Genomic DNA, 55941 nt, shown 5'->3' on the forward strand with positions numbered 1-55941 from the left:
CTGATCCCGCTGTTGCTGGTCACGACGTTGGGTGCGGGTCCGGTGGCGATGGGCCTCGTCGATGGCGTGGCGGATGCGGTCGCCAGCGGGTTTCGTTTGTGGGCCGGTCGTCGCTCAGATGTGCGTGGGCGCCGGCGCAAGATCTTCGTCATCATGGGCTATGGTCTGTCGAGCATCGCGCGACCGCTCGTGGGACTGGCGCTCAACTGGCCGATGGTGCTGTTGCTGCGCAGTCTCGACCGCGTCGGCAAGGGGGTGCGTGGTGCCCCCCGCGATGCGTTGGTGGCCGATGCCACGCCGGCGGCATTGCGGGGGTATGCGTACGGCATCAATCGCGCCTTTGATTACGCCGGCGCGGTCGGCGGCAGCCTGATCGCTGCGGCGGCATTGCTGTGGATCAGCCATCGCATCAGCGTGGTCATCATGCTATCGGCCATTCCCGCGGCCCTCGCGCTGGTGGTTTTGATGACTCTCGTCAAGGATGTGCCGGCGAAAACGATCAAGCCAGGAACGGCGCCAGCGCCTTTGCGCTGGCGTGCGTTGACCGTTCCATCGCGGCGTTTCCTGACCGTCTTCATGCTTTTTGCCTTCGCCAGTGCGTCGGAGAGTTTCATTCTGTTACGTGCTCACGAAATCGGTATGGGCAATGTCCAGGTGCTTCTGCTTTGGGCCGTGTTGTGCGCTGTGCAAGCAGGGGTCGCCTGGCGTGCCGGAAAGGTTTCCGACCGTTTCAACAAAGTCGGGGTCGTGACCTTCACCTGGTTGGCCTACGGCGTGGGCTTGCTGCTGTTCGCGTTCGTGGAAAATATCCTGGGCCTGTGGATCGTCGTGATCGTCTATGCGTTGCTCAGCGGCGTCGGCGAAGGCGCGGAAAAAACGCTGGTCAGCACCTTGGCGACGGAAGCTGACCGCGGTACCGCCTTCGGGTGGTTCACGATGATTTCGGGGTTGGGAGCCATCCCTGCCGGGTTGATGTTCGGCGTCATTTGGCAGCAGTCCACCGCAGGTACCGCGTTCGGGGCGTTCGGCGTCCTGGCCATCGTGAGCGCGGTACTGTTGTGGGTGATCTTGCCGACACGGCGTGCGGCAACTATCTGAAGGATGGACAGCGTGCTTATTCAATCGGCTATCTCCAGCAAACATGCGACTGCTCTCTCGTCGCGTCAACACTCAATGAGTTATTCAAGCATGTCTATCAGATCGATCGCCTTGAATGAGGGCGTCCGCCGAACCTTTTTCTTCTTCCTCGCGGGCGGTACTGGATTCCTGCTCTATCTGTGCATTTCGATGGTCTTGCATTATGTGTTTCACGTCGGCGAGGTCGTTTCAGCGATCTGCGGAACGTTACTGCCCATTCCGCCGACATTCTGGATGCAGCGCCGGCTTACATTTCAAAGTGATGCGCCGAAGCGACAGGCACTCCCACGCTATGCGGCGCTCCAGCTGGGCAATGCGGCACTCGTTTCGGGGCTCACCGCATGGGGGACAACCATGGGATTGTCGGGAGGTCTGATCTTTCTCATTGCAGGAATCACGGGCGCTTTGATTTCCTATGTCGTCCAGTCAAAGCTGGTGTTTCACAGCCACTGATACGGTAATTGCATCGACCGAATGCGTTCGGTCGATGTAGTGCACTTTGGTGCGCATTTTCCGCCGCACCATGTCTCCCATTAGGGATGCTCTGATCAATGAAGTTCGAAACAGCCGTCCAGACGGCCGTGCCAAAACTTCCGGTCTTGTTACATAGAAAGATGACTTTTGAGCAGTTCCAGCACTGTCACGGTGCCGTTTTGCGCCGAATCACCATGATTGGGTGCCTCACGGGCGCACCTCCCCTACGGAAGTCAGCAACGTTCGCCGTGCCATCCAAAGATTTGAGAGTGCGAACAACGTCAGTACCTGCGCGGTGTTCTTGAATAGTCCCTTGAAACGCACTTTTTGATAGCCGAACTGGCGCTTCACCACCCGGAACGGGTGCTCTACCTTGGAACGAACCGCTGCCTTCATGTGTTCGGTGTGCTTCACCGCTTCCTTCAACTCACCTTCGGGCATCGCCTTGACGCTGCCGCGTTTGGCAGCGATGTACCAAGTGCGACCGCGCTTGGCTGCTCGCTTCTCGGCACCCTGGTAACCGGCATCGGCGTACACCGTCTTCTCTTTGCCGTGCAGCAGCTTGTCTACTTCCGTCACGTCACCCACGTTTGCTGGTGTGGTGGTCACCGTGTGCACCAAGCCCGATTCAACGTCCACTCCGATGTGCGCTTTCATGCCGAAGTACCACTGCTGGCCTTTCTTCGTCTGATGCATTTCGGGGTCGCGCTGCTTGTCGCGGTTCTTCGTCGACGACGGAGCCTGGATGATCGTGGCATCCACGATAGTGCCCTGACGCAAGAGCAAGCCCTGTTTACCGAGGTAGGAGTTCACCGTTTCGAGAATCCGAACCGCCAAGCCGTGCTGTTCCAGAAACCGGCGGAATTTGAGAATCGTTGTCTCATCCGGGATCGCCTCCTCGTTCAACTCCAACCCAGCGAAGCGCCGCATTGACTCGATCTCATACAGCGCGTCTTCCATCGCAGGATCGCTCAGCGCATACCATTGCTGCATGAAGTGGATGCGCAGCATGGTCGCTGCTGGCATGGGCGGTCGGCCACGTCGGCCAGACGTCGGATAGGCGGGTGCGATCAACGCCAACAGCGCTTCCCACGGCACCACCTTGTCCATCTCTCCAAGAAATTTCTCCCGCCGCGTCGGCTTCTTCTTGGACTCGAAACTGAGCGAGGCAAAGGAACGTTGCTTCATCGACGGGTGCTTCCTGAGGTCTGTCGCTATGATGCCGCAGATCGGGAATAAATCAGAGCATCCTTAGCTGGTTGTCTTATGTCATTCCGTTCAAACCGTTTCGACGCGCTGCGCATGCTGTGGCCCTGGCTCCCCCTGTGGATGGCTGTCGCGTTGGTCGCGATCTTCATGCACGGCCCGATGCCGATGTATTCCACCCGTACGCTCGCGGTGGCGTGGGACATGTGGCATCGGCACAGCTTCATCGTGCCATCCCTCAACGGCGCGCCTTACAGCGACAAACCGCCCATGCTGTTCTGGCTGATTCATGTGGGATGGGCTGTCGGAGGCGTGGGCGACGTCTGGCCCCGTGTGCTCGAAGTTTTGATGGGGGCTGTCGAGTTGGTGCTTGCCACCGTGCTCGCACATCGTTTGTTCCCCGAACGCGCGGCGGTCGCGCGAACGACTCCATGGGTGTTATTCGCCTTCAGCTATGCGTTCTTGTTCGGCCTGCAAACCATGTACGAAGTGCTGCTTGCCGCCAGTGTTCTTGGTGCCTTGGTCAGTCTTGCCCCGAGCTCGCGTCGTGAAGCGCCTTGTTTCATCGGATTCGCACTGGCGATCGGCGTGGGGTTGCTTACCAAAGGCCCGGTGATGCTGTTGCACGTCGCCTTTCCCTGGTTACTGGGTCCACTGTGGAATGACTGGGCGCGGCGTGAATCACGGCGGTGGTACGCCGGCGGTCTGCTCGCTGTACTGACCGGATGCGGCATGCTGCTAGCGTGGGCGCTCACGGCCGCCTCGATCGGTGGCCCCACCTATCGCGAGCAATTGCTGTTCCACCAGACGGCAGGGCGCGTGGTGGAAGCGTTCGCGCATGCGAAACCGCTCTGGTGGTACCTGCCGCTACTGCCGCTGTTGGTGTTTCCGTTCGCGCTATGGCCGAGGCTGTGGTTCGCACTAGGGGCCCTGCGGCGTCCGTTCGAACCAGGACTGCGTTTCGTGTTCGCTTGGCTGGGTCCGGTGTTACTGGTGTTCTCGCTGATCAGCGGCAAGCAGCCGTATTACCTGTTGCCGGAATGTGCGGGTTTCGCCTTGCTGTTCGCCGCCGCCGTGGCTCGGAAACATGCTCCTCCGGGAAGGAGCCGTTGGCTCGGTCCGTGGCCGTTGGCATTCTTGTCCGTGGGAGCTGGTCTGTCCCTGTTTGCACTTCCGCAGCTCATTGCGCGCGGGGTAGTCCGTGATCCGCAGCTCGCCACGCTGGGGGCTTTCAGCAGCGCGTTCGGCGTGTTCTATATTTTGCTCGGTGGCCTGCTTCTGCCAAGAAGGGGCGAGTTGCACCGCATTGCTTTGGTGGGCCTTGTGGGTGCCGTCGCCGCCAACGGTCTATTCACGCTCACCTGGTGGCCGGCTTTCGATCTCAAGCCGGCGGCGGTGTTACTGGCACGTGCCGAAGCTCAGGGCAGACCCATCGCCAATGTGGAAACGTACGACGGTCAGTTCGACTTTCTGGGCCGATTGACACGGCCCATGACGCAGCTGTCCGAAGGCGAGTCGGTGCAAGTGTGGGCAAAGGCACATCCCCGAGGATGGATCGTGAGCTACCCAGCCACGGTGACATCTCTCGATCGACGTATAGCTCTTTATGTACAGCCGTTTCGTGGCGTGTGGTTGACCATATGGCCAGCCAGCGAATTGGCCGCCGGCCGCGAAGGCCTGCCGAAGGCGAACTAAACAACCGCACCCTTTGGACGAATTTTCCAACTGAACCCGGTTGAAAAAAGCACGCTATCAAATTTTCAAATAATCATCACACGCGGTGATGAGTTCTCGCAGTGTCGGCTCATCCGCATCAGGACGGGCCGCCAGCAGGGCGCGAAGTTCCCCAATCTGTTTATTGTCTGGAATCAGTTCGGACGGACTTTCCCACATCCAGTCGATCACGATCGGCAAAAGTTGGGTGGCAGACAACGTGGCCACTTCATGCCGGGTGGGTACATACATGCCCGCCCGAAAAACGGGGCTATCCAGCCCATGACTTTCCCTGGCCGCCTTGAAAGCACTGGCGGGCATGCCGAAACGATCGTCGGGGTCAGTCATGGCAGGTCTCCTTCTCTTTGCTGCGAGGCGTCGGCTCGCGTTCTCGTTGTGCTTGCATGCCGTGAATCTTCTTCTGCGTGGAGGTAAATCGATGTCGTGCCGATCGAGCTGTGGCGAAGATTCTGCTGGATGTGGTGGATCGGTGTTCCGTCTTCGGCCTGATGCGTGGCGGCCGTATGCCGTAGCCAATGAGTCGACGCCCGCCGCACTCGGGAGGCTTTGGCGGCATCTTCCTTTTGGAGCGTATCCGCAACATGCCGGAAGGTGGCCTTGACGATCTGATAGATCGCCGTGGGAGTGAGCGCAGAAGCGCGGCCGGCGATCCCCAGAATGGCCGGTATCTTGCCATTGTCGGCCGGCGCGGGCGGCAACCCATGGAAGCCGCGATAGCGCGCGAAATCCTCCATGAGATGGTCGCTGAGGGGGATCTGACCCTCGACGCCGCCTTTGCCCACGACATGGAGCCACCACCGACCACGAACGCGCTGGAAATCGCTCTCGCAGGCCGCGGCGGCCTCGGAAGCCCGTAAAGCCGTTTCGTACAGGAAACGCAGTACCCAACGAGCGCGTTCGTAGCGTTGGCAATCCCGGTTCGTCGACCGTGGCCAACCGTCGATGCTGTGAAGCACGTCGTCCCAAAGGGATCGGTCCAGATAGCGCTCGATAGCACGGGGCATCCCGCGACGCGCCCGTCGCCGCTGCAGCACAAACGGACTGCCGGCGAGATAGCCGGCGCGTACGAGATAGTTGAACAGCCCTGCGAGGATGCCCAAGGCCTGACGTCGGCTGCGCTCGGCCAATGGTCCCGTGAACAGGCGCCGATGCTCACCACGACGGGCCAGACTGTCGTCGCACCAAGTGGCGGGCGGATGGCAGAGAAATGCTTCGTAGGCGATCACATCCTCGCGGGTGAGGCTCGACACCGGCTTGCCACGTATTTGCGTGGCCCAGAGCAGCAGCCGTTCTGCCTCCTTGCGGTAGCTGCGAAAGGTATGGGGCGAGTCGTGATATTCCGCCAGCCACAGGCCGATCGCCGCCACGTCGTCATTGGCCGCAATCTGTCGGGCCACGTTCGCCGGAGCACGGTTGGTTCCGGCGCATCCCGACAGGACAGGAGGCAGGGCCTGGGGTACGGCGAGGCTCAAAGGATGTTCAGTCATGCTTTCCGATGTCCAATGCCGCGGGACCACCAGCGTACTGCTGAATTACTTTCGATTATAGGGATTATCATAACTTTCTTGATTTAATCATTACACATATAACGTAATACTATGATATACATGATTCATATCCTGCGAAATTGACCCGCCAGCAACTGAGAATGCCCATGAGCCGTGTCAGTGATACCCGCCAACGTACCCGCGAAGCCGCTGCCCAGCTCGTTGTCGGCGGCAAACGACCCCACGAAATCACGGTCGACCAGATCTATACGGCCATCCAGCAGGGCAGCCGCACGACGATCAATGACGAGTTGAAGCTGTGGAAGGACGAACGTACAAAAGCGGACGCCCTCGGCGCCGATCTCCCGGCCGCTGTGGCCGATGCGATGCGCACCCTGTGGGTGTCCGCTGTCGAGCAGGGCGAAGCGGTATTTGCCGAACAGCGGGGCGCCTTGGAGACCGCTTTGGCGGAGGCCGAGCAGCAGCGGAATGCAGCCCTGCAAACGCGCGCCGATGCCATGGAGATGGCGACAGCACTGACCGAACAGTGCGAAACACTTCGACATGAAGTTGCCGCGCAGCAAGCGCGTGTGGAGACCGAGATGGGTGCGAAGAACCAAGCTCTGCAGGATGGGCAGGCGCTGCAACAAAGGTTCATCACCTTGCAGACCGAGACGGCTGAACAGATCGAACGTATCCGTCAAGCTCAAACCGAACAGGCCGAGGAATTCCAAGCCGCGATCTCGAGCCGAGATGCGGCTTTCCAGATCGAACGCGATAAAGCGAATGAGCGACTGGAGATCGCGCAAGCACGCATGCTGCAGGAGATCGACGCCGCACGCGAAGGCCAGCGGCGCGCGGAAAACCAGCTGACCAAAGCGCGAGAGCGACTGGAACAGCAGCAGGCCAGCTTGGCGGAGTTACGCTTGGATGCAGGGCGCCATCGTCGCGAGTTGGCTGAGCGTGATATCCGCCTTGAAGCACTGGCCACTACTGTCGCAGAGCGGGATCGGATGGTCATCGAGTTGGCCGCAGTTCGCGGTCAATTGGAAGGGATGGGCACGGCGGTGCAGTCGCTCGAAGCCCGGGCGAAAGCCGCAGAGGCTCGGTTAACTCAGACACCTGCACCGCCTCGAAAACGCCGGCAACATTGAACATCGAAAGACGCGCTTTACATTTTTGGGGGTTGGGCAAAATTAGCCATGCGGTCGCTTGAAACTCGGGCTACCGCCGCCGAGTCGCGCCTTACTGCTTAGCTGGCCGAGCAGGCATCGCCGGCGACGGCTCGAAGTAAGTATCCCCCGGCAAAGCCGGGGGCTTTACGATTGCTGGCCCCTCAAAGGGGCCTATTCGCAATCGGCGAAGATCAAGAGCACAAAGCAACACAGCGCGGAGCGAAATCCCGGAGCCGTCAAACTTTGAGAGTCCCCCGGCAGAGCCGGGGGTTTTCCATCGACTAATAAGCGGGGCAAGCAGCGGGATGCGTAAGCCATGTTTGAGGCCTATGACCCAATTTTTCCCATATCCGGGCACGACCCTAAATCCATGACAGACAAAGAATATTTATCCTTATCCCGGTTTTCCGTTCCATTGCTCCCCAAACCCCAAGATCAACCTGGTGGCGGGGTCAACGAACCCGCCTGGAACGGCCACAGGCCGTCGCCGCGATGGCGCGGCAGGGAAGGGCGCAGCCCTGGGACTGGAACGCTGTAGGGAGCCGCCTCTAGCGGCTCTGGCGGCGGCGCTGACGGTGGTACACGGTCGGCGCCGCCGCGCCTGTGACCTTGCGGCGGTGGTACACGGCCGCGCTCTGGATGCTGGTGACATTCTTGGCCAGCTCGATGCACCTGGTTGTCACCAAAGAAAACGGCCGCTCGATGCGGCCGCTTTCTTTTCCAACCGTATTTGGCATCAGCTCCGGTTGATCCATGCCGGCCGCTTCTCGCCGGGTTCGGCATCGAGCGGCGCACCATTTCGCCACGCCAGTTCGTGAACATCGCGCAGATGCCGAACGATGCTCTCGGCATCCTGCGGCCGAATCTGTAGATCAGCCCGAAACGGTGCAGCGCCGCCATGCAGCGGCTTCAGGTCAAACACCAGGTTCGCGTCCCTATAGCCGGGCGCACTGCCGTAGGTCACCAGCGTCGCCAGCATGTCGACCCTGCCCCGCTCGTCTGTCTGTTGCTTGGCCTTCTCCAAGGCCTTCGCGGCCTCCGGCGACGGATTGACCAGCTCGGGCCGCCACTCGCGTACCAGCGCCTCGAATTGTTCGCCGTAGCCCAGCGTATCCGGATAGCTGTTCACGCGGGCGATCAGGCCGACTACGGTCACCATGTCCGTTGCAATCGCGGTATCGACAGCCCATAGATCCGTGAGGTCAAAGCCGCCGCAGCTGCCGGCGTTCCACCACGCCAGCAAGAAGTCTGCAACGCGCCGCGATTGGCCCGTGTCGCTCCTGCCGATTTTCAGCAGCCGTTCCAGCGCTGCCCGCTCTTTGTCGCTCATGGGTTCGGGTTCGGAGAACATGGCTTGAAGATCCTCGCGACTGATAACGCTGGTGTTCATGACGCTGGGCATGGTGTGTTCCTCTGTGGCTATTGGTGACAAGGCCTGCACCTGGCCAGCTCGCAGCTGTCGCCAGATTACGGCAGAAGTCTTACCCGCGCTCGATCTCATGGGCGGAGACAGAAACCGGCTCCCGCTCGGGAGTTAGGTGCTTGCGCATCTTTTCGGCAATCTCTGCGGCCGTGGCCTTCCAGGCGGCGGGGGAAATCAAGCCGCCCTCCATGCTCTTCAGCTCGTCCAGCGAGGCGGCTGCCACGCGTTCGGCGTGCCGGGCTACCGAGTCCATGATGAACAACTGTGCCAGCGCGCCGCAGCGCGAAAACTCCATGATCTCGGTGATGATCTCGACGTTGGTTTTCGGTGTGTTTCTCATGTCTTCATCCTTGCGTTTTGAGTAGGTGCCGCGTTACCAAAATATACCATCTTGGCAACGCGGAAGGGTTAATTAGGCGTAGCTGCTCCAAGACTTCGGCCGCCCGTCCCACGGCCACGCCGTGCTGCAGGAGTCGATGCGAACGGTGTTTGCACCCGTGGGGCGCTTGCCGACGATCAGGCCGGCCCGGTATTGACCGGGGAGGGCGCGGCACTCGCCCTGCATGCCGATGCCGCTTTCCGTGCGATCCTGCTGCAGCTCGCGCAGGTCGACCACGCTGCCGCGCACCGAAACAACCTCGTAAAACTCCACGTTGGTCTGCTCGTATCCCCACGACGTGTAAAGCACGTCGCCGACCTTCAGGCTGTGCGGCTTCCGGGCCTCGGCCTTGCGAGCCTTCGTCGCTTCCAAAGCCTGTACCCGGTCTGCTTGCCACTTCTCGGCGTAGGCGTTGCGCGCTTCCTCGGTTTTGAAGCTGTAGAAAGCTGCCGCCTTGGACCGACGCCCGGCGAATGCCAGGAACAAAGGCCGCTCGGCCGTGCCGCCCGTGAAGAAAATCGAACCGTCCTCGAACTGTCCCGCGACCGCCAGCCCGTGGGCCTCTGCCTTCCGGCTGCGCAAGGTCTGAACTTCATCAAAGGTCATTGCTGTTTTCTCCTAAGAACATCGTTTTGCTAGATGCTGAGCCGGCTTTTGCAGTGGCTTGATCGGTGGATCTGACTGGTGCCGCCGATCTGTTTGAACATCGTCTCGCTGAGTGCTTCGCCGTGAATCGCGTAGGTCGGCCGGGTGATGAAGCAGACGGGCAAGGGCAGTGACAAAGCCGCAGCGCCGAAGGCGACCGGGTGCAGGCACTGGCGCAGCGAACCCTTGCCGGGCTGCGCACCCGGCCTACCGTTTAGCGATGGCGAAGCACTTAGCGGGACGGCTCTTGTTCAAACAGAGCCGCAAGGCGGCACCGGGAAGATCAACCTGGTGGCGGGGTCAACGAACCCGCCTGGAACGGCCACAGGCCGTCGCCGCGATGGCGCGGCAGGGAAGGGCGCAGCCCTGGGACTGGAACGCTGTAGGGAGCCGCCTCTAGCGGCTCTGGCGGCGGCGCTGACGGTGGTACACGGTCGGCGCCGCCGCGCCTGTGACCTTGCGGCGGTGGTACACGGCCGCGCTCTGGATTTGCGATCATCTGGCGATGGCCACAAACAAAAGATCCCGCGCCAAGCCGAAAGCTCCGCGCTCGAAGGGCGAGCTGCGGCGCTACCACACGCCGCCCGTGGAAGATGCGCCGCCGTTGTTGTTCGGCCCGTACAAACCGCCTGCCTGTCGCATTGGCGACTGGATCAACGATGAGGTGTTGGGCTTGGTTGAGGTCAGCGGCTGGACGGATGGGCCCATGCCGTGGCCGAAGCGCAAGCGGCCAGGCCTGCCGACGATCATTTTTACCGATGACCTGGTGCGAGCGATCCGGAGCGAGAGCGCTCGCGCCGTGGCGGGCGCGTGGGGCTTCACGCCATCGACCGTCACGAACTGGCGGCGTGCGCTCGATGTGGAGCGCTTCACCCCCGGCACCACGCAATTGCTCCAATCGAATTACGACGCCGAGCAAGGATCGGCGGCGCTGGCGAAGGGCCGGGCCACCATCGCCGCCAATCCCGAAATACGCCAAGGGATTGCCGATAAGAAACGGGGCGTGAAGCATTCGGCCGAAGCGCGGGAGAAGATCAGCGCGGGCCTGAAGGGCAGGCCGAAAGCGGCCGGATGGGGAGCCAAGGCCAACGCCTGGATGCTTGAGGGGAAGGCGAAGCGTCGATGACGGCTGCAGTACGTGGTGACAGCAGATCCGCCGGCGCCGGCGGGATCTGTCACCACCATGAAGGCGGCGGCTCGATGCGGCCGCCTTCATGTTCGCCGGCATCACCTTCGGCTCTAGTTGCTCGCTCATAACCGCGTCTCCTGGGTGACATTCCAGCCGTTGGCGAGGAACACCTGACGATGCCCCCAGCGGTCGACCTCGATAAAGGAGCCGTCCGAAAACCGGAAGGATTTCGAGCTGCTGAACTCGGAGCTTCGATTGTTCGTGACGTTCCGCGCCGTGGCCTCGATCTGCCACATGGGTTTGTTCGCAAGCGTCTCTGCAATGCTCATGCTTCCCGTCCTTTCTTCCGTTCGGTGGTGTATGTCCAGCCGTCCAGCCGGGCGCGGCAAGCGCCGGCAATGGACGCCTGCAGGTGAGCGATGAAGCCCTTGTCGCGGATCGTCGTGGTGCTGTGCCCGGCCGCGAGGATCACGGCCTGGGCGTCTGGCTTCGCGAGCTTGCCGACGATGCTGTAGGCGGTGGCAAGGTTGCCCGCCCGCGTGGCCGCGTTGAGGATTTCGGCGATGGCCTTGGCTTCGGCGTGTGTCATCAGAACAGGCTCGTTTGGATGGGGTCGGCGGGGAACAAGTCGGCCACGTAAGCGGCGAGGTCGGACGAATCGACCAAAGCCGCGAAGGGCACGAAAAGCGACTGGTACCCGGTTTCGGTGAACGGCAGCGGCGACCTGTCGACGCTCATCACCTCGACATGCACGCAATACGCGGCGAGGGCAAACGGGCTGGCCTTCACCAGCAGATCAAACCCACGAATCTTCAGCCGTTGCGTAGACCACGCATGAAGGGTCAGCGTGTCGGAGCGCGGCACGATGGCCGCAAAGGCATCGGACATGCAGCGGAAACCGAGTGCGGCGTAGTTCGTCCACGCCAACTGTTGCAGCTCGATCAATGCCGCTGTGGCGTCCGTCGACGGCATCGCGATTGCTTCCGCCACCGCCTGCCTGAAGAGTGGCACAGCCTTTGCCTGCAGGTCAGCCAGCAGCGCCCTTGCCTTGTCCTGATCCCATGCTTCGCTAGATGCTTGAGCCGGCTCTTGCTCGATGCTGTTGATGTAGCTGTTCCGGTATTCCATGTCGGTACTGCCTCTGGTGGTGACCATGCTTCGCTGAGTGCCTTTCGCCGTGATCGCGTAGGGCGGCTGGGTGATGAAGCGGGCAGGCAAGGGCGGAACCGGAAGCCGCAGCGCCGAAGGCGACCGGGTGAGGATTCCGGCGCAGCGAACCCTTGCCTGGACGCGCACCCGGCCTACCGTTAGCGATGGCGAAAGGTGGTCGGCGAAGCGCTCTTGGTCACCACTCGCCGCAGGCGGCCGGGCATGAATGGCGTAGCTGCAGCGACTGTCGCTGCAACCGTTTTGCCAGCTCCTCCCGGTGGTGACAGCCTGCAGCTGGCCAGGCGCGATCGCTGTCACCAAGGGCGCGGCGAAACCGCCGCGCCCTTCGCTGTTAGATCAGCCCTCGCGCCGCCATGCTCACCGGCTCGCCATCGCCGACAACCAAATGGTCAAGAACCCGCACACCAACCAGCCGCAACGCCTCCTGAAGTTCCCGCGTGATTGCCCGATCCGCCGCGCTCGGCTCCGACACGCCAGACGGGTGGTTATGGGCAAAAATGACCGCGCAGGCGTTGACGGCCAGCGCTTCCTTCACTACCTCGCGAGGGTGAACACTCGCGCCGTCGACCGTGCCCCGGAACATTTCGGTGAAGCACAAAACGCGGTGGCGGTTATCGAGGAAAAGACAGCCGAAAACCTCATACGGAAGCCCGAACAGCCGCGCCTTGATGAAATCGCCGGAATCTCGGGGATTGCCAAGCTGACGGCCCCGCGAAGTCAAAACGCGTTCGTAGATCGCTGCCGCCGCTAGCAACGTCGCACGGTCTGTCTCGGTCAAGATGCTGGACGGCTCCGGGTCGACCTCAATCACGTAAGCGGGCGGTGGTTGGGATGCCACGCCCTTGTATGCCCCTGCCTCTCCCCATGCTCCGCTAGATGCCTGAGCCGGCTCTTGGTTGGTGTTGTTCTTGATGTACTGGTGATCCATGTCGCTTTGTGCCTCTTGTGGTTGACCATGCTTCGCTGAGTGCCTTTCGCCGTGGGTCGCGTAGGTCGGCCGGGTGATGAAGCAGGCGGGCAAGGGCGGGAACCGGCGCAGCGAACCCTTGCCCGCCTGCGCACCTGGCCCACCGTTTAGCGATGGCGGAAGGTGGTCAGCGAAGTTCGCTCTGGTCAGCCACCCGCCTGTGGCGGATGGACATGGACGCCATAAGGGCAGCGGTACGCTGCATCTGCTGTGTGTCGGCCGAAGGCCGCTGCAGCGATCAGCTGCCGGCGTGATGCGGAATGTCTACGCGGTGCGCGTGCCTGGGCTGTGGATCTGTGGACAGCCGGCACGCCGGTACCTGCCTAGCCGCTGCGCGGCTTCCCGTGGACAAGCCGGGGACAACGGCAAGCCGTTGCCCCCAACTTGACCACCGGCCGGCAGCTGTCCACCAGCTCCACAGCCCCATACCGCTGATGTGTTGAGATAGCTTCAAGAGCAAACGTCAACCGCGGGGAGGCCGGGAAGTGGCGGCTCGGTTCATTTGGCTCGGTCAAACTAGGCCATTCCGGCAGTCGCCAATGCCATGCCATTGGTGACAGAATCGGGCGGAGCCAGGGATAACGCAGTCACCATCGCCTTAACGGGTATTGGTGACTGCCGGCACAGCTCGATCGCGCCGGTTTGTCGCCATCCACAAATACACGGGTCACGAAGGGATCAAGTCCATCCCGGAGTAGGCCGGTGTAGTTCGTGGGTGGCTGTTCTGCGTTTGGAGCCGGGACGGCGATACGAAAGCGCTGGAAGCCCGCTGCGACCGAAGGAAGCCGGGGCGAGACTCGGCACGAGGCTCGATGCCGAAGGCACGACATAGCGGCCCCGTAGGGGTGAGCTAGACCTATAACGACGAGACGACCTCAAGTGAAGCCATGAAGCCAACGCCTCTACCAAGACATATGAATCTGGCAGCGAAATCGGTTACCTTAGAGACCGCCCGAAAGGAACGGAATGAAGCGCGAATTATGAAGCTGTGGAAAGAGGAAGACAGCATTATCGAAACGGAACTTCAAGGGGAATCCCCGATCCGTAAGCTCGACATTTGGCAAACGGCCGCTGGGTTCTACATCACGCTCAAGTTCTCCGGTGACCCCGATGAGCGTTTTCTGGCGGTGAGACGCAAACGGAACGGGCCGAGAATCTTCAAGGATGTGAATCGACTGGTGGATTTCATGGGAACGGCCATGCCTCGCGTCGACGACGTAGGACTGCATCTGCTCCCCATCGACGAGCGACCCAAGGTGGTTCACCTGGTCAAGAAGGCACCCAAGAACTCGGGGAAAGCGGCGAAAGTGAGTCGGAAACCGGCCAAGAAAGCCCCCGCGAAGACTGTGACGAAAGCCGCGAAAACGAAAGCCGTGAGGAAGTGAAAATTTCTTAGGCAGGAAGCCCTTAAAGGAACCCATGCGCTACCAAGATATGGTATTCTGGTAGCGCATAAACGCGATGGAGATGCGACGATGCTTGACTTTGCCATGCTTGCGCAGCAATGCGCCCCTCTTGTGGATCACAGAACGCTCGCCGCCGTGGTGAGCGTGGAATCGGGAAGGAACCCCTACGCCATCGGCGTGGTCGATGGCCATCTGGTTCGCCAGCCGCGCAACCTGGATGAGGCCGTGGCAACGGCCGAAGCCTTGGAACAAGGCGGCTGGAACTTCTCGGTCGGAATCGCCCAGGTCAATAAAAAGAACCTAGACAAGAACGGTGTCAGCTACGCGCAAGCATTCGACGCCTGCAAGAATCTCAACCTCGGCGCGCAGATCCTGAAAGACTGCTACCAACGCGCCCAAGTCCGGTTTCCGGATCAGCAGGCCGCTCTGCAGGCGGCTTTCAGCTGCTACTACTCGGGGAACTTCACGCGAGGCTTCCGGCCTGACAAGGCGGGTCAGCCAAGCTACGTGGCGAAGGTGCTGGCTCAAGCGACGGGGACGGCGCAGCCGATCCCTGTCGTTCCGGCAGTTTCAGGTTCGGCGCAGAGCGCGCCCAAGCCGGCGAAGCCGCCGTTACCTCCGGCCGATCATTCGTCGGTGATGATGGATACCACCAGCAAGCCCGAAGACAGCGCAGCGCTCGACGCTGAGCCGCCCGATCACGCGCCCGTGCTTTTTCATCGAGCAGCCCCACCGGCTCCAGAGCCGGCCGTCGACAAGGCTCCGGCGACACCAGTCAACGATGCCACGACGGCAATCAATCCGACGGACGCTAACGTCCGGCACGTCCGGGTTTATTGAGGGGTACGCGATGAAGTTGATGGTGGTGGAAAGCCCTAACAAGGTGAAGAAGATCGCCAGCATCCTCGGTGATGGCTGGCAGGTTGAAGCGAGCGCTGGCCACGTCCGCGACTTGCCTAAGCGTGAGCTGGGCATCGAGGGCGAAGGCTACGAGCTGCAGTACGAGTTCATTCCGCCTGCACCAATTCCCGGATCACCAGGGCGGTTCTTTCCGGGCGGTGAGGCCCGCGTCGGCAGGATCGCGCAGAAAGCGCGGCAGGCCGACACGGTGTATCTGGCGACCGACCCGGATCGCGAAGGGGAAGCTATCGCGTGGCACCTGAAAGACGCTCTCGACCTGCAGGAGTCGGAGTATCAACGGGTGACGTTCAATGAAATCACGGCTGAAGGCGTCCGTAAGGCCGTGGCGAGCCCGCGCCGGATCGACATGCAACTTGTCCACGCGCAGGAAGCACGTCGGGCACTGGATCGGATTGTTGGCTACATGGTGTCGCCTCTGCTGTCCGATCAGCTAGGGATGCCTGTATCTGCTGGGCGGGTGCAGAGCCCCGCCGTTCGGTTGGTGGTGGATCGCGAACGCGAGATTCAGGCCTTCTGCGAGACGAACCACTTCGGTGCGCGAGTGAGCTTCGACGGCGGCGCATGGACGGCGGACTGGAACACTAAGCCGTTTCTGGAAGCCGATCAGAAGTACCTGCTCGATGAGGCATTGGCCGCCCGGGCGGCAGCTTGTCGCGATTTCAGGGTGGTGGCGAGCGAGACGACAGCGCAGGCAGAAGCGCCACCGTCGCCGTTCTCAACGGCATTGCTGCTGCAGGCGGCGAGCGTAACCTTGAAGTTCGACCCGGAAGCGACGGCGAAGCTCGCGCAAAAGCTGTTCGAGCAGGGTGTCATCACGTACATCCGCACGGATAGCGTGAACTTCAGCGAGGAAGCTATTGCGGAGCTGCGCGCCTACGGCCAAGCCAAAGGCTGGGCGCTGCCGGCGTCGCCGCGCCGGTTCAAGGCCAAGGGCGACGCGCAAGAGGCGCATGAGGCCATTCGCCCGACTCATATCGAAGCGGTTGAAGCGGGCGAGACGGCAGACGAACAAGCGCTTTACCGCTTGATCTGGCTACGCTCAATGGCGTCCCAACTGGCGGACGCCCGCTATTCGGTGAACACGGTCGACCTGCAGGCGCAGAGCGGTAGCGAAACCTTTGACTTCCGGGCGAAGGGCCGGGTCATGGTGGATCAGGGATGGCGTGTATTGACGGCCATCGACGCTGCTGAAGATCCGGACGCCGGCAACGACGACGACGACGATGTTGCAGCAGGCGGCGGCAAGGTTCCGAAGCTGGACGCCGGCAGCGCGAAGCAAGCTGACGGTGGCCAACTGCTGAAGAAACGGACAAAGCCGCCAACGCGTTACACGAAAGCGAGCTTGATTAAAAAGCTCGAAGCGTGCGGCATCGGCCGCCCGGCGACGTACCCGGCGATCATGGGCAATGTCATGGCGAAGGGGTACCTGGCGGAAGCGAAACGCTTCCTGTCGCCGACGAAGATCGGCGGCGAACTGGTCGATACCCTGGTCAAAGGACAGTTCGGTTTCATCGAGCTGCCCTTTACGAAAGGCCTGGAAGAGGATCTTGACCAGATCGCCGAAGGCAGGCGCACTTATACCGCGGTCGTGGGCGAAGCCTACGGCCAGCTTCAGCGCGAAATGGCGGGCGTTGCGGCGAGCGGTGCGCTCGCTCCGCGCCACCCTTGTCCTAAGTGCGGCAAACCACTTCGCCGCGCATCCAAGGACGGCCGCAACTACTGGTATTGCACGGCGTACAAGGATGGCTGCAATACCTTCATGGACGATGCAGACGGGGAGCCGGTGGCCCGCAAGGAATACGCGTGCCCGGAGTGCAGCGCGGCGCTACGCCGCTATCAACGCAAGGACGCGGCAGGGAAGCCAATGAAGGCGTTCGGCTGGTTCTGCACGAATGACGAGTGCAAGACGTTCATGGACGACGACAACGGCAAGCCTGTCGAAAAGACCGTGCATCTCTGCGACAAGTGCCAAGGTGAGCTGCGGCGCTACCAGAAGAAAGACAAGGTGACCGGGAACCCGGTGAATGCGTTCGGCTGGTTCTGCACCACGGAAGGGTGCAAAACGTACTGCGACGATGCGGGCGGAAAGCCCGTCAAGAGTCAATCGTGCCCGGCGTGCAAGTCGGAGCTTCGCCGCTACCAAAAGAAGGACAAGGCCACCGGGAAGCCTCTGAAGGCGTTCGGCTGGTTCTGTACGAATACAGGGTGCAAGACCTTCATGGACGACAAAGGGGGGCGGCCTGTAAAGGCGGCTAAAAAGGGGAAACGGGGCTAGTTCCGCATCTACCAAAATACTATATTTTGGTATACGATGCAGGGGCATCCGGAACCGTTTGAACAAGGGGGATCGCGATGCGGATTGACTGACTGGAAGCTACAGGCGAACGGGTGTTCGTCTCTCACTCTTAGAACCGAATAGGAGCAACAAATGGAAACTGTGAAGAAGCATGGCGTCTCTACCCTGGTGATGTTCGCGCTGCTGTGCCTGTGCGTCGTCGAACCGGCGTTCGCACAAGGCGGCTTGGACAAGGTGAATACCTTCGCCCAGAACATCCAATCCATCCTGACGGGTGTCAGCATCACGGTGGTGACCATCGCGATCATCTGGGCGGGCTACAAGTTCCTCTTCGCCCATGCCCAGCTCGGCGAGATCATCAAGATCGTGGCCGGTGGCTTGCTGATCGGCGGCGCTTCCGCGCTCGCTGGCTACCTGTTGAGCTAAGGGAGCAATCGCGATGATCCGACGAGACCCGCTGTTTAAGGGATGCACTCGGCCGGCGATGGTGTTCGGTGTCCCTCTGACGCCGCTGGTTCTCGTCGCCCTTCCCGTGATCCTGCTCGCGATTTGGGTCAATTTCCTGTTGGCCCTAGCGCTCATTCCCATCGTGATCGCGATGAAGGTGTTCGCAAAAGCTGACCCCAACAAGTTCCGACTGCATGCGTTGCGGTTGTGGTGCCGGTTCCTCCCGCACCGCAACCGCAACGGCTTGTTCTGGAAAGCCAGCACCTACAGCCCCATCGCCTTCCAAAAGAGAAAGGGATAGCCGCATGTCTGCACTGCCGAAGTATTTCAACCAAGTGAACGGGGAAAGGGCGTCCGCGCCCTTTATCCCGTTTTCGGCGCATGTGTCGCCGAATACGATCATCACCAAGGATGGTGATTTCATGCGTATCTGGAAGGTGGGCGGGGTCACGCACGAAAGCGCCGATCCGGCCGACGTGCAGCTGCGCATGGATGGCCTGAACACGATGCTGCGAAGCATCGGAAAGGATGGCGACCACGTTGCCATCTGGACGCATCAGGTGCGCCGGAAAACATCGGATCGCCTGGTCGCGGCGTTCGAGAACGCGTTTTGCAAGGGGCTCGATGACAAGTATTACGACTCGCTGGCCGGCTACCGCATGATGGCCAACGAGCTGTATTTGACGCTGGTGTACCGGCCCGCCCCTTCGCGGGCGGAGCGGTCGCTGGTGAAGGCTTCTCGCCGGTCGCTCGATCAGATCCTTCAGGATCAGCGCGTGGCGCTACGGAAGCTCGATGACCTGGCATTTCAGGTCGAGGCGCAGATGCGCAAATACGATCTGAACGAGCTGACGTGCTACGACGATCCGAAAGCCGGCACCTGCTCGGAAATGCTGACGTTCCTGCATTTCCTGCTGACTGGTCAGTGGCAGAAGGTTCGCCTGCCACGCGTACCGCTCGATGAATACCTGGGCAACGCACAGATTTTCGCCGGTACCGAAACCATCGAGCTGCGCACGCCAGTGCGCAGCCGTTACGCGCAAGGCATGGACTTTCTGGACTACACGGCGGGCACGGAGCCGGGGTTCCTCAACGACTTGATGTATCAGGACTACGAGTACGTCCTGACACAATCCTTCAGTTTCAAGAGCAAGGTCGACGCCCAAAAGGCGCTCGAAAAGCAGCAAAAACAGCTGCAGAACACTGAAGACGGTTCGGCGCAGCAGATGATGGAAATTTCTGTCGCGGTCGATCAGTTGATCCAGGGCGAGTTCGTCATGGGTGAGTACCACTTCACCCTGCTGGTGTTCGGTGACACGGTGGATGAAGTTCGCGAGAACATCACCTCGGCGATGGCGATCTGCTCGGAGCGGGGCTTTACGCCCGCACTGGTCAACATCGCCACGGAAGCCGCCTTTTGGGCGCAGCTGCCGTGCAACTGGTTCTATCGCCCGCGCGTTCCGCTGATTACCAGCAAGAACTTCGCTGGGCTATCGAGCTTCCATAACTTCCTAAGCGGCAAGCGCGACGGAAATCCGTGGGGGCAGGCGGTGTCGCTGCTGAAAACGCCGTCCGGCCAGCCGCTCTACATGAATTTCCACTATGCGAAGGGCGACGAAGACGCCTTCGACAAGAAGCTGCTGGGTAACACGCGGATCATCGGCCAGTCCGGTGCTGGCAAGACGGTGTTGATGAACTTCCTGCTCTGCCAAGCGCAGAAGTTCAAATACAAGGCTCCGAAGGGCTACACGGACGTGTTCTTCGACAAGGATCGCGGCGCGGAGCTTGCCGTGAGGGCCATTGGTGGCAAGTACCTGGCTATCAAGAATGGCGAGCCTACCGGCTTCAATCCGTTCCAGATGGAGTCAACGCCGGAGAACCTTGGCTTTCTTGAGGAACTGGTGAAGTTCCTCGTTACGCGTGACGGCAGCCGCATCAGCGCGGTCGACGATCAGCGGATCTCTGAAGCGGTAAAGACGGTGATGGCGATGCCGAAGTCCCTGCGCCGGCTGTCCATCGTTCTGCAGAACATCACCGAAGGCACAAGCAAGGAAGAGCGCGAGAACAGCGTGGTGCGCCGGCTGGCGAAGTGGTGCGTCGACGATGGTTACGGGAAGCGTGGGGCGCTCTGGTGGGTGCTGGACAACGTGGAGGACAAGATCGACTTCACTACGCACACCAGCTACGGATTCGACGGTACCGACTTCCTGGACAATGCTGACGTCCGCACGCCGATTTCCATGTACCTGCTGCATCGCATGGAAACGGTGATCGACGGCCGCCGCTTCATCTACTTCATGGATGAGGCTTGGAAGTGGGTCGACGATCCGGCCTTCTCGGAGTTCGCGGGCAACAAGCAGTTGACTATCCGTAAGCAGAACGGCCTTGGCGTGTTCGCCACGCAGATGCCCAGCAGCTTGCTCAAGTCGCCGATTGCGGCGCAGTTGGTGCAGCAGGTGGCTACGGAAATCTACCTTCCAAATCCGAAGGCGGATTTCCACGAATACACCGAAGGCTTCAAGGTGACGGAAGCGGAATTTGAGATTATCAAAAGCCTCGGCGAGGAAAGCCGCATGTTCCTCGTAAAGCAGGGCCACAATTCCGCCCTGGCACACCTCGACCTGTCCCCGACTCGCGATGAAGACGGGAAGGTGATCGTCGATTTCGACGATGAGCTTTCGATCCTTTCCGGCAGTAGCGACAACATTGAAATGCTCGACCAGATTCTTAGCGAAGTCGGGGAAGACCCGGATCGCTGGGTTCCCGTGTTCCACGAACGGCGCAAGGCTCGACGCGCCAATTCCAAGTCCTGAAGCGCAGAAGGAGTTCGCATATGAAAAGGGTAGCTCTATCGTCGTTCGTCGCGCTGGCAGTCGGCTTTTCGGCCGGTGCATTTGCTCAAATCCCGGTCACCGACGTGGCCAACATCACGCAAGACGCAATGAACCAAGCAGCCAACATCGCGCAGTACATTGCGCAAGTTGAGCAACTGAAGATGCAGGTTCAGCAGCAGATTCAGCAGTACAAGGCGCTGACCGGCAGCCGGAACCTAGGCGACATTTTCAACGATCCGAAGTACCGCCAGTACCTCCCGGCAGATTGGCAACAGGTCTACGACAAGGTGAAGACCGGGGGCTATGCCGGCCTCACGGGAAGCGCGCAGTCGATCTACGAACAGAACCACATCTACGACGCCTGCGCGTCGATCCAGATCAGCGACCAGCGGAGCGTTTGCGAGCAGCAGGCGACGAAGCCGGCCATCGACCAGGGCATGGCAATGGACGCCTACGACACGGCCACCAGCCGCCTTGACCAAATCGAACAGCTGAGCAAGCAGATCAACTCGACGGACGATCCGAAAGCCATTGCGGAGCTGCAAGGGCGCATCGCGACCGAACAGGCCGCTATCAACAACGAGCAAACCAAGTTGCAGCTGTACCAGATGGTGGCCGATGCGCAGGACAAGATTCAGGAGCAGCGCGAGAACGAAATCAATGCGCGTACCTGGGCGGCGCGTGGCGGCATCAAGGCAACTGCCCCGACGTTTGGCAATTGAGTCCACCGGCTACGGCCATAACCCGATTTTGGAAGGAACGAGTGATGAAGAACACGAACCGAGTGCTGTTGGTTATGGCCGTAGTGGTGGGCTTGTCAGCGTGCGGGCCGAAAGAGCCCGTCCAGACCGTGGACTGGTACAAGGCGCACGACGTGGAGCGCAAGGCGATGGTCGATCGCTGCAAGGCCAATCCGGGGGAACTGGAGAACACCCCGAACTGCGTCAACGCCACCGATGCCGCTAATGCCCTGGTGTGGTCGTCGAAGGGCGGCATCAGCGGCGTGAAGGCTCCCACGTTCGGCCAGAAGCCGAAGCCGACGAAGGAGTAGGTCATGGCAGACCCTATGGTGATTTTCCAATTCATCGGCGAGACGGTACAAAACGCAACGGATGCGTTTGTGTCGCCGGCAGCGGCGCAGCTTATCTATGCCCTGAAACTGACGGCTATTGCGGGCATGGGCCTGTACTTCACCCTCATGGGCTACATGATCTCGACCGGAGCGGTGCAGGAATCGTTTTACACGTTCCTCAAGACGTGCCTAAAAACGATTGTGGTGGCCGCCTTCGCGCTGAACGTCGATACCTATACGACGTGGGTAATGGGCGGCTTCCACGGCCTGCAGAGCGGCCTTGCGCAAGCGATGGATACATCCGGGTCGGTCACCTCCGATCCGCAGACGATTTACAAGACACTGGATGATTCGTTCAACAAGGGCATGGATCTGGTCGGCGCGGCGTTCCAGAATTCCGATGCCGCGGGCTGGCGTCACATGGGAACGTGCCTTGCCTGGATGATCGCGGGACTTGTGATCGCGATTGGTGTCGTGGTCATGCTGTTGCTTGGCGGTGCCGTGGTCATCATGGCGCAGTTTGGGCTTGCGATCATGCTCGCCATCGGCCCGCTCTTCATCATGTGCCTGCTCTGGCCGATGACAGCTCGCTTCTTCGATACCTGGTTCGGGCAATGCCTGAATTACGTCCTGACGGTGGTATTCATTTCCATCGTCATGTCGTTCGCGATGGTGGCTTTCAACACCTTCATTGCGGGCGCGGATTTCGGCAACCCCGGCGATCAGAACCCCATGTTTGCGGCGCTTCAGATCGGGGCGCTGACCGGCGTCTTCTGCTGGATCATCCTGCAGGTACCCGCCAAGGCATCGGCGCTGGCCGGTGGCATGTCGATGGCTGCAATGGGTCTTCGGCACCTTGCGTCGCCGGTTGCTGCAGGCACCCGGATGACCAAGGGTGTCGGCAACCTGGTCAACCCGGTCAGCACTCGCCGGGATCTGCAGTCGGGAATGATGGCCAGCGGCACGCGACTGGATCACCTGGCGGCCGGCAATACCGTCCTGAACCCAGCGTACCGGCAGGCGCTACGGGAAAACCTAGGCCGCAATTGGGCACCGAAGCGCGGCGGTAAGGTGTCCAGGTCGTAAGACAGAAGCCGCCTCGATCCTCGGGTCGTGGCGGCTTTTTTTGTGCCGATGCTTGACCAAGATTGTATATTTTGGTTTCCAAGATGCTATATTTTGGTCGTGCCAAAAACGGGATTTTCCAATGAAGCGTTCCGCCGTGATTCTTCTGCTCTTGAGCCTTACCGCGTGCAGCCATGCGCCGCCTCGCGTGCCGATGCCACGCGGCCCGCGAGTGCCGATCAACGCACCTGCACCCGCGACCAGCACCGCCACACCCGCCACCCACTTTCACAAGCAAGGGGATTGACCATGAAGTCGAACAAAAAGCCGCAGGATGCGAACCCTGCGAGCGAAAAGGATGTATTCGCGGGAGCCATGAATTGGGAAGCGTCGCGTATCCGGCAAATCGAGAAGTCGGAGCGTCGCGCTTGGCAAGTGGCGTTGACCTCGGTGGTCATCACGGGCCTGCTGGTTGCGGGGTTCGTCATGCTGATCCCGCTCAAGGAAACCGTGCCGTATCTGGTTCGGGTCGACAGCGTTACCGGGGCCACGGACATTGTGAATGTCCTTGATACCCGGAAGGTGGAGTTCACCGAAGCCCTGCAGAAGGCCAACGTCGTCGACTACCTGCGCAGCCGGGAGACGTATGACTGGTTCACGCTGACGCCGAATTACAACAAGACGATGCTCATGTCCTCGCCTAGCGTAGGCAAGGATTTCGCCAACATGTTCGAGGGCAAGGACGCGGTGCAGAAGAAGTACGGCGCCTCTGTCCGGGTCAACGTCAACATCATCAGCGTGGTGCTTAGCGGGCACCAAAGCGCGACGATCCGGTTCACGAAGAACATCAAGCGAGTGGACGACGACGGCGACGGTCAGACCTCGCATTGGGTCGCCACCGTCGCCTACGAATACCGGCAAATCTCCCGCCTGAAAGAGGCGCAGACCTGGGACAACCCGACAGGGTTTGTCGTCACCAGCTATCGCGTGGATTCGGAAGTGTTTAACGGGGGTGCGCAATGAGCCGCCTAGCTATCCTTCTGGCCCTGTTGGTGGCCACCGTGCCCGCTTTCGCGATGGATCAACCGAAGGGTACGGCCTACGACACGCGCATCCAGTACGTCAATTACAACCAAGATGACGTGGTGGAAGTGAACAGCTATCCCGGCATAGCAACGCAGATCGTGTTCGCGCCCGGTGAGGTAGTGCAGGACATGAGTTCCGGGTTCTCGCAGGGCTGGCAGGCCAGCACCAGCGCGAACAGCGTCTACCTCAAGCCGCAGTCGGTGAAGCTGTCGGACAACACCATCGCGGAGCCGACTGCCGGCAAGTGGAACACGAACCTCATGGTGACCACGAACCGGCACGTCTATTCCTTCCTGCTCGTGCTGCATACCGCTCCCGCTTCCGGCAAGCTCGTTTACAACCCGAAGGTCGCTTTCCGCATCACGTTCCGCTATCCCGGCGACGAAGCCGCGGCGGCGAAGCTGGCAGCGGCCAAGGCCGCGACGCAAGCAAAGCTCGATACCGCCAGCAAGCCGGTGCCGGCAAACTGGAAGTATTCGATGCAGGTCGGCAAAAAGTCCGAGAGCATCGCGCCCACGATGGCCTACGACGACGGCCGATTCACCTATCTGCGATTCCCTGGCAACCGGGACTTTCCGGCCGCGTTTGTGGCGGCGGACGATGGCTCGGAGAGCATCGTCAACAGCCATATAGACCCGGCGCATCCGGACGTCCTGGTCGTGCATCGCGTGGCGCGTGAACTGGTGCTGCGCCTGGGCAATGAAGTCGTCGGCGTGTTTAACGACGCCTTCGACCCTTACGGCAAGCCGGCAACGACTGGAACCACGATCAAAGGCGTGACTCGCGTCATCAGGGGTCAGGACACAGGAGCTGAGCAATGAGCAAGGAAAACAACGTCACTGCGGACGAACTCGAAGGCGAGCGTGGCATGCCCAGCGTCAACGCCGAGAAGCGGGGTTCGCCGAAGAAGGCTTTCGCCTTCATCATGGTCGTGGTGATTCTTTTCATCACGGCAGCTCTGCTTTACCGGACGTTCGTCAAACATCAGCGCGAGGCCCAAGAGGCGGCATCGGCGACGAACAAGGAACTGGCTGCACCCAGCACACCGAAGTCGTTCGGCATGCCGCCGCCGCCCATGCCAGAACAGCCCGTTTCCGGTGCCGCCGCTCCTGTGGCGGTTGTGCCGGCGCCGAACGCCCCGGAGCGGCCACCGCAGCTCGGCGCATCGAGTGGCGGCACAAACGGAACGGGTAGGCCACCGGCGACGCTGGATAAGTCCGGGTCGGCCTTGATGATGGTGGGAAGTGGCACGCAGAACGGCTCTGGAAGCCCTGCTGCTGCGCCCGCAAGCCCTGCCATCCCTTCGCTGCTGGGCAGCGGCGGCGGCGCTACTGGCGCACTGAGCGAGCTGCTGAAGCCGACGACGGCCGAACCCCGTTCGGCAAGCGTGCTGTCGGATCGGGACTACCTGCTCACGAAGGGCACGATGATTGACTGCGCCCTGCAGACCAAGCTGGACACCACCGTGCCGGGGATGACCAGCTGCGTCGTGACGCAGCCGATCTACAGCGACAACGGTAGGGTGTTGCTCATTGATCGTGGATCGGTCGTGACCGGCGAATACCAGTCGAACATGCGGCAGGGCATGGCCCGCATCTTCGTCCTATGGGATCGAGTCAAGACGCCGAACGGTGTCGTGGTCAGCTTCGATTCCCCTGGTACGGATGCGTTGGGCGGCGGCGGTGTTCCCGGCTACGTGAACAACCACTTCTGGAAGCGCTTCGGCGGAGCCATCTTGCTGTCGCTGATTCAGGACACGACGGCCGCCCTCGTTGCGAACCAGCAAAGCGGGCAGACCATCCAGTTCGGCAATACGTCGAGCGCGAGCGACCAGATGGCCGCCGAAGCCCTGAAGAACACGATCAACATTCCGCCGACCCTGATTAAAAATCAGGGTGAGCGCGTGGGCATCTACGTTGCCCGCGACCTGGATTTCCGGAGCGTGTATGAACTCCGCAGCAACTGACCATCAGGGCGTTGACCGGAAGACTTCGGTCAACTGGCTCCTGAGTCCGCTTCGGCACTTCATGCAGGATCGGGAAATCACCGAAATCTGCATCAACCGACCCGGAGAAGTGTTCACCGAAGCGAACAGCGTGTGGACGCGGCACGAGGTTCCCGACCTGACGTTGGAACTACTGTCGTCTCTGGCGACGGCTATCGCCCGATACGCCTCGAACGACATTCAGGACACGACGCCGGTTCTCTCGGCGATCATGCCGGGTGGCGAGCGAGTGCAGATCGTCCGCGCCCCGGCGTGTGAACAGGGAACGGTATCGGTCACGATTCGCAAGCCGTCGCATCAGATCCGCACGCTCGCCGACTATGACCAGCAGGGGTTTTTCGCGCACATCAAGCCGTTGACTGACGCGCTGACGGTCCAGGAACGCGAGCTGCTGCAGCTGAAGGAAGCCGGCAACTACATGGGCTTCCTGAAACGCGCCGTTGAGCTGGAAAAGGTGATCGTCGTTGCCGGTGAAACCGGCAGCGGCAAGACCACCTTCATGAAGGGACTCATGCAGGAGATTCCCAAAGCGCAGCGCATCATCACCATCGAGGACGTGCCCGAACTGTTCCTGCCGAACCATCCCAACCACGTCCACCTGTTCTATCCAAGCGAAGCGAAGGAAGAAGAGAACGCGCCCGTAACCGCGGCGTCGCTTCTGAAGAGCTGCCTGCGCATGAAGCCTAACCGCATCTTGCTCGCCGAGCTTCGCGGTGGCGAGACGTTCGATTTCATCAACGTCTGCGCCTCGGGGCATGGTGGCAGCATCACCAGCTGCCATGCCGGTTCGGCCGAACTCACTTTCGAGCGCCTGGCGCTTATGGTGCTGCAAAACCGGCAGGGCCGAACGCTGCCTTACGAGGTTATCCGCCGTCTGTTGTACTTGGTCGTCGACGTGGTGATCCACGTCCACAACGACACCAGCGGCTTCGACGGCCGGCACATCACCGGGCTCTGGTTCGATCCGATGACCAAGCGCGAAAAGACCGGCGTGAATACCGACTTTCTCATGCAAACCGTCATGCAGCTTCAAAGCCGCGTGGGCGAGCTGGAAGGCCGCCTAAGCGCGCTGCAGCTGCCACGGTAGGACGGTGGCATGGACAGGGCAGGGGGTACGCGACCACAGGGGCATGGAAGCCCCTGTTTTCGCTTTGAGGCCGGCCACGCCGGCACCGTGACAGTCATCGAGGACGCTATGACGAACGCAACGGTACAGCCCAAGCACGATTCACCCAGCCGCGCTCAAAGTGCTGCTGCGGTACAGGAAATCTTCGATTACCTGGAAGACTTTTTCATCTTTTGTGACGCCTTCGCGGTTCAGCTTACGCCACTGCAGCAGCTCGTGTACCAGCGCTACCGGGAGACGACGCAGAGCTTTCGCCACGACATGGCCCTTGCCACGCGAGGCGTGCCCAGCGCGTCCGATTTGACCGGGAGCCTCCGGTGAACAGCCTTTGCCCTCGCCGGGCGGCAGGGATGCAGGGGGTAGAGCGCCCTGCATCCCTGCGAGAAGGGTGGGGTCGTCCAGCAGCATCAAGGCTTCGCTACGCCGTAATCCTCACCCGGTCGCCTTCGGCGCTGCGGCTTCCGGTTTCGCCCTTGACCCTGCTTCCCTCATTGGTGACACCTGGCGCGCTCGATCGCGCCGGATCTGTCACCACCAAAATCTCCGTGTTTCCTTTTCGTCTTTGGCGACAGACTGCAGCTGGCCAGGTGCGGTCGGTGTCGCCATCACTTTCTGAGGATGCCTGACATGAAGTTTCTACTGGTATTTGCGTTCCTGGCGTTGGTGTTGTGCATCCTCGCCTGCTTGTGGCTTCTGAAGCGATTCTCCGAACAGAACCGGGACTGCCTGCAGCTCATCAAAGGGTTGGTGGAAGAACTGAAGGAGCGGCTTCCCCCGGCTCCCGAAGGGTCGCCCGAACCCGATGCCACCGACACCGAAGTTCAAGCACTGGTGGGCGATTTCTACAACGAAGTGCTTGAAGCGGTTTTCGTCATGCCTGACGACATCGACGCCGATGGTTCGTATCCGCCACCGACGCCGGAAGAACTCGCGCAGCTGGAAGCGGCCATCGCCAATGAGCGGTTCCAGCCACCGCAAGCATGATGGTGACAAGTGGATCTCGCCGGCGGCGTGGATCTGTCACCACGAATTGAACGGATGAAGAGGGAAGGGCGATGAAGGTTCCTGTTTGGATCAAAGTGTTTCTGTGGCTACTGGTGTTCGCGTTGGCGTCCGTGGCAGCCGTCTACCTGGCGGGCGGGTTGTTCTTGCTGCTGAGCAAGACGAACCCGATGAAGGCGACCTTCGGAACCTTCTATCAATACTGGTTCTACTACCACACCGATCCGGCGTATCAGAAACATTTGAACGTGGCGGCGATCATCGCGGCGGTGCTGGCCTACGGCACTCCCCTGGTGCTTTACGCCTTGGCCGTGCAGAAGCATCGCTCGCTGCACGGCGACGCCCGCTTTGCCCGCCCTGACGAGATTCAGCAGTCGGGATTGCTCGGTACGAAAGGCGTGATCGTCGGCAAATGGCGTGGCCGGTTCCTCATGTTCGGTGGTCAGCAATTCGTTCTGCTTGCTGCGCCGACCCGAAGCGGCAAAGGCGTCGGCGTCATCATTCCGAACCTGCTCAATTACCCTGATTCCGTCGTGGTGCTGGACATTAAGCAGGAGAACTACAACCTGACTGCCGGCTTCCGAGCCAAGCATGGCCAGAAGGTGTACTTGTTCAACCCGTTTGCCGAAGACTTCCGCACGGCGCGCTACAACCCGTTGGGTTACGTGCGTGATGGTGAGTTCCGCGTGGGCGACCTGATTGCTATCGGCGAGGTCTTCTTTCCATCGGGTGGCCGCGATTCGTTCTTTGACGATCAGGCACGCAATTTGTTTGTCGGCCTCGGGCTCTATCTGTGCGAGACGCCGGACTTGCCCCGGACGGTTGGCGAAATGTTGCGGCAATCGTCGGGCAAGGGCCAGCCTGTCAAGGATTACCTGCAGGGAATCATCAAGGCACGGAATCACGAGGTCGACGAAGAAGGCGAGGTGATCGGCGAGAAGGTTTGGGACGGGAAGGGGCCGAAACCGCTGTCACCAGAGTGTGTCGACGCAATCAATCGCTTCACCAGCACCTCGGACAACACGCTTTCCAGCATCTTGGCGTCGTTCAACGCGCCGCTCGGCATTTGGGCAAATCCGATTGTCGATGCCGCCACATCGACCAACGATTTCGACTTGCGGGAAGTACGCAAACAGCGCATGTCGATCTACGTCGGTATCACGCCGGATCACCTGGCCGAAGCGGGCCGCCTGGTGAACCTGCTTTTCTCGCAGCTCATCAACCTCAATACCAAGGAACTCCCACAAGACAATCCGGCACTGAAGTATCAATGCCTGCTGCTTATGGACGAATTTACGTCTATCGGCCGGGTAGGGATCATCGCCAAGGCGGTGTCCTACATGGCCGGTTACAACATGCGCTTGCTGACGATCATCCAGACGCCTTCACAGGTGGAAGACGATGCGCCGGCCGGTTATGGCCGGCAAGGTGCAAGGACGCTCATCACGAACCACGCTTGCCAAGTGCTCTACGCGCCTCGCGACCAGAAAGACGCGAACGAGTATTCGGAAATGCTTGGCTACGAAACGGTCAAAGCGAAAAGCACGTCCCGCCAAGCCGGCCGATCTGGCGAAGGTCAGTCGCTTTCCGATCAGCGCCGCGCCCTCTTGCTCCCGCAGGAGATCAAGGAAATTGGCCAGTGGAAGGAAATCATCATCATCGAGAACACGAAGCCGATTCTCTGCGAGAAAATCAAATACTTTGAAGATCCGGTGTTCAAGCCTCGTCTCTTGCCGGCCCCTGAAGTGGCGATGCTGGACATGGAGACGTATCGCGCCCGCCTGCAGGTTTGCATCCGGCCGCTGACGGTGAAGGACGTTGCGAAAGGGATCGACCTGGGCAAGCTCGCTATCGACACGTCGAAGCTCCAGGTGCCGGATACGGCAAAGCTGGCCCCGGAAGAGGTGGCGGCGTTCGTCGACGACTTCTTCAGCCAGATCGACGCCGGCAGCGATGCCCTGGGCGACGTGGATGAGGACGGCTCAAGCGAGTCGCCCTCCGATGACGAGCTGGCCGATCTGGAAGCCGCAAGCGGCGAACCCTTCGACCCGGCATCGCTCGCGGACGAAGAGGACAGCATCGAGCAGGAAGGGCCGAACCAGATCGAGGCGGTAGCCGAAGTCGATGAAGAGCCTGCGCCGCCAGGCATTGAAGATTTCGAGTATCCAACGGATGGGATGGAAGAGCCCGACTTGACCTTCGAATATGTACCGGACGATGCACCGCCGTCGCCCGACGATGATGCGCCGCTACTGGATTTAAGTGTGCTTGACAGGCCGCTTCATGCCGAGAAGAATTCGGTTTGAGGCTAATTTTTTGGATGCCGTTATAACGCATCCATTTAGGCGCGATTCCTGGGTGAATCGCTTAACGCTGAGCTAGAAACTGGAGCCAAATATGTCTCAAGAACGAGTGGCCGAGCAGGCCAAGTCGCAGCCTTCGCATTCCACCGAGAAGGCATCATCGCCCGCGAAGAAACCGGGCGAATACCTCATCAAGCACGAAGACATTCCGCCCGCCGTGAGCAAGCTCATGCGCGACAAAATGGGCGAAGGTTCGGAAGTGCACCCCGCGAAAGAAAACGGCACCTACAAGGGAAAGGTGATCTTCACGAACGAACAGTTCGTGGGGCAGCAGGTGGGCCGTGAAGGGAAGATGGCCATTGTCCATCGCAAATCCGACGTTGAAATGCAGGGGAACGAATTGAAGTGGCGGCTGGAAAACAACCGCCTCAACAATGCCGGCGTGCAAGTGTTCTACAACGGCGACAAGGGCAAGGCATATCCGTTCAACCTGGAAAAGCAGCAGGCCGCATCGAGCGGCCGCGAACAGCCCGCCAGCGCGCCGGAAAAGCCGGTCGGCATCACGCCCGAGAAGTTGATGGAACAGGCGACGAAGTACGCCGCCGAGAACATCAAGAACGCCAAGCAGCGCGAGGCATTCTTGAAGCACCTGGGCGCGGCGACGGAACAGGTCAAAGCACCAAAGGAAGCAGAGAAGATCGCCAAGTCGACTCCCGCCAAAGCCGCAGATCGCGGCATCGAACGCTAAGGAACAGCCGCCATGAAAGAAATCATTGGAAACGACGCCCTGCTGCTGTCGGAGAAACTGGAACGGGTCGACCGGGCGCTAGCCGACAAGGCTGCCGCTGGCGAGAAGTTGACGAAGGAAGACCGGGATGCCGTGGTCGGCCTGGTCGAGCAGGGCATGGCCCGCCGTGAAAAGGAGTTCGGTGGCACCGATCCCCTTGCCCGCGATCTGAACCGCATGCTGGAACCGCATCAGCGGGTCGCGATGAGCGCCGCCCGCAACCTCGCGCAGCACGACAGGGATGACCACGAAAACCCGTTCCAGCATGACCAGCTGCAACGGGCGTACAACAGTGAAAAGACGTTCCTGAAGAGCATCGAGCGGCCGGATCGGGATGCCAAGGAAGCCGATGCTCCCGGTCGATCTGCTCCGGTGCTGGAAGGCGAAGAAAACGTCATGGAAGAGGTCAAGGAGCGTGTGATCGACATAGATCCGAAGGACGTTGCTGACCGCACCGCCGAGAATCGCGCCCGTGATCGCCAGGAGCGTGAGCGCGTCGAGGCGGAGCGGGCCGAGGTCGACCGCCTAGCCGGCCGAGCTGAAGGCAAGCGCATCAACATCGAGAACCTGCAGGAAGCCGCAGAAGAACGCGATAACGCGAACCGGACGGCCATGCACGCGGGCCAGCCGGTTGAGGTGAAGCCCCAACGGGACGCCGAACGTGAGAAGAACCGGCAAGCCGAGCTGCTTGACGGTATCCACCGGCAATACCGGGCAGCTGGCAACGCCTTCATGTTCAAGGATCGACCGGAGAAGGTCGCCTTCCGCGACCGTGGGACGAAGCTGACCACGGGGGTCAACGACGAACGCGTTGCCTTCGCGATGGCGACGATGGCGGAAGCCAAAGGCTGGAAGACCATCAACGTGAGCGGGCACGTCGATTTCAAACGGGAAGTGTGGATGGAAGCCAGCTTGCGGGGAATCAAGGTCAAAGGCTTCGAGCCGAAGGAGCAAGACCTGAAGGAACTGCGGGAGCGACAGGAACGCGGCGAACGCAATGCTATCGAGCCTGTTCCTGAACGCACCCGGCAAAAAGCTGGCCCGGACAGAACGCCGCCAGCTGCGGAGAAGAGCGACAAGACGAAAGTGGTTGAAGCGGTGGCCGCTGCCGTGGTCGATGCGAAGGTGAAAGATCCGGCGCAGCGAGCCGAGATCAAGGCGGCCATCGACACGCGCCTGGCGGAGCGCGCCAAGGCGGGTAAGGTGCCCTCCGTGCCTGTGTACGACAAGGATGCGCCGGCCAAAACCAAACAGGTCGACCGTGATCGCCCGCAGGTGGAACGGAACGCTGAACGAACTCGGTAAGTTTCAGCGATGCGGATGCCGGCACCGATCAGGTGCCGGCATTGTCGATTTTGGGATACGCCATCGAGAACATAGGAGCGTTTCATGAGCGACAACACGGCCGCACCTGGAAGCAATGGCCGCGAGCGCGAGGGCGGCGACAGCACGATCAACTTCGGTGCGGCCAGCACAGAAACCACGCTTCGCTCGCCACTGGCGCGCAGCGATGATCCATCGCTAGTGCACGTGGCTGCTGCCGTCTACGATCCCAGCCAGTCGCTCATAGGTCGCTGGTCGCGGCTTACCGACGATCAGGTGACGGCCATCGGCATTGACCCAACGCGCCTCAAGAACGATCGTTCGGGCTTTGAAGCGGGCATCTACAAAGACGATCAGCGGCACGCCTTGGCATTCGCCGGCACCGACATGACCAGCTTCAAGGATTGGACAACCAACCTGGCTCAAGGAGCCGGTTTGCAGACCGAGCAGTATGCGGAAGCGGTCGCTCTGGCCAAGGACGCGGCGAAGGCCTTCCACAAGACCGCGGTCATTCTCACGGGTCATTCCCTGGGCGGCGGACTGGCGACGGCCGCCGCTGCTGCCACGGGCCTGCAGGCCGTGGTGTTCAACCCGGCCGGAGTGAACAACCACACGCTGAAGCGCGAAGGGCTCGACCCGGAGAAGGTCAAGGTCGCTGCAGATGCGGGCCAGATTCGCAACTACATCGTGGCCGGTGAAATCCTCAACCAGGTGCAAACGTGGCTGCCCATTCCGAAGCCAATCGGACAACGCACCCAGCTGCCCGAGCCAGCACCTCTACGGCCGACACTTGCATGGATTCCGGGAGCCAGAACCATTCATGGCATCGGCGACCACGGCATGGAATCGGTGGCGGCCGGCATGCGCCAGTTCGAGGAACGGCACAAGGCATTTTTTACGGAGCCAGCGCTACGCGCTAGCGCGGGCAGGCTCTATGAAGGCGAGCTGTTGAGCGTGCCTTCCGGGCGAACAGGTGACGTGACGCAACAGGTCGGCGACCAGGTGGTGACGCATGATCGGGCAAAGCTGGCCACCAACGCCCGTACGCTCAAAGCCGGCAACCAGGTGTCGATCCAATACAACGAACAAGGCACCATGGGCGCGGTCAGCTCGCAGCAGGACAGGAAGGTCGTCGAAGCCCTCGCGGCGGCTGTGATCGACGCGAAGGTTAAAGACCCGGCCCAGCGTGCGGAGCTGAAGGCTGCCATCGAGGCCCGGCTGGCGGAACGCGCTAAGGCGGGGACGATTCCTTCGATTCCGGTCTACGACAAGCAAGCTCCCGTGAAGGGCCAACAACCCGACCGTGATCGCCCGCAAGGTAAGAACAACACCGAGCGCACTCGGTAGCTCGCCATCAGTCGACAGCTAGAGACGCGGCTTGTCCACGCCTCCCTTCTGTAGGACGCTTCAATCCACTGGACAGGAATCAGCCCATGAACGCACAAGAGAAGCTGCGCAAGGCGTACCACCAAGCAAACAGCATTGTCGCCCTGGAAGGTTGGACGCCAACGGACGATGCCTTGGCGATTCAAGAGCGCGTGATACGTGGCGAGCTGACGCACGACGAGGCCGTGAGGGCGCATATAGCGGCCGTGAACGGCGACGAGGCGAAGCCGGGCGCATGAGTGGGGACAATCCGTACATCGACCAGCAGACCGGCACGTTCAAAAACAAGCTGGGCATCACCGATCCCGGCAAGATGTTGCAGACTGAATACCGCGTATCGGCCGAGCGAATCGCCCAGCTCGATGCCAGTCCGATCCGGGGCGACTTCGGCCTGAAGCACATGCAACAGGTGCATGCCCATATCTTCGGGGATCTCTACGGCTGGGCCGGAAAGATCCGAACGGTGAACATCAGCAAGACGGAGCCGGGACAATCGTGGAAGTCGCGATTTGCCGACGTGGATCGCCTGGAAGATGCGGGTCGAATCATCGCAGCCGACGTTAAGGCAATGAACGGGTTGAAGGGGCTCGATAAGGCCGACGTGGTGAAGGGCATGACGGCCATTTTCTCGAAGATGAATTACATGCACGCGTTCCCTGAAGGGAACGGCCGTACCACGCAGACGATGATGAAGCTGCTGGCCCGCGATGCCGGCTACGAACTGGACTTCAGCAAGGTGTCGAGGCAGGAATGGAACAACGCATCGGCTCGAACAATGCCGCAGTCGAACATCAAGGAGCCGGGTTACGTGCGGCGTCCTGATTTCCAGCCCATGCTCGAAGTGTTCAACAAGATCACGTCCCGACTGGAACGCGACAAAACAGCTACCAGAGAACAGCCCGGCCGAGAGCGTTAGACGATTGCCAAGCTAGGGGTTAGTTGCAATCGACCTGCAAATCGCGGAAAATGTAAGCTATTGATTTTATTCGCATAATATACATTATGTAAAGTTTCCTTTACATACGGCCGGAGGTTCACTCCGGCTTTTTTGTTGGTGACGGATCTCGCCGGCGATCGCGGCCTGGTTGTCACCACCGCCTAGGTTGGAGACAGACGGGGCCAGCTCGATGCACCTGGTTGTCGCCAGTCGTTCCTTGGTGACAACGATCGCGCCTGGCCAGCTGCAGTCTGTCGCCACGCCCGAATTGCCATCGTCGCCGTTTGCTATACCTACGCCAAAATATATAATCTTGGCGCAAGCCGTCATTTATCGAACATCCACCGGATAAGGAGATTCGCAGTGCGTAAGCCTCTTGTGATTTTTTGCTGTGTTGCACTTTCGGCCTGTGCCAGCGTGCCCAAACCGCCGACCGTAAACGGCAAGCACCGCTCGCAGATCAACGATGCGGAAACCACTGAACTGTTGAAGCTGCGCGCCGAGTCTGCCGAGTGGCACGGGCAGTCCCACGCATCGCCCACGTCTACGGCCGGCGTGGCAGCCACGACACGGCCGCTGCAGTCTTCGCCCGCACCGATGGCCCGCCCTGCCCTTGCCTCGCATACGTACACCGTTCACTTCGGCTACGGCAGCGCTGCCTTTGAGGTTCCGGCGTCGCTTCGAGCCGTCCTCGTGCCGCTCGCCCGCACCGCCAAGCGCATCGAGGTTCGCGGTCGCACTGACGGTCAACAGTTCTCGGTGGGCGACGAACTCGTTGCCTTCCATCGTGCCCGCGCAGTCCGGCAGTTTTTGATCCACAACGGGGTCGCCCCCGAGAAGGTCGACCTGAACTACGTGTCAGCGGGGGACTACGCCGCCGACAACTCAACACCAGCCGGACGGACGCAGAACCGGCGTGTGGAAATCGAAGTGTTTTCTGCGTCTCTCAACTGACAGGGAATTGCGATATGACAATCAAGACAGTCGTGCTTAGTCTGCTGGTGGCAGGATCTTTCATCAGCACCGCCGCCTTCGCTGCACGCCAGTGCCCGAATCCGGGCGACATTGCGCACCCGGCACCGACGAACGGCGTGAACCGCGGTGAAGATCCTTGCGAGCGAAACCCGCCACAACCTGGTAACGGTGGCACGAACAACAGCAACGAGGACGCATGTGGGGCCGTCCTCTGCCTGGCCGGCGCTGCAATGAGCGGAAAGGCACCGACCTCCTGCGACAAGTACATCCGGAAGTATTTCGAGCAACAGGTGTTCAGCCACGGCAGCCTCGATCCGAGCAAGACGTTCAAGGCTCGCCGCAAGTTCCTTGACCAGTGCAAGAGCAGCGACGACAAGACCCGTGGAGATGTAAACAACAAGTACGGGAAGTCCAGCGGGATCTAAGCAAGCGGCACCGACGCAAAAAAGACGCGGCCTCGGCCGCGTTTTTTTTGATCCGCTCTACCGTTCTGGCCCTGCCCGGCCGTCGCCCTGCTCTACCAATCCCCGTACTGCTCCTGGTGCTGGTCGTGCCGGCGCGAGAGCGACGTTCTTCTCGCGCCCGGTATCGACCGTCCTCATCGGCTCGCCCCGCTCCCGGATCTCCGGAAGCAACTCGTCGACCGATTGCACCTTGCTACCTGGTACACCCGCATATTTGCGGAGAAGTTCCGCCGAAGCACGATTGGAACACTCAACCGGAAAGGATTTGACGCCGTTGGCCAGAAGCCACTTCGTGCGCGTGATGCCGTTGATGAGTGAGGCGTCGGCCCGTGTGCTTTCCTCGGTGCCAACCTGCTTACGGAACACCAGCAGGTGCTTTGCGTAGACGGGCGACGTGGACGTGCGCTCCTGGCACTCGACGTCTGCAAGCGGAACTGGACTGGCCGAACCGTGGCTGAAACCTGCCTCGGCGTGGGCGAACTTGTAGTCATCGCGCCAAGCCTGCGCCTTGTTGCTCACGTCGCTGCAGATCGCCACGAACTTAGCCGCGTCCACCTCAACCACGCTACGTTCCTCGTTGAGCGCGTTCGTGCGTGAAACGCTCATGTAGGCAAAATCGCCGCCCGCTGTGTCCAGCCTGAAAACGGCTTTGGCGAATCGCCCCGGTTCATCCCTGCGCTCGTGAATCTTCATGTCAGCCCTCGCCTGGTGGAAGAGCGCGGCGAGCGATAGCTGGACGCACAAAGTCAACGAATGTTTCAAGACGAACCAACCGTTCGGCGTGATCGCGCTCCCGAGCTTCCAACTGGTCGACCTTCTTGGCGAGCTGTTCGACCCGATCATTCAGGACGATCGTTTCGCGAATGCCTTTGAGGACGTCGCCCATCGTGGTCATGCTGCAAGCTCCGGCTGAAGCAACCGCCCGAACAGTTCCGGGTCAAGCGCCGCAAATTCGGCCAGCGCCCGCTCACGCGCCGCCGCCTCGATCTCGGGCATCCGCCGCTCCGATTCATCCAATCGCGCCAAAGTTCGGTCAAGCGCCATCCTCGCCTTCTCGGTAGATGCCGCCAGCTCTTCCACCAGCGCCGCTAGAAGCTCGTCGTCGCCCAGCGCTTGCCGGCGCATGTAGTCGCCCAGCGAAAGCCTCTCTGCGGACGCTCGTTGCGTCACATCGCGTTTCTGCTCGGGGGTCATCAACACCACAACTCGTTCGGTCGCTGCCATGATATGTACTCCTGTGCATGTGCATGTGCATACTACGCCAGTCGTATCGCTGGTCAAGTGACCAACCGCGCCGGGCTACCGCTTTCGGCCTTGATCTTGATCTTCGCCGCTTCGCTCTCGTCCCTCGGTACCTCGCTCCTGTCCGCCCTTGCCCGCGATCCGTGCCCTCACTGCCTCCACGGCCAATTGATGGGCTGTTTTCAGCGGCGGCATTGCCTGGACAAACTGCACAACCTCCACGGCCAGCGCCCGGTCTTCAGCATCGCCCGCCGCCAGTGCTTTCGCCACTTGGCCGTAAGCCTGGACAGTTTCCTTTCGCGCCGCCTCGATGCGTTGTTGTGCTGGATTTAGGACTGGCTTCTCGCCGCGCACTTCGGCGACGACAGCGGCCTTCTGCGCCGCTTTCACGGCCGGCTCCACGCCGCGCCGCTGCATCTGAATGAGTTCTTGCTTCTCGGCCTTTCTGACCTGTCCTCGCGCCCTGCGTGGCGTGGCATTCGCTGCGACGCCCTGCTCTCGCAACGTCTCGGCGAAATGCTCGCGCCACTGCTGTAGATCGGCCTTTCGCGGGTTCAAGCGAACCCCGTTCTTGTCGACGGCCTTGACCGCAAGATGCACATGCGGGTGTTTCTCATCATCGTGAGCGGCGAACACGTACTGATGGTTGCCGAAGCGCTCTGCCGCAAAGGCACGAGCGGCATCCTTCACCGCCTGCCTGGACGTGCCTGGCGGCATGGACAGAACAATGTTGAAGGCCTCACGTCGCGTACCTTCTTCGGCCGGAATCCGCGCTTTCCCGTGCGCCCACGAATCACGCACATCGCGCACATCCTCCTTCCCTAAATGCAGATTCCCGTTCTCGTCCTCGATTTCGACAGTACCGTTCCGGGAGATGTAATCCATGTGCGCTTTGATGTGCCGCATGCTCTTGCCACCACCTGAAATCTTGACCATGACTTCAGGAGCCTTCTGCATCGTCAGCTTCAGCCGTGTGCGCGGTTCACTACGCTTGACCATCGGCGGCGCTTTTCCGAAGTCCAGCTTGCCTCCCCGGATATTGCGCTGCTTCTTGCCACGCTTGACCTTGCCGTAGCCAACCCGGTCGCCCCAGTCCTTGATGATGCCGTCAACTACCTTGCTCATTTCAGGCTCCACCGCTCGATGCTCGCACCCATGACCTTGCTGACCTTCTCGGCGTGGGCACGGATTTCGTTGCGAAGGCGTTCGATGTAGTCAACCGTGATCGTGTCCGGGTGACCTTCGTTCAGACGCTTCGCGATCTGATTCAGGTTTCGGCCGATGGCAAGCAGTTGGTAGTTCGATTCGCCCAGCGATTCAATCTCGCGCATACCGGCCTGCGGTTGCTTGGTGAGCGTGCCCCTGACCACGTTCACCAACCACGACTGCCTTGAGCAGCCCTCGCCCCGTGCCCTGGCATCGACCGCCGCCAGCTCCGATTTCGTGAGCCGAATCTCGACGCGCTTTTTCTCCCCGGTATCTGGCCGCTCGTCCACCTGCTTCGCGGGCTCGATAGCCCCCTGTTCCACGCGCTCCATTTCGCGTTGGATTGAAGCTCTCAACGCAGCTCCCGGCCCGATCTGCCGCTTTTGGCAATACAGCTCCCAAGCCTCTTTCAGCTTCTCGCCTAGATAGACCTTTAAGTGAGCTTTTGACATAGGGGGGGCAACAATCCGGACACCGTAGGGGGCCATTCTACCGGCGTTAGCCTATCCTGCAATAGCCCACACCCCCCCTAACTTTTTTGAGATTCTCAAATCTTCCGCCCCTAGAAAAGCGAAAGCCGCCCATACAGGCGGCTTTTCAATCGGCGACGCGAAGCTGGTCAGAAGTTCGTGCAGTTCTCGACCTTCATCGCCACGCCCGGTTTGACCTGGTGCGCTTGATACGATCCTTTCGGAAGCTCCAATGCGAAGCGTGCTGGATCAAGGGACAGGTGGTAGTGCTCGCTGTCGGCCTCCATGTCCTCGCTGCGAATCAACCTGCCCTGCCCGTCGAAGAAACCGATGCTTAGCGGGAAATGCGTGTCCTTCATCCAGAAGGCCAACCGCTCCGGCTGCCCGAAATCGAAGAGCATCCCCTTCCCTGGTGACGCCCTCCCCGAAAGGCCGTGCGCCTGCTGCGCCTTCGTGGTGGCTACCGGGACTCTTTCGAGCCGGTAGCCATTGGAAAAGGCCAACGAACAAACCTTCTCCGGAGAACTGCCGCCCTTCATTGCCCAAGCCACGCCCCAGCTAACAGCGAGGGCAATGGCAATCCAGCACATCGCCCGCCCGTTCATGCCGATTCCTTCGACAGGTAATTGATCTTGACCCTCCCTGCATCCACCTCGTCATCCCCGCTGCCGTCCTCGTAGCGGATTCGCAACAGCCCGGCCGCCGAAGGCATCCGGAAGACCACCATCGCCGCCCTACCCTCGAACTCAACCAGCATCAACGGCTTCTTCAACTTGTCGGACTCGGGCGCGTCGTCGGGGTCTTTTTCCAGGTCGGGGTTATGCGCTGGGATACGCTGCACCTGCACGCTGCCTCGACCTTCACCAGGTTCCGATCCTGCCCCGGCATGTCCATCCTCGCCACCACCCTTTCCAGCTTTCTGCGTAGCGTCCCGATCCTTCGTACTGCCCGCCCGGTCAGCACTTGAGCCACCCTCCCCGCCCTTCGCGACGCTCTGCCCGGCCGTGGGGTCTTTGCCCTTGCCCTGGCCACCTTCAGCATCGCCTGCCGCCCCGGCAATGCCACCCTTCTTGCCTTTCAGAGCGTCGCCGAGTGCGGCGATCGTTTTGCGAGTGACTTCCTCGGTTGTGGCGCACCAGTCCTGCACCTGCTCCGGGTACTTGTCGTGGAGCTTCACCAGGTCATGCAGATACTGCGCCGACGTACAGCGGCCAGTGCTGTACAGGTCTTCAATGCAGACGGGCGCGTCGATCAGTGCAGAATGCCAAGTGATGACGGCATTGTCCTTTCCCAGCTTCTTCGCGATCTCGCTCTTCTTCGCGCCCTCGGCCAGCTTCTTCTTGATGAACATCGCCAATTCCATTGGCTTCAGGTCTGCGCGCTGGATGTTCTCGACCACTTGGTCATAGTCGTCATGTGCGTTGTCGACGAACGCTGGAATGTCGGCCAGCCCAAGCGCCTTGGATGCGCGATAGCGCCGCGCCCCATAGTTCAGCAGCCAGCGCCCGGAAACGTCCGGGTTCGGGCGTACAGAAACCGGCGTCTTGACGCCGCTGCGGGCGATGCTCGCCTGAAGCGCCTGCATTTCGTCCTCGGGAAACTCCGTGCGCGGCTGGTGCGGATCTTCGTCAATGTCAGCCAGCGCGATCCGTGGCGCTTCGCGTGGCGTGCCATCGTCAATAGCGGCAGCAACCGGCGTAGCCGGCGCATTCAGTGCAGACAGGTCTAGTGCCATTACAGGACTCCCATAGTCGAAGCGATTTTCTCGAAGGTCGGTTTGATCTGGGCCCATGCCTCCCGGCCGCTTGTCTTGCCGAGCTTCCACACCGGAATCCCGGCCGCCTGGGCTTCCGGTATCGCCGTGGACTTCTTGATGGCGGCGTAACCATTCCCGGTCGCGATCATCAAGCTGGCAAACGCCGCCGCGAGATCCTTTAGGTTCTCGCGCTGGAACGGCGTGGGCTCAACCAGATTCGGAAGAATCCCGATCAGCTTCAGCTTCGGGTTGATCGTCGCTTGAATCTTCCGAATGCCAATGCTGTCGTGGTTGAGCAAATCACCGATACCGTCAATCGCTTCCTGATTAAGCTGGATCGGCGACAAGACGAAATCAGCCACGACCAAAGAGGCGAGTTGGCGAATGTCGGGGTTGGGATTGGTGTCGATGATGCAGACGTCAAAATCCGCGTCCACGGCCTTCAAGAAAGCCTGCAGGTTGCTCGCGAAGAGGTTGTGCGCCTGCTTGCCTTGAACCTCCATGCCGAGCAATTCAGCGTTGTCCGCAGCCAGCAGCACGAACGGTTCATCTTCGACGCCTTTCACCTTGGCGGTCAGCACACGGCTGGCTGGAATCTGTGAGACGGTCGCGATGCCGCCAGTGCGCAGCGCCTTCGATGAATTGCGCTGGTGATCGAAGTCGATCACCAGGACGCGCTTACCGACGATCAGCTGCAGGTAGTACGCCAGCTGGACGGCGACGGCAGACTTGCCCACACCTCCTTTCTGGTTTGCCATGACGATAGTTTTCATGCCGGGTCGACCCTCTAAGTAGTTGCGCAACGTGGATTCGGAAACAGCAGCGCCGCCTTCCATGAGGTAGGTAAGGATCTGCTCTACGGAATAACCCTTGGCCTGGAGCGTGCGGATCTCGGTGTCGCGTTCGCGCAGGGCGAGGATGGAAGAGGGCGGCTCGCTGCGAATAAACTCAGCCAACCGATCCTTCTCGACCTTCTTGATGAACCGCGAACGTAAGGTGTTGGCGTTCTGTGGTCGCATGTCGAAAGCAGCTGCCACTTCGGCCAGCTGCCGCCCCTCGACAAGCAACGCGTGGACAACACCTAAAGAACGCTCCGACCACTGGCACCGGGATGCGACGCGCTGAAAGCGCGCCTCATCTATGCGGGTCAGGGTAGGGCGCATGGGTTACCGTGCCGCCTGGGCGAACTGCTCCCGCTTCTCTTTGCCGGGTGCCCCGAACTGGAAATCCTCGACGAGGAAGTTGAAGTCGTACACGTCCTCGCCGTTCCTCTGGTAGTTGTTGTTCTCGATCCTGGCGAACACCACCAGCTGATCGCCCTTCATCGCGTTCTTGGCGATGGCTTCAGCCTTCCCGCGAAAAGCCGTGAACTGGATCGCCACCGACCGCTCTTTCGCCTCACCGCTGGCATCCTTGCCGGCATACTCGTTTGCAATCAGCGTGAACTTGGCCACGGCACGATCACCAGCGCCGGTCAGAGACGCGGCCTTGGCGAGATTCCCGACGAACATAAGCTGCTGCATGTGCTGAACTCCTGTAGTGGTAGCAGTCACCGCGACTGCAGTTGCAGTATATAACACAACATAACACAACATGCGCGGGACACTGCTAACGGTGCTGGCCGTTATACCAAGATTCATAATCTTGGTATCGACCGCGCCGACCTGGCACACCTCGGCCGGACGGCCACGGCTAGGCTCGCGTGCTTCGCACGCTCGGGCCTCCCTTGCTCGCTGACGCTCGCTCTCGGCCCCGCCTGTGCGGCCTCTACGCCGTGACCGCCGTGGAAATTTCGACGGAACGTGCAAGTGACGAAAAGCGGTTTGCCGTGGAGAAAAGCAGGGCAGGCCTGCCGCGATGCTCATGCCGCTGTCAGCGGCCCGTGGGGCTCGACTCGCGCCGACCCATCAGACGGCTACGCCTTTGGCCTGGGCGAGCCTGTACGCGCCACTGGAACGCCCCTAACACCCGAAGATTTCCGGCTCGTCGACCTTCTTCCGCTGACCCGCTTTTTGAGGAGGGGGAGCCGCCCGCCGTAGGCGGGTGGGGGAGGGCGGTACGCCCTCCCCAGGGGGTCGAAGTTGCGACCGTAGCGCCGTAGGCGCGTAGGGAGGACAGGGGGGCGCAGCCCCCGCAACTGCTGTTGTTCTTGCTCTGGGACTTTGATGCAGTTGCCGGCAGGAAGCCGGCTCCTTTTTGTTCTTGATCTGCCTTTCGATCCGCGTGGTGCTTGATCGGAGCGAAGGGCGGGCAGGACGCCCGACCAAGGCCGCAGCCGCAGGCTGCGGGGCGAAGCCAAGGATGGCGAAGGGTCGGCGGTGAGCCGCCCGTTTGCGAGTTATCCCCGATTTGCGCCGCGCAACTACAGGTGCTTTTTTAGAACAGGAAAAGCATAAAGGCTTAACTACAGGGGGGCGCTGTGAAAACGGCCGCAAACCGTTGCTGCGCAAGGCTTTGGGGGCGTTTTGCTGCCTCGACGGCGGGAGTTGTTCAGCGCACTCGCGGGAGTTGTTCAGCGCATCAGCGGGAGTTCTTCAGCGCGCTTTCTGTGGACAAGTCGAGCGAAGTTGTTGTTTTCACGCAACTTTGACTGCCGGGAGTTCTTCAGCGTGGATAAGTTGGCGAATCCACCGCCTTATCCACCGCTCGCGGGAGTTCTTCAGCGCACCTTGCGGGAGTTCTTCAGCGGGCTGCGGCATACCGCTAGAACAAGTCCGCCTGACGGGTGATGTGGGGCGGCGAGGGCGCAAGAATCAGCCCGCTGTCGGTCACTTCGACGTTGGCCTTGCTGTAGACGGTCGTGACGGCCTTCAACGCTGTAATGAAGGCCTTTTTGAAGTCGCGCACGGCCGAGGCTGTGGAGTAGGTGCTACCGAACTGGTGCATGAGGGCTTCCCACGGAATCGGCCGCGAACGCCGCTGCAGGTAGCTCATGCGGTAGGTCAGCCAGGTGTAGACGTCCATCGCCAGCGGCGAGCCGCGCAGGGCGCGGTAGGCACGCAAATCAATCGGTACTGGACGGGTGATGCACTCGCGGAAAAAACTTTCGGACAAGGAAACTTCGCTCTTCCAGGAGCCCGCCAACTCTCGCACCTGGGGAACCCAAAGTTTGTCTTCCTTGCCCTTCTGCAGATCCGTGTCGGGTACGGTTTCATCAAGCCCGAGTGCGTCTGCAAAGTCGTCCGCGAGCTGCAAGCCGTCAGCGATCATCACGTTGCGCAACCGGAAGCCTCGTCCTTCCAGCCCGCCGCTGTACTGCGCCGTGATGAGCGAGCCGAAGAGGCGCTTCATTTGCTCGGTAACGCGTGTGGCGGTGCCACGCGCCCCGCCGCTGCTGCTGCGCACTTCCAGCACGTCGCGCAAGAACTGCGATAGCGAGTCGCCCAGCTCGATCACGGGCGACTTTGTTCGTACCGCCTCGGTGGCCACCCACGACATGAGCAACCGCGGATAGATGCCGAACGGAATGCCGCCCTCGTAACCGGCCACGATACGTAACGCGAAATCACCGTTCTGCCGCTTGAAAACGTCCGCCTTCGGATCTTTGTAAGGCATCGTCGCCAGCACCAGGGCGCGGGCCATAAAGCCCACGGAACCGGCGCTCTTCGCGTCCTCATTCTCGATGTGGAACTGTTCTTCGATGGCATCCTTGACCCACTGAGGCATCTTGCCTGAGCGGTAATCAATTTCCGTTGGCGCAATCGCCTTCGCGGCTGGCTTTTTGGCCTTTGTGCCGCTGGGCTTTTTGTGTGCCGGCATTGGTCTGTCCTTGCTTTCGTTCATGGTCGATGTGGTGACACGTTCGGCGCCTGGCCAGCTGCAAACTGTCACCATTGCGAATCACCGCCGCTGCGGTGCCTGCAGCTGATGCGCGTCGCCTTCGTGGATGCGCCTGTAAATCTCTTCGCGATGCACTTCAACATTGGCCGGTGCTGCAATCCCGATCCTGACCTGTGTTCCTTTGACGCCTAAAACGGTCACCGTAATGTCGTTGCCGATGTTGAGGGTTTCGCCTACGCGACGAGTGAGAATAAGCATGGGTACGGCTCCTTGTGTGTGACTTCCGCTGGGTAATGATGGTGACGGATCTCGCCGGCGATCGCGCCGATTCTGTCACCATCGCTCGGTCAGCAGGCCTTGCGCCCGCTTCAAAGTGTTGTGCGCCTCATGCAAGTTCGACTGCATGAGCTTGTGCTGTCGGTTCAGATCATCGAACTCTTTGCCACGCTGGATACCGTCACGGGCCGCTTGAATCTGGGGTTCGGGGAGCAATGGAACGGAAAACCGGGATAAGGGAAAATTACCACTTAAAAACATTGATTTAGATGTTTTTCGGATGATGACATCTCCCCGTCAGTCATCCTCGCCATCGTCCGGATTCCGTAACGGACGCAACTCCCCGCGGGCTACGGCCTCGGGCACGGCAAAGGAATACCGTCCAAGCATGTTGATGTGGTCGTGGGTTAGCGGCGAGAGTCGTGCGACATCCTCATCGCGTACGGGAAAGCCTTCTTGACGTAACTGGTCCAATGCCGCCTCCATGTAGATGGTGTTCCACAAGACAACCATGTTGAGTACCAGACCCAGCGCCCCTAGCTGGTCCTCCTGACCTTCTTGGTAGCGCTGCCGAAGTTCGCCGCGTTTTCCATGAAAGATCGCACGCGCAACGCTGTGGCGTCCTTCACCGCGATTGAGCTGAGTCAGTGTTCCGCGTCGTTTCGCTTCGTCGTCGATATAGGTCAGCGTATGTAGCGTTTTTTCAATCCTTCCAAACTCCGCCAATGCTTGTGCCAGGCGAGTGGGACGGTCGCCAATCTGCAAGGTCCGCATGATGCCGTTTGCCGATACGCACCCCAGTTTCAACGAGCCCACGAGCCGCAGAATGTCATCCCACTGCTGCTCGATCAATGGCATGTTCACACGCTGGCGTGCCACGGCGTTGAGATCACCATAGTCCGCCTGCGCATCAATACGCCAAAACCGCGTGCCGCCGACATCGGCCAAGCGCGGACAGAATCGATACCCCAATAGACGGAATAATCCAAACACCACATCGCTGTAGGCGCCGGTGTCGGTCATGATCTGGGTCGGTTGCAATTCGGTCGGCTGTTCCAGCACGACGCCCAGCAAGATCAAGCTGTCGCGTAACGTGCCCGGCACGGTGATGTCATTGAGGCCGCTGAACTGATCAGAGATCAGGTTGTACCAAGTCACGCCGCGCTCTCGACCAAAATACTTCGGGTTGGCGGCGGCATGGACGGTGCGCACGGGAACGACGAAGCGCATGCCGTCGGCCGAAGCCACCTCTCCCCCTCCCCACTGCTGGGCGAGTACCAAGCGGTTCTGGGCCGCCACCAAGATGGCATTGGCCGGTGTGATGGTGTCGTTGCGGAAGTAATTCTGGTCGACCCACGACAGACGCGACCGCTTCAGGGCGGCCATATCCGAGCGAATGAGTGGTTCGAATCCGGTATTGCTCGCTTCGGCCAGCAAGACGGCGCAGATACTGATCGGGAGATCCGCGGCGCGAGCGGAGCGTTCAGTGAGATGCGTGAAGGCATCGGTGAAACCGGTACGCGCGGCGATCTCCAGCAAAATTTCCTCGATGTCCACACGCGGAAGACGCGCATTGACCGCGGTGCGCAATGCCAGAAGGGACGCGGGTTCTTCGAGCTTGTCGAGGGAACTGACGACCAATTCGTTCGTTCCTTCGAAGCGCACGGCTGGGTTGTCCGGCAGTCGGGAAGCGACTGCTCGATAGGTGTCATCCAGTTCTTTGGTGATCGCGAGGAGCGTCGGCGAGGGTGTCGGTGATAGACCCAGCGTGCGGCAAATGATGGGACGCGCGGTTTCCCATTCATTGCCGTTGAGCAAGCCTGCGCGCGGATCGGCATACTTCCAGCTGGGAGCGACGAACACGTCACGTCGGCGCAATGACGTGTACAGTTCATCGAGCACGCAGAAGGTATAGGCCCGGTGATCGATACTGCCGTCCTCGCGTACTGCATAGCGCTGCCAGCGTTTGCGAATCACCTCGCGAGGGACATCGTCATCGACCTTGAATCGTCCGGGGTGCGTACGAAGCCACTCATAGGCAGCAACAACCGCCTCACCCGCCGGACTTGCTCCGAAACGAAGGTTCTCCAAGACGAAGGGCAGAAAGCGGCGAATGCGTCGGTAGCGCTCACTCAGTTCGCTATAAAACACATCGTCGGGTGGCCGCACCAAGTTGCTCACTTCCTGAAGCGCCCGTGCAAGGATGTCACGAGGCACCTTGGCGAACAGCGTCTTGCGCAACGTCTTGTCAGGGAGTGTGGTGTCCAACACCACTTGGCAGGCATCGGCCAATAGGGTGGCAGCCCGATCAAGGTCTTTCAGCGTGCGCAAACGCGTCTTTCGATCCTCTTTCCGTGCCGTGGCAAATACGTCCCGCAGTAGCATTTCCAAGACTTCGACGGCATCGTCGTGCGCGGTGGCTTCCAGGCAGTGCACGAAAGCTACCAGGGTGGCCAAGCGCCGAATATCGGGCAAACGGCTAACCGCGCTGGCTTTGGCAGCTCCCGCAAAGCGGGCCAGTGCCGTGACTCGACTGGCCGGAAGATGGGCTACGGTAGGTAGCTCGATGCCGAGTTCGCGGACCACCTGCAGCCGGGTCAGCGCTTGGATGAGTGACGGGCCACTGACTCGGACGGGACCTGATCGCAGCTGATCCAGATGCGAATTTCGGCTGCCGGCCGGCACGGTCAGCAAGCGCTCCAGTCGTTCGCGCTGCTCATCGGAGAGGCTGGTTCCCAATCGCCGCCATAGGTGCTCTTCGACGCGACTCTTTACACGGGCGACAAACCGTTCGAGCGTGCTGCGACCGGGCAGCAGCACCTTATGTGTCAAGAGCCATGCCGTTGCCCGCTCAAACAGAACGCTGGGTCGCTCCGTTCCCGTCCAGCACAACGCATACAGCCAACGCCCCAATCGAAAGCCGACGGACGGTTCGGTGATTTCGACAAAGCCGCAATGACGACGAATATCACTCTGATGATCCCATCGTAGCTCCCCCGTGCGATAGCCATGGAGGGAGGGATCGGTGTCCGTAATCCCCAACTGTTTGGCAACGGTGGACAGCACCAGCGAAGGAAGATCCAGTGGGTCATCGAGGAACGCGCCAAGGTAACGGAGTGTCGTGAGCTGTAACGCGATACCTAGACGATTCGCGTGGCCGCGCCTGCGAGCGATATACACACGATCTGCATCGTCGAGATGGAAATAGCGCGCCAAATCATCGCTGGAAGGTGGGCCGTTGTATCGACCATAGCTCTCACGTTGTTCCTCGGTGACGTAGCTCACAGGCATCAGGGCTTCTTCCATAGAAAGTCGATGCGGGTATGCCATCACAGAAAAATGTGTCTGACCAGAGTGTGCTGCCATCTACCCCGTTCACTCACTCGGCAAGGCCTTATTCCCAGCGACAATCGTTCGCAGTGTTGCGAATCGACGCATCGAGTGTGTCTTAACGAACAGTTGAGAAATGGTTGAGGGGCAGCACGAGCCTCGCTCGCTACTGTGCCGCGGATGTCATAGCGCGCAGGGATATTCGTGGCCCCGATCCGCCTCACCGTTGTGGTGCCCGCGTACAACGAAGCGGAAGTGCTCCCCCTGTTTCATGCGCGTCTTGTCGGCGTGCTCGATGGGATGGCGCTCGATGCGCGGGTGATCTATGTCGATGACGGAAGTCGCGATGGCACATGGCTCGTACTCAACCGGCTGATGGGCCAAGACCCGCGCATCGGCACGCTGCGCTTGAGCCGCAACTTCGGCAAGGAAGCCGCACTGACCGCGGGTCTCGACGCCGTGACGGATGAGGCCGATGCCATCGTCATCATTGATGCCGATCTGCAAGATCCCCCCGAACTCATTCCGGACCTGCTGACACGCTGGCGCGATGGCTACGACGTGGTTTACGCCACTCGCGAACACCGTGAAGGCGAGAGCTGGTTCAAGCGAGCGACGGCACATCTCTTCTATCGATTGATGGCGCGCATGGCGGCGTTCAACGTGCCGCACGATACCGGTGATTTCCGCCTGATGTCGGCGCGTGCGGTGGCCGCGCTGCGCCAGTTGCGCGAGCGCCAACGTTTCATGAAGGGCCTGTTCGGCTGGATCGGCTATCCCCATACGGCGGTCATGTATCAGCGCAGCCCGCGCCAGGCGGGTCGCACCAAATGGAACTACTGGCGGCTGTTCAATCTGGCAGTGGAAGGCATCACTTCGTTTTCCATTTTGCCACTGCGACTGGCCACGGCAGTGGGTGTGGCCACATCGGTGTGCGCTTTCAGCTACGGCGCAGGGGCCTTCATCAAGGCCGTGCTGTGGGGTGATCCGGTCAAAGGGTATCCCTCGCTGATGGTCGTGGTCCTGGTGCTGGGCGGTCTACAACTGCTGGCATTGGGCGTGGTCGGCGAATACCTCGGCCGTGTGTACGCCGAGGTCAAACAGCGGCCGATCTATCTGATCGAAACGGCGTGTCAGGTGCCGATGATGCCCCCGCTACACAGCACGGCACGCGCCGACGCGCCGCCATCGGTGGCCGTCGCATCGCTTCCCACCAAGGACCCTCGATGAGCGTCAAGCACATGGCTCAGAACGATGTTCGTCCAGCGGGTGCGTGGCACGCGCGATTCAGCGCAGCCGCCGTGCTACTGGGGATCGGATGGCTCGCGGCCTGGTTCTACGGATTGGCTGGCCGTGCGCTCGCCGAACCCGACGAGGGACGGTATGCGGAAGTGGCCCACGAGATGTTCACGAGCGGCGATTGGATCACGCCCCGCCTGGATGGCTTCAATTTCTTCGACAAGCCGCCCTTGCATTACTGGGCCAGCGCGACGGCCTATGCGCTCTTCGGTGCGCATCCGTGGAGCGCACGCCTGTGGTGCGCGCTTACCGGTTTGCTGGCGATCGTGGCGATCGGCTGGGCCGGGGCGCGGCTTTTCGGTCGTGAGGCGGGCGGCTACGCGGCCGTCATCCTCGGCAGCTCGTTACTGTTCGTCTTTGCCGCGCATATCAATACGCTGGATATAGGGGTTGCGGCGTTTCTCGCCGTGGGCATGGCGTGTTTTCTGGTCGCGCAATTCGATCCGACCGCACGGCATCTGCGCACGCGACTGAATCTGCTGATGTGGGCAGCGCTGGCCTTGGCGGTGCTGTCCAAAGGGCTCATCGGCGTGGTGTTGCCCGGCATGATCCTGGGCATCTTCATGCTGTGGCAGCGTGACTGGGGGGTACTGCGGCGCGTGTCCCTCGTGCCCGGTGTACTGGTGCTGCTGGTGCTGTGCGCGCCTTGGTTCATTTTGATATGCCGCCTGCATCCGGATTTCTTCGACTATTTCTTCATCCGGGAGCATTTCACGCGGTTCTTGACCTCGGCCGACGGTCGCTCCAAGGTCTTTGGGTTCTTTCTCCCCGTCGTGCTCCTCGGCCTGTTTCCCTGGACGTTGCTGTTGCCGTGGAGCAAAACCAGTTGGCGTGCCATTGGTGCCGGTGGTCCCGCACAACGCTTCCTGCTGGTATGGGTGGGCGTGGTCTTCGTGTTCTTTTCGTTCTCGCATTCCCAGCTGCCGTTCTACATTTTGCCGGTGTTTCCTGCTTTGGCGCTGCTGCTGGGTCGTGCAGCCACGGTGCTGTCGCTGCAGGCCTTGGTGCGCCGTTTTTGGTGGGTCGCCACGCTCACGACCCTGGGTGCCGCCACCGCCACGGCAATCGCGCTCGCCGCGCGCACGGCGATCCCGAAAGCCGTGTTGCAGGATGTGTTGAGCGGCTTGTCTTTGGCCTTGGTGCTGATGGCGCTCGCCGCGATGGTGGGCACCTGGGCGTTGCATCGCGGCCGGCGCCGTACGGCCATCCATGGGCTTGCCCTGGCCACCTTGATCGCGTGGCAGCTCACGCTAGTGTCATCGCAGCCCTTGAACGACATGCGTTCCGCGGATCCGGTCGCTCGCCTCATCCAACCGGAGCTCGGACCGCACACCGAAGTATTCACGGTGCATGCCTATTTGCGGGCGTTGCCGTTCTACCTCGGGCGGCCAGTTACCGTGGTCGACCAGGATTCCGATGATCTGACGCCCGGCTTGGCGTCGCGGCCTGATGGCTACATCGCCGACCTCGCCACGTTCGAGCAGCGCTGGCGCGCCAGCCACGATGCGATCGCGTTGGTCGCGGACGACCTGGTGGGACAGCTGCGCAGCGAAGGGCTGCCGTTTCGTGAGCTGGGCCGGGAAGCCACCGGTGTCATTATCACGCGACACGAAACGGCGCCGCCCTTGCGGTCGACGCCATGACGGGGCGCCGATGATGCGTGATGACACTGACGGGAAGGCAGGGTTCGCACGATGCCCTTTCCCTCGAAGGAACCGACTGATCTCCTGCGCGGAAGATTCATGAATAAGCACGCTACACGCCTCCTGGTCATCGGACTGACGCTCGGTTTGACCGCCTGCGCAAGCTATCGGCCACGACCGCTGGAACCGGCCACCACCGTCGCTGCCTTCGAGCAACGGTCGCTGCGCGATCCGGGGCTGCAGGTGTTTCTGCAACGCCATGACGCCACGCCGACCACGACCACGACGCCATCCTCCTGGGATCTGCGCTCCCTCACGTGGGTGGCTTTGTACTATCAGCCGGATCTTGATGTGGCGCGCGCGAAATGGCGCGTTGCCGAGGCGGCGGTGATCACGGCCGGCGCCCGTCCGAATCCGACGTTGGATTTCACCAATCAGTACAACGTCGATGCACCCGCTGGCGTCGGGCCCTGGACGGTGGGCCCGACGCTCAATGTGCCGATCGAGACGGCAGGTAAGCGCGGCGACCGGATTCGACAGGCGCAGCAACTGGCCGAAGCGGCACGCTTGAATATCGCGGAGACCGCGTGGCAGGTACGCCGTCGCGTGCGCAGCAGCTTGCTTGGCGTGTATCCCACCGTGCCCTTGCTGCGTCGACAACAGGAGCGACAAGCGGAGCTGGTCAGGTTGATCGAACGGCGCACGGCAACCGGGGAGGCATCGCAACCGGAGCTCACCCAGGCACGCATCACGCTCAACCAGCTCAGCTTGAATCTGCAGGAGGCGCAGAAGCGTCTCGCAGAAAACCGGGTGCAGTTGGCCTCGGCCCTGGGCCTGCCCGTGAGTGCGCTTGATGGCATCACGCTGTCGCTGACGGCGTTCGAGCAGGTACCACCCCTGAGCGCGCTGCCGTCGCATGACGTGCGACGGCAAGCGCTGCGGGATCGACCCGACGTCCGCGCGGCACTGGCGGACTACGAAGCCAGTCAGGCCGCGTTGCAAGGCGAAGTGGCGAAACAATATCCCGACATCACGCTCGGTCCGGGCTTTCTGTGGGATGCCGCACAGGCCAAGTGGTCGTTGGGGTTGTCACTGGTACTGCCGTTGCTCAACCACAATCAGGGCCCGATCGCCGAAGCCCGAGCGCGTCGTCAGCAAGCGGCCGCCAACTTTCTTGCCGTGCAAGCGCAGGCGATCGGCGAAGTCGATCAGGCGCTGGCCGGTTATCGCCAGGTCGTCCGCAAACTCGCCACGGCCGATGCCTTGCTGGCGGCCCAACGCAAGGCATCCCTTTCCGCCGAAGCGCTGTACCGGGCGGGCGAAACGGATCGGTTGAGTCTGATCGGCGCCCAGGTGGAATTGGCCGCGGCCGAACTGGCCCGTCTCGATACCCTCCTGCAGGCCCAGCAATCGCTGGGCGCGCTCGAAGATGCCATGCGGCACCCCTTGGGTGCACTTGCGACCGACATTCATACCCTTGAAAACGCGCCCCGCATGCAGGATTCCCAGCCATGAACAAGAAATCCATTCTCGCGGCCCTTCTGGGTGCCATCGTGCTGGCGCTAGCGGTCTGGGGATTCCTGGCCGGCCAGAAGGAGCGTGCTACGGAGGCCCAGCGCGAGACACCGGTGAAGGCGCCGTCGCGCGTCTCGCAAGTGCAGGATCTGACGGCGGTCACGCTGGATGCCGCGGATCAAAAGCAGAGTGGGATCGTCGTGGTCACGCCACAGTCCATGGCCCATCGTCCGATGCTGCAGACGTTCGGTACGGTGCTGGATGTGGCGGATCTGATCGCGTTGCGCAACGCCGACGTCGCCGCCCAGGCCCAGGCGGACAAAGCCGACGCCGCGCTGCAGGCTTCCCACGCCGAATACCAGCGACTGCAGTCGTTGCATCGTGACGAACGGAACATTTCCGACAAGGCCTTGCAGGCGGCCGCCGCGGTGTGGCATGCCGACCAAGCCGCGTCGCGGGCAGCGCAAGCCGCGCTGACCGCCGCGCAACAGACCGCGAGCCAGCAATGGGGCGACGTCCTGGCGAAGGCGGCGGCCGCGAATACGTCGTTGTTTACGCGTCTGGCCACCCGCCAGCAAGTCCTCGTCCAGGTGGTGCTGCCCGCGGTCACCGCACTCGCCCCCCCTGTCCAGGCGCGCGTGCAGACCGTCAACGGGGACTTTCACGCCGCCACCTTGATCTCGCCCGCGCCACGCACGGACCCCCGTTTGCAAGGGCTCAGTTTCTTCTATGCCGTGTCCGCTGAGGGTCTCCTGCCTGGCATGGCGATCACCGCGTATCTACCCTCGGGCACGGTGGTCCAGGGAACGATGATTCCCGGCTCGGCGGTGGTGTGGTGGCAGGGTCGCTCGTGGGTCTATAGCCGCAACCAGCCCGATCGTTTTGTGCGCCATGCGCTGCCGGTCGACAACCCGGTGGACGGTGGCTGGTTCGTGGCCCAGGGATTTGCGCGGGGCGAACCGATCGTGGCGACGGGCGCGCAACTGCTGCTGTCGGAAGAGCAGCGTTCACGCATTGCCGTCGGTGAAGACGGAGACAAGCAATGAGGCAGGACGCACCGGGTCTGCTGGCGGCGATCGTCCGCTTCTCGTTGCGGTTTCGCGGCGTGGTGCTGGTGCTGGCGGGCATCCTGATCGTCTATGGCGCGCTCACGCTGTCGCGCAGCAAGTACGACGTGTTTCCTGAATTTGCCCCGCCGCAGGTGTCGATTCAGACCGAAGCCCCGGGGTTGGCGCCTGAACAGGTGGAGGTATTGGCGACCCAGCCGATCGAGAACGCGATCAACGGTCTGCCGGGACTGCAGGCGCTGCGCTCGCAATCGATCCAGGGCTTGTCGGTGATCACTATCACCTTCAATCCGGGCAGCGACATCTATCGGGATCGGCAGAATCTCGGGGAACGTCTCGGCGCGCTCGCCACCCAGCTGCCGCAAGGCGTGCAGGTGCCCGTGATGTCGCCGCTGACCTCTTCCACCAGTGTGGTGCTGGATATCGGTCTGACCTCCGACAAGCGATCACTGATGGAGCTGCGCACGCTGGCCGACTGGACGCTGAAACCGGCGTTGCTGGCGGTACCGGGCGTCGCGAAGGTCGCGGTGTTCGGCGGTGACACCAAGGAATACCAGGTCCAGATCCGCCCGGAGCAATTGCTCAAATACAATCTCGCGGTTGACGACGTCCTGACGGCGGCGCGGCGGGCCACGGGGGTGCGTGGTGCCGGTTTCATCGACACGCCCAATCAGCGCATCGTCCTGCAGAGCGACGGTCAGGCGCTCGCCGTGCAGGAGATCGCCGGTACCATCGTGCGGCATCAGGCGGGCGGCAATGTCACCTTGGGCGATGTCGCGCAGGTGGTCGTCGCGCCGGAGCCGCCCATCGGAGCGTCCTCGGTCATGGGCCATCCGGCTGTGCAACTGGTGATTTCCGAGCAATACGGCGCCAATACGCTTGTCGTGACTCAGAGCGTGGAAAAGGCGTTGGCCAGCATGAAGTCCGGTCTGACCGCGCAGGGCATCACCCTGCATGCCGATCTGTTTCGTCCGGCCAATTTCATCACGACCGCAACCGGCAACATCAAGTCCTCGCTGCTGATCGGCGGCGTGCTGGTCGTGATCGTGCTGATGCTGTTCCTTTACAACCTGCGCACGGCCGCGATCTCGCTGGTGGCGATCCCGTTGTCGCTGCTCGCCGCCGTGACGGTGCTGGAATACTTCGGCTTCAGCCTCAACACTATGACCTTGGGTGGATTGGCCATCGCCATCGGTTTGCTGGTGGACGATGCGGTGATCGTGGTGGAGAACATCTACCGCCGACTGCGCGAGAATCGCCATGCCGAGGTACCGCGTCCCGTCTTCGCGGTGCTGCTGGACGCCTCGCTGGAAGTGCGCAGCGCGGTGGTCTATGCGACGCTGGCGATCGCGCTGGTATTCATTCCCGTGCTGACCATGTCGGGCATCGCCGGCCGTCTGTTCGCGCCGTTGGGCATTGCCTATGTGCTGGCGACACTCGCCTCGCTGCTGGTGGCCATGACGGTCACCCCAGCCTTGTGCTACTTGCTGTTGGCCAACCGCCCGTTGCCGGAACGCGAGGCTCCCTTGGTGCGTTGGACCAAGGACCGGTATCGCGGCGTGCTGTTGCGGGTAGAGACCAGCTACCGTGCGGTCATGACCGTGGTCCTCGTGCTGACGCTGATGGCGGTGGCGGCGCTGCCGTTCTTCGGGGGCGGCTTTCTGCCGGAGCTGCGTGAGGGCCATTTCATCGTCCACATGTCGGCGGTGCCGGGAACCTCGCTGCAGGAGTCGATCCGTATCGGCAACCATGTGACTGCCGCGCTGCTGAAGCTGCCCTTCGTTCGTTCGGTGGCGCAGAACGCGGGACGTGCCGAAAAGGCGGATGACACGTGGGGCACGCAATACAGCGAATTCAACGTCGATCTCAAACCTCTCAGCGGCGATGCCGCCGAAGCGGCCGTCTCGGATATTCGCAAGGCGCTGGCACCGTTTCCCGGCGTCAACTTTGCGGTCAAGACCTTCCTGACGGAACGTGTCGAAGAAACCCTGTCGGG

General features: G+C 61.1%; 55 protein-coding genes and 1 pseudogene (1 of these 56 only partly in view). 33 read left to right on the top strand and 23 right to left on the bottom strand.

Annotation, left to right across the window (positions count from 1 at the left end; all coding sequences use genetic code 11):
* Together AB7878_RS18210 and AB7878_RS18215 are read left to right on the top strand one after the other, a co-directional pair.
* Positions 1-1098, top strand: a 1098-nt coding sequence (locus AB7878_RS18210) for an MFS transporter (protein ID WP_369495801.1), incomplete at its 5' end; no start/stop codon positions are given.
* A gap of 90 nt (positions 1099-1188) precedes the next feature.
* A complete protein-coding gene (locus AB7878_RS18215; protein ID WP_007509079.1) occupies positions 1189-1590 on the top strand; it encodes a GtrA family protein in 402 nt (133 codons plus the stop codon).
* A 228-nt stretch (positions 1591-1818) separates the two neighbouring features.
* On the opposite strand, the gene AB7878_RS18220 is transcribed toward AB7878_RS18215, so the two are convergent.
* Positions 1819-2799, bottom strand: coding sequence for an IS5 family transposase (locus tag AB7878_RS18220; protein WP_007509076.1), 981 nt, complete (start codon positions 2797-2799; stop codon positions 1819-1821).
* A 78-nt stretch (positions 2800-2877) separates the two neighbouring features.
* On the opposite strand from AB7878_RS18220, the gene AB7878_RS18225 reads away from it, so the two are divergent.
* Positions 2878-4512, top strand: a complete 1635-nt coding sequence (locus AB7878_RS18225) for an ArnT family glycosyltransferase (protein ID WP_027485181.1) — start codon at positions 2878-2880, stop codon at positions 4510-4512.
* Positions 4513-4569: 57 nt separating this feature from the next.
* Here the strand turns inward: AB7878_RS18225 and AB7878_RS18230 are convergent, their stop codons facing one another.
* Together AB7878_RS18230 and AB7878_RS18235 are read right to left on the bottom strand one after the other, a co-directional pair.
* Complete coding sequence (locus tag AB7878_RS18230) at positions 4570-4878, bottom strand: hypothetical protein (RefSeq protein ID WP_043795550.1); 309 nt, start codon at positions 4876-4878, stop codon at positions 4570-4572.
* Entirely contained in the window at positions 4875-6038 is a 1164-nt protein-coding gene (locus tag AB7878_RS18235; RefSeq protein ID WP_027485182.1) for a tyrosine-type recombinase/integrase, read from the bottom strand. The genes AB7878_RS18230 and AB7878_RS18235 overlap by 4 nt, the downstream gene beginning before the upstream one ends.
* Before the next feature lie 167 nt (positions 6039-6205).
* Here AB7878_RS18235 and AB7878_RS18240 point away from each other — a divergent pair, with 167 nt between their 5' ends.
* Entirely contained in the window at positions 6206-7192 is a 987-nt protein-coding gene (locus AB7878_RS18240; RefSeq protein WP_063090038.1) for a DNA-binding protein, read from the top strand.
* 569 nt (positions 7193-7761) lie between these two features.
* On the opposite strand, the gene AB7878_RS18245 is transcribed toward AB7878_RS18240, so the two are convergent.
* From AB7878_RS18245 to AB7878_RS18260, 4 genes are all read right to left on the bottom strand, one after another.
* The gene (locus AB7878_RS18245) at positions 7762-7968 is read right to left on the bottom strand and encodes a hypothetical protein (protein WP_369495802.1); all 207 of its coding nucleotides are present in this window, start codon (positions 7966-7968) and stop codon (positions 7762-7764) included.
* A complete protein-coding gene (locus AB7878_RS18250; protein ID WP_369495803.1) occupies positions 7950-8615 on the bottom strand; it encodes a DUF7673 family protein in 666 nt (221 codons plus the stop codon). The genes AB7878_RS18245 and AB7878_RS18250 overlap by 19 nt, the downstream gene beginning before the upstream one ends.
* Positions 8616-8694: 79 nt before the next feature.
* Positions 8695-8976, bottom strand: a complete 282-nt coding sequence (locus tag AB7878_RS18255) for a hypothetical protein (RefSeq protein ID WP_369495804.1) — start codon at positions 8974-8976, stop codon at positions 8695-8697.
* Positions 8977-9048: 72 nt separating this feature from the next.
* Positions 9049-9621 (bottom strand): hypothetical protein, encoded by a 573-nt coding sequence (locus AB7878_RS18260; protein WP_369495805.1) that lies wholly within the window; start codon positions 9619-9621, stop codon positions 9049-9051.
* 544 nt (positions 9622-10165) lie between these two features.
* Here AB7878_RS18260 and AB7878_RS18265 point away from each other — a divergent pair.
* Positions 10166-10786: a hypothetical protein gene (locus AB7878_RS18265; protein WP_369495806.1), complete on the top strand. Its 621-nt coding sequence runs from the start codon at positions 10166-10168 to the stop codon at positions 10784-10786.
* Between the two features lie 125 nt (positions 10787-10911).
* On the opposite strand, the gene AB7878_RS18270 is transcribed toward AB7878_RS18265, so the two are convergent.
* From AB7878_RS18270 to AB7878_RS18285, 4 genes are all read right to left on the bottom strand, one after another.
* Complete coding sequence (locus AB7878_RS18270) at positions 10912-11118, bottom strand: hypothetical protein (protein WP_369495807.1); 207 nt, start codon at positions 11116-11118, stop codon at positions 10912-10914.
* On the bottom strand, positions 11115-11378 hold the full coding sequence (locus AB7878_RS18275) for a hypothetical protein (RefSeq protein WP_369495808.1): 264 nt from the start codon (positions 11376-11378) through the stop codon (positions 11115-11117). Before AB7878_RS18275 ends, AB7878_RS18270 begins: the two co-directional genes overlap by 4 nt.
* On the bottom strand, positions 11378-12007 hold the full coding sequence (locus AB7878_RS18280; protein WP_369495809.1) for a hypothetical protein: 630 nt from the start codon (positions 12005-12007) through the stop codon (positions 11378-11380). The genes AB7878_RS18275 and AB7878_RS18280 overlap by 1 nt, the downstream gene beginning before the upstream one ends.
* Before the next feature lie 283 nt (positions 12008-12290).
* Positions 12291-12887 (bottom strand): JAB domain-containing protein, encoded by a 597-nt coding sequence (locus tag AB7878_RS18285; RefSeq protein WP_369495810.1) that lies wholly within the window; start codon positions 12885-12887, stop codon positions 12291-12293.
* A gap of 1019 nt (positions 12888-13906) precedes the next feature.
* On the opposite strand from AB7878_RS18285, the gene AB7878_RS18290 reads away from it, so the two are divergent.
* From AB7878_RS18290 to virB11, 13 genes are all read left to right on the top strand, one after another.
* Positions 13907-14311 carry a hypothetical protein gene (locus AB7878_RS18290; RefSeq protein ID WP_369495811.1) on the top strand — a complete coding sequence of 135 codons (405 nt, stop codon included), beginning with the start codon at positions 13907-13909 and terminating at the stop codon, positions 14309-14311.
* 90 nt (positions 14312-14401) lie between these two features.
* Positions 14402-15172 carry a lytic transglycosylase domain-containing protein gene (locus AB7878_RS18295; RefSeq protein WP_369495812.1) on the top strand — a complete coding sequence of 257 codons (771 nt, stop codon included), beginning with the start codon at positions 14402-14404 and terminating at the stop codon, positions 15170-15172.
* A gap of 10 nt (positions 15173-15182) precedes the next feature.
* Positions 15183-17528 carry a type I DNA topoisomerase gene (topA, locus tag AB7878_RS18300; protein ID WP_369495813.1) on the top strand — a complete coding sequence of 782 codons (2346 nt, stop codon included), beginning with the start codon at positions 15183-15185 and terminating at the stop codon, positions 17526-17528.
* 153 nt (positions 17529-17681) lie between these two features.
* Positions 17682-17975, top strand: coding sequence for a TrbC/VirB2 family protein (locus AB7878_RS18305; RefSeq protein ID WP_369495814.1), 294 nt, complete (start codon positions 17682-17684; stop codon positions 17973-17975).
* A 13-nt stretch (positions 17976-17988) separates the two neighbouring features.
* On the top strand, positions 17989-18297 hold the full coding sequence (locus AB7878_RS18310; protein ID WP_369495815.1) for a VirB3 family type IV secretion system protein: 309 nt from the start codon (positions 17989-17991) through the stop codon (positions 18295-18297).
* Positions 18298-18301: 4 nt separating this feature from the next.
* A complete protein-coding gene (locus AB7878_RS18315; RefSeq protein ID WP_369495816.1) occupies positions 18302-20809 on the top strand; it encodes a VirB4 family type IV secretion/conjugal transfer ATPase in 2508 nt (835 codons plus the stop codon).
* Positions 20810-20829: 20 nt separating this feature from the next.
* A complete protein-coding gene (gene virB5 / locus AB7878_RS18320; protein WP_369495817.1) occupies positions 20830-21552 on the top strand; it encodes a P-type DNA transfer protein VirB5 in 723 nt (240 codons plus the stop codon).
* Between the two features lie 44 nt (positions 21553-21596).
* The gene (locus AB7878_RS18325) at positions 21597-21881 is read left to right on the top strand and encodes an EexN family lipoprotein (RefSeq protein WP_369495818.1); all 285 of its coding nucleotides are present in this window, start codon (positions 21597-21599) and stop codon (positions 21879-21881) included.
* Positions 21882-21884: 3 nt separating this feature from the next.
* Positions 21885-22988, top strand: a complete 1104-nt coding sequence (locus AB7878_RS18330) for a TrbL/VirB6 family protein (RefSeq protein WP_369495819.1) — start codon at positions 21885-21887, stop codon at positions 22986-22988.
* Positions 22989-23276: 288 nt separating this feature from the next.
* Positions 23277-23990, top strand: a complete 714-nt coding sequence (locus AB7878_RS18335) for a VirB8 family type IV secretion system protein (RefSeq protein WP_369495820.1) — start codon at positions 23277-23279, stop codon at positions 23988-23990.
* The gene (virB9, locus tag AB7878_RS18340) at positions 23987-24874 is read left to right on the top strand and encodes a P-type conjugative transfer protein VirB9 (RefSeq protein WP_369495821.1); all 888 of its coding nucleotides are present in this window, start codon (positions 23987-23989) and stop codon (positions 24872-24874) included. Before AB7878_RS18335 ends, virB9 begins: the two co-directional genes overlap by 4 nt.
* Positions 24871-26019, top strand: a complete 1149-nt coding sequence (virB10, locus tag AB7878_RS18345) for a type IV secretion system protein VirB10 (RefSeq protein WP_369495822.1) — start codon at positions 24871-24873, stop codon at positions 26017-26019. The genes virB9 and virB10 overlap by 4 nt, the downstream gene beginning before the upstream one ends.
* Positions 26000-27145, top strand: coding sequence for a P-type DNA transfer ATPase VirB11 (gene virB11 / locus AB7878_RS18350; RefSeq protein ID WP_369495823.1), 1146 nt, complete (start codon positions 26000-26002; stop codon positions 27143-27145). Before virB10 ends, virB11 begins: the two co-directional genes overlap by 20 nt.
* A gap of 141 nt (positions 27146-27286) precedes the next feature.
* On the opposite strand, the gene AB7878_RS18355 is transcribed toward virB11, so the two are convergent.
* On the bottom strand, positions 27287-27592 hold the full coding sequence (locus tag AB7878_RS18355) for a hypothetical protein (RefSeq protein ID WP_369495824.1): 306 nt from the start codon (positions 27590-27592) through the stop codon (positions 27287-27289).
* A 219-nt stretch (positions 27593-27811) separates the two neighbouring features.
* On the opposite strand from AB7878_RS18355, the gene AB7878_RS18360 reads away from it, so the two are divergent.
* The 9 genes and pseudogenes from AB7878_RS18360 to AB7878_RS18400 all read left to right on the top strand — a co-directional run bounded on the left by AB7878_RS18360 (position 27812) and on the right by AB7878_RS18400 (position 36322).
* Positions 27812-28168 carry a hypothetical protein gene (locus AB7878_RS18360; RefSeq protein WP_369495825.1) on the top strand — a complete coding sequence of 119 codons (357 nt, stop codon included), beginning with the start codon at positions 27812-27814 and terminating at the stop codon, positions 28166-28168.
* 71 nt (positions 28169-28239) lie between these two features.
* A pseudogene (locus AB7878_RS18365) lies at positions 28240-29955 on the top strand (type IV secretory system conjugative DNA transfer family protein); the annotation flags it as partial.
* Positions 29956-30583: 628 nt separating this feature from the next.
* Positions 30584-31237, top strand: a complete 654-nt coding sequence (locus AB7878_RS18370) for a hypothetical protein (RefSeq protein WP_369495826.1) — start codon at positions 30584-30586, stop codon at positions 31235-31237.
* A 12-nt stretch (positions 31238-31249) separates the two neighbouring features.
* Positions 31250-32581: an LPD7 domain-containing protein gene (locus AB7878_RS18375; RefSeq protein ID WP_369495827.1), complete on the top strand. Its 1332-nt coding sequence runs from the start codon at positions 31250-31252 to the stop codon at positions 32579-32581.
* Between the two features lie 84 nt (positions 32582-32665).
* Positions 32666-33946: a Tle-like phospholipase domain-containing protein gene (locus AB7878_RS18380; RefSeq protein WP_369495828.1), complete on the top strand. Its 1281-nt coding sequence runs from the start codon at positions 32666-32668 to the stop codon at positions 33944-33946.
* Between the two features lie 86 nt (positions 33947-34032).
* The gene (locus tag AB7878_RS18385) at positions 34033-34224 is read left to right on the top strand and encodes an antitoxin VbhA family protein (RefSeq protein ID WP_369495829.1); all 192 of its coding nucleotides are present in this window, start codon (positions 34033-34035) and stop codon (positions 34222-34224) included.
* Positions 34221-34901 (top strand): Fic/DOC family protein, encoded by a 681-nt coding sequence (locus tag AB7878_RS18390; RefSeq protein WP_369495830.1) that lies wholly within the window; start codon positions 34221-34223, stop codon positions 34899-34901. Before AB7878_RS18385 ends, AB7878_RS18390 begins: the two co-directional genes overlap by 4 nt.
* A 384-nt stretch (positions 34902-35285) precedes the next feature.
* Positions 35286-35876, top strand: a complete 591-nt coding sequence (locus AB7878_RS18395; RefSeq protein ID WP_369495831.1) for an OmpA family protein — start codon at positions 35286-35288, stop codon at positions 35874-35876.
* A 14-nt stretch (positions 35877-35890) separates the two neighbouring features.
* Positions 35891-36322: a TrbM/KikA/MpfK family conjugal transfer protein gene (locus AB7878_RS18400; RefSeq protein WP_369495832.1), complete on the top strand. Its 432-nt coding sequence runs from the start codon at positions 35891-35893 to the stop codon at positions 36320-36322.
* Positions 36323-36379: 57 nt separating this feature from the next.
* Here the strand turns inward: AB7878_RS18400 and AB7878_RS18405 are convergent, their stop codons facing one another.
* On the bottom strand, positions 36380-37054 hold the full coding sequence (locus tag AB7878_RS18405; protein ID WP_369495833.1) for a plasmid fertility inhibition factor family protein: 675 nt from the start codon (positions 37052-37054) through the stop codon (positions 36380-36382).
* On the opposite strand from AB7878_RS18405, the gene AB7878_RS18410 reads away from it, so the two are divergent.
* Entirely contained in the window at positions 37053-37274 is a 222-nt protein-coding gene (locus AB7878_RS18410) for a hypothetical protein (protein WP_369495834.1), read from the top strand. The two genes, AB7878_RS18405 and AB7878_RS18410, sit on opposite strands and share 2 nt — an antisense overlap.
* Here AB7878_RS18410 and AB7878_RS18415 read toward each other — a convergent pair.
* The 10 genes from AB7878_RS18415 to AB7878_RS18460 form a co-directional block, all read right to left on the bottom strand.
* Positions 37253-37585: a plasmid mobilization protein gene (locus AB7878_RS18415; RefSeq protein WP_369495835.1), complete on the bottom strand. Its 333-nt coding sequence runs from the start codon at positions 37583-37585 to the stop codon at positions 37253-37255. The genes AB7878_RS18410 and AB7878_RS18415 overlap by 22 nt on opposite strands.
* A 75-nt stretch (positions 37586-37660) precedes the next feature.
* Complete coding sequence (locus AB7878_RS18420) at positions 37661-38728, bottom strand: relaxase/mobilization nuclease domain-containing protein (protein ID WP_369495836.1); 1068 nt, start codon at positions 38726-38728, stop codon at positions 37661-37663.
* A complete protein-coding gene (locus AB7878_RS18425; protein WP_369495837.1) occupies positions 38725-39261 on the bottom strand; it encodes a plasmid mobilization protein in 537 nt (178 codons plus the stop codon). Before AB7878_RS18425 ends, AB7878_RS18420 begins: the two co-directional genes overlap by 4 nt.
* A gap of 167 nt (positions 39262-39428) precedes the next feature.
* Positions 39429-39884 carry a DUF192 domain-containing protein gene (locus AB7878_RS18430; protein WP_369495838.1) on the bottom strand — a complete coding sequence of 152 codons (456 nt, stop codon included), beginning with the start codon at positions 39882-39884 and terminating at the stop codon, positions 39429-39431.
* The gene (locus AB7878_RS18435; RefSeq protein WP_369495839.1) at positions 39881-41014 is read right to left on the bottom strand and encodes a ParB/RepB/Spo0J family partition protein; all 1134 of its coding nucleotides are present in this window, start codon (positions 41012-41014) and stop codon (positions 39881-39883) included. Before AB7878_RS18435 ends, AB7878_RS18430 begins: the two co-directional genes overlap by 4 nt.
* A complete protein-coding gene (locus AB7878_RS18440; protein ID WP_369495840.1) occupies positions 41014-42198 on the bottom strand; it encodes a ParA family protein in 1185 nt (394 codons plus the stop codon). The genes AB7878_RS18435 and AB7878_RS18440 overlap by 1 nt, the downstream gene beginning before the upstream one ends.
* 3 nt (positions 42199-42201) lie before the next feature.
* The gene (locus tag AB7878_RS18445) at positions 42202-42558 is read right to left on the bottom strand and encodes a single-stranded DNA-binding protein (protein WP_369495841.1); all 357 of its coding nucleotides are present in this window, start codon (positions 42556-42558) and stop codon (positions 42202-42204) included.
* Between the two features lie 1180 nt (positions 42559-43738).
* On the bottom strand, positions 43739-44818 hold the full coding sequence (locus AB7878_RS18450) for a replication protein RepA (protein ID WP_369495842.1): 1080 nt from the start codon (positions 44816-44818) through the stop codon (positions 43739-43741).
* A gap of 57 nt (positions 44819-44875) precedes the next feature.
* Positions 44876-45073 (bottom strand): carbon storage regulator CsrA, encoded by a 198-nt coding sequence (gene csrA / locus AB7878_RS18455; protein WP_369495843.1) that lies wholly within the window; start codon positions 45071-45073, stop codon positions 44876-44878.
* A 315-nt stretch (positions 45074-45388) separates the two neighbouring features.
* Positions 45389-48382, bottom strand: a complete 2994-nt coding sequence (locus AB7878_RS18460; protein WP_027484971.1) for a Tn3 family transposase — start codon at positions 48380-48382, stop codon at positions 45389-45391.
* Between the two features lie 243 nt (positions 48383-48625).
* Between AB7878_RS18460 and AB7878_RS18465 the strand changes: the two genes are divergently transcribed.
* The 5 genes from AB7878_RS18465 to AB7878_RS18485 form a co-directional block, all read left to right on the top strand.
* Positions 48626-49651 carry a glycosyltransferase family 2 protein gene (locus AB7878_RS18465; protein ID WP_027484972.1) on the top strand — a complete coding sequence of 342 codons (1026 nt, stop codon included), beginning with the start codon at positions 48626-48628 and terminating at the stop codon, positions 49649-49651.
* On the top strand, positions 49648-51363 hold the full coding sequence (locus AB7878_RS18470) for a glycosyltransferase family 39 protein (protein WP_027484973.1): 1716 nt from the start codon (positions 49648-49650) through the stop codon (positions 51361-51363). The genes AB7878_RS18465 and AB7878_RS18470 overlap by 4 nt, the downstream gene beginning before the upstream one ends.
* A gap of 99 nt (positions 51364-51462) precedes the next feature.
* Positions 51463-52878 carry a TolC family protein gene (locus AB7878_RS18475; protein WP_007509092.1) on the top strand — a complete coding sequence of 472 codons (1416 nt, stop codon included), beginning with the start codon at positions 51463-51465 and terminating at the stop codon, positions 52876-52878.
* Positions 52875-53924 carry an efflux RND transporter periplasmic adaptor subunit gene (locus AB7878_RS18480; RefSeq protein ID WP_007509090.1) on the top strand — a complete coding sequence of 350 codons (1050 nt, stop codon included), beginning with the start codon at positions 52875-52877 and terminating at the stop codon, positions 53922-53924. The genes AB7878_RS18475 and AB7878_RS18480 overlap by 4 nt, the downstream gene beginning before the upstream one ends.
* Positions 53921-55941, top strand: partial view of an efflux RND transporter permease subunit gene (locus tag AB7878_RS18485; RefSeq protein ID WP_007509087.1) — the 5' portion only. It continues 1114 nt past the right edge of the window; only the first 2021 of its 3135 coding nucleotides appear in the window; its start codon is at positions 53921-53923; its stop codon lies off the right edge, out of view. The genes AB7878_RS18480 and AB7878_RS18485 overlap by 4 nt, the downstream gene beginning before the upstream one ends.

The organism is Rhodanobacter humi (genome assembly GCF_041107455.1).
In the GTDB taxonomy this organism is placed as follows: domain Bacteria; phylum Pseudomonadota; class Gammaproteobacteria; order Xanthomonadales; family Rhodanobacteraceae; genus Rhodanobacter_A.

Excerpts from the sequence above, each read along its gene's own strand:
- AB7878_RS18360 (WP_369495825.1), top strand. The coding sequence starts at position 27,812 with ATGAAGTTTCTACTGGTATTTGCGTTCCTGGCGTTGGTGTTGTGCATC.
- AB7878_RS18335 (WP_369495820.1), top strand. The coding sequence starts at position 23,277 with ATGAAGTCGAACAAAAAGCCGCAGGATGCGAACCCTGCGAGCGAAAAG.
- AB7878_RS18325 (WP_369495818.1), top strand. The coding sequence starts at position 21,597 with ATGAAGAACACGAACCGAGTGCTGTTGGTTATGGCCGTAGTGGTGGGC.
- AB7878_RS18470 (WP_027484973.1), top strand. The coding sequence starts at position 49,648 with ATGAGCGTCAAGCACATGGCTCAGAACGATGTTCGTCCAGCGGGTGCG.
- AB7878_RS18250 (WP_369495803.1), bottom strand. The coding sequence starts at position 8,615 with ATGCCCAGCGTCATGAACACCAGCGTTATCAGTCGCGAGGATCTTCAA.
- AB7878_RS18405 (WP_369495833.1), bottom strand. The coding sequence starts at position 37,054 with ATGAAGATTCACGAGCGCAGGGATGAACCGGGGCGATTCGCCAAAGCC.
- AB7878_RS18450 (WP_369495842.1), bottom strand. The coding sequence starts at position 44,818 with ATGAACGAAAGCAAGGACAGACCAATGCCGGCACACAAAAAGCCCAGC.
- AB7878_RS18315 (WP_369495816.1), top strand. The coding sequence starts at position 18,302 with ATGTCTGCACTGCCGAAGTATTTCAACCAAGTGAACGGGGAAAGGGCG.
- AB7878_RS18230 (WP_043795550.1), bottom strand. The coding sequence starts at position 4,878 with ATGACTGACCCCGACGATCGTTTCGGCATGCCCGCCAGTGCTTTCAAG.
- virB11 (WP_369495823.1), top strand. The coding sequence starts at position 26,000 with ATGAACTCCGCAGCAACTGACCATCAGGGCGTTGACCGGAAGACTTCG.
- AB7878_RS18240 (WP_063090038.1), top strand. The coding sequence starts at position 6,206 with ATGAGCCGTGTCAGTGATACCCGCCAACGTACCCGCGAAGCCGCTGCC.
- AB7878_RS18275 (WP_369495808.1), bottom strand. The coding sequence starts at position 11,378 with ATGACACACGCCGAAGCCAAGGCCATCGCCGAAATCCTCAACGCGGCC.
- AB7878_RS18330 (WP_369495819.1), top strand. The coding sequence starts at position 21,885 with ATGGCAGACCCTATGGTGATTTTCCAATTCATCGGCGAGACGGTACAA.
- AB7878_RS18215 (WP_007509079.1), top strand. The coding sequence starts at position 1,189 with ATGTCTATCAGATCGATCGCCTTGAATGAGGGCGTCCGCCGAACCTTT.
- virB5 (WP_369495817.1), top strand. The coding sequence starts at position 20,830 with ATGAAAAGGGTAGCTCTATCGTCGTTCGTCGCGCTGGCAGTCGGCTTT.
- AB7878_RS18375 (WP_369495827.1), top strand. The coding sequence starts at position 31,250 with ATGAAAGAAATCATTGGAAACGACGCCCTGCTGCTGTCGGAGAAACTG.
- AB7878_RS18445 (WP_369495841.1), bottom strand. The coding sequence starts at position 42,558 with ATGCAGCAGCTTATGTTCGTCGGGAATCTCGCCAAGGCCGCGTCTCTG.
- AB7878_RS18290 (WP_369495811.1), top strand. The coding sequence starts at position 13,907 with ATGAAGCTGTGGAAAGAGGAAGACAGCATTATCGAAACGGAACTTCAA.
- AB7878_RS18430 (WP_369495838.1), bottom strand. The coding sequence starts at position 39,884 with ATGAACGGGCGGGCGATGTGCTGGATTGCCATTGCCCTCGCTGTTAGC.
- AB7878_RS18480 (WP_007509090.1), top strand. The coding sequence starts at position 52,875 with ATGAACAAGAAATCCATTCTCGCGGCCCTTCTGGGTGCCATCGTGCTG.
- AB7878_RS18305 (WP_369495814.1), top strand. The coding sequence starts at position 17,682 with ATGGAAACTGTGAAGAAGCATGGCGTCTCTACCCTGGTGATGTTCGCG.
- AB7878_RS18295 (WP_369495812.1), top strand. The coding sequence starts at position 14,402 with ATGCTTGACTTTGCCATGCTTGCGCAGCAATGCGCCCCTCTTGTGGAT.
- AB7878_RS18460 (WP_027484971.1), bottom strand. The coding sequence starts at position 48,382 with ATGCCTGTGAGCTACGTCACCGAGGAACAACGTGAGAGCTATGGTCGA.
- topA (WP_369495813.1), top strand. The coding sequence starts at position 15,183 with ATGAAGTTGATGGTGGTGGAAAGCCCTAACAAGGTGAAGAAGATCGCC.
- AB7878_RS18410 (WP_369495834.1), top strand. The coding sequence starts at position 37,053 with ATGTCAGCCCTCGCCTGGTGGAAGAGCGCGGCGAGCGATAGCTGGACG.
- AB7878_RS18380 (WP_369495828.1), top strand. The coding sequence starts at position 32,666 with ATGAGCGACAACACGGCCGCACCTGGAAGCAATGGCCGCGAGCGCGAG.
- AB7878_RS18390 (WP_369495830.1), top strand. The coding sequence starts at position 34,221 with ATGAGTGGGGACAATCCGTACATCGACCAGCAGACCGGCACGTTCAAA.
- AB7878_RS18260 (WP_369495805.1), bottom strand. The coding sequence starts at position 9,621 with ATGACCTTTGATGAAGTTCAGACCTTGCGCAGCCGGAAGGCAGAGGCC.
- AB7878_RS18225 (WP_027485181.1), top strand. The coding sequence starts at position 2,878 with ATGTCATTCCGTTCAAACCGTTTCGACGCGCTGCGCATGCTGTGGCCC.
- AB7878_RS18245 (WP_369495802.1), bottom strand. The coding sequence starts at position 7,968 with ATGGATCAACCGGAGCTGATGCCAAATACGGTTGGAAAAGAAAGCGGC.
- AB7878_RS18475 (WP_007509092.1), top strand. The coding sequence starts at position 51,463 with ATGAATAAGCACGCTACACGCCTCCTGGTCATCGGACTGACGCTCGGT.
- virB9 (WP_369495821.1), top strand. The coding sequence starts at position 23,987 with ATGAGCCGCCTAGCTATCCTTCTGGCCCTGTTGGTGGCCACCGTGCCC.
- AB7878_RS18255 (WP_369495804.1), bottom strand. The coding sequence starts at position 8,976 with ATGAGAAACACACCGAAAACCAACGTCGAGATCATCACCGAGATCATG.
- AB7878_RS18270 (WP_369495807.1), bottom strand. The coding sequence starts at position 11,118 with ATGAGCATTGCAGAGACGCTTGCGAACAAACCCATGTGGCAGATCGAG.
- AB7878_RS18435 (WP_369495839.1), bottom strand. The coding sequence starts at position 41,014 with ATGGCACTAGACCTGTCTGCACTGAATGCGCCGGCTACGCCGGTTGCT.
- csrA (WP_369495843.1), bottom strand. The coding sequence starts at position 45,073 with ATGCTTATTCTCACTCGTCGCGTAGGCGAAACCCTCAACATCGGCAAC.
- virB10 (WP_369495822.1), top strand. The coding sequence starts at position 24,871 with ATGAGCAAGGAAAACAACGTCACTGCGGACGAACTCGAAGGCGAGCGT.
- AB7878_RS18370 (WP_369495826.1), top strand. The coding sequence starts at position 30,584 with ATGTCTCAAGAACGAGTGGCCGAGCAGGCCAAGTCGCAGCCTTCGCAT.
- AB7878_RS18385 (WP_369495829.1), top strand. The coding sequence starts at position 34,033 with ATGAACGCACAAGAGAAGCTGCGCAAGGCGTACCACCAAGCAAACAGC.
- AB7878_RS18415 (WP_369495835.1), bottom strand. The coding sequence starts at position 37,585 with ATGGCAGCGACCGAACGAGTTGTGGTGTTGATGACCCCCGAGCAGAAA.
- AB7878_RS18355 (WP_369495824.1), bottom strand. The coding sequence starts at position 27,592 with ATGCTGCTGGACGACCCCACCCTTCTCGCAGGGATGCAGGGCGCTCTA.
- AB7878_RS18400 (WP_369495832.1), top strand. The coding sequence starts at position 35,891 with ATGACAATCAAGACAGTCGTGCTTAGTCTGCTGGTGGCAGGATCTTTC.
- AB7878_RS18440 (WP_369495840.1), bottom strand. The coding sequence starts at position 42,198 with ATGCGCCCTACCCTGACCCGCATAGATGAGGCGCGCTTTCAGCGCGTC.
- AB7878_RS18310 (WP_369495815.1), top strand. The coding sequence starts at position 17,989 with ATGATCCGACGAGACCCGCTGTTTAAGGGATGCACTCGGCCGGCGATG.
- AB7878_RS18285 (WP_369495810.1), bottom strand. The coding sequence starts at position 12,887 with ATGGATCACCAGTACATCAAGAACAACACCAACCAAGAGCCGGCTCAG.
- AB7878_RS18425 (WP_369495837.1), bottom strand. The coding sequence starts at position 39,261 with ATGTCAAAAGCTCACTTAAAGGTCTATCTAGGCGAGAAGCTGAAAGAG.
- AB7878_RS18420 (WP_369495836.1), bottom strand. The coding sequence starts at position 38,728 with ATGAGCAAGGTAGTTGACGGCATCATCAAGGACTGGGGCGACCGGGTT.
- AB7878_RS18220 (WP_007509076.1), bottom strand. The coding sequence starts at position 2,799 with ATGAAGCAACGTTCCTTTGCCTCGCTCAGTTTCGAGTCCAAGAAGAAG.
- AB7878_RS18235 (WP_027485182.1), bottom strand. The coding sequence starts at position 6,038 with ATGACTGAACATCCTTTGAGCCTCGCCGTACCCCAGGCCCTGCCTCCT.
- AB7878_RS18265 (WP_369495806.1), top strand. The coding sequence starts at position 10,166 with ATGGCCACAAACAAAAGATCCCGCGCCAAGCCGAAAGCTCCGCGCTCG.